Genomic DNA, 57,671 nt, shown 5'->3' on the forward strand with positions numbered 1-57,671 from the left:
AGCCATGATCAAACTCTTCAATTAAATAGTTCGAAATTTATGAATCGTCGGTTGACACTCGTTAACGAGTGCCCACACAGATTGTCTTGTTATCAATTTTTAAAGAACAGGGCCGTTTCCGGCTTGCTTCGTTGTTACCCCGAAGCGGGATGCGCATTCTACGCTTTCCGTTCTCAGTGTCAACACTTTTTTGAAAATTTATTTTTCAAGGCGTTTCGCTGAAAACCGCTTCACACAAGGCTTTGAGACCTTTTGCCGTACTCATCTTTTTGACTTTCCTGCCGAAGCGGAGGCGCATTTTAGAGATTAATAATTAAAGGTCAATACCCATACCTTAAAATAATTGCCATTTTCGAACTGAACGGTTAGTTTTTAGTCACACATGGTGATTTCTAGACAATTTGAACTAATTTCTACAAAGGTAGCTCTAAACGTCCACGAATCATTGGCTGTTTTATACTGTTGTGAATAAGGGTAAAAGGATGCTGCACAAACATGGTCTGTTGGTCATAATGACCGCACTCTGCTGCGTAATGTCAGCGAATGCATCTCTCACTACGCCTCAGGAAACTTCCGATTCGCTCCAATCCAACTTTTTAAAACGCCAGGTTGACCAAAATATGTCCGTTGGGCGTGCGATTCGAAGTATCGCCGGCCACTATCCTCAAGAGGTGGTTTCAATAGTGGATGTTGCCCTCGACACCTACCCCGAAAGTTACGAGGAGATCATTTACGCGGCCATATCTGCGCAACCTACTTCAACCGAAGAAATAGTTCAGCTAGCTCTAGAGAAGAAAGTTGGCAGTTGCGCTTCAATAGTAAAGCTGGCCATTGAAGCTGAACCCAGTTACGCGAACTTTGTGGTTAAGGCCGCAGCAAAGAGTACACCTGACGATTTAGATGAAATTGTCCGCATTGCGGTTCTTACTCAACCGGACTCAGCAGATTCCATCGTACAATCGCTAAGCCAGGATTACCCCAGTAAATTAGTAGAGATTCTTTCTACCGCGCTGAATGCGGTGCCGTTTGTTGGCGAGTATGTTGTTGATGCACTGCTCGCGGTATTTCCCAACCAGACCGAGCAGGTCATTTCCACAGCCATAGAATCAGCCCATTCGAACCAGGAACAAGTTTTAAAAATACTCGCATCCGCCCAGCATGCCGGTTTGGCACAAGACAAGGTACGCAGTTTGGCTGCCCAATCAGGGATAAGTGAAGAACAGCTGACTGCTGCGCTTAAGTAACTTATGCTCGGCTTATGGGCTAGGCCGCGAAGATGTCTTCGCCCTCATCCATATAATAGGCACACGTCAGCACCTTACTTATGGCCTGACGCAACGCATCATTAATTGGTAACAGTTCGTTGCCCCAGCCCGGATCTATCTGAGCTATCCTTTGACGACCATGACTGATGGATGGCGGTGGCGTGCTTGATATCGTTATCAGAGCATTTTGATACTTTCCAGGCATTGCTTGTTTTATCTGCTTGCACACCGATAGCCCCGGCATACCATGCTTGTTGCTATAACCCGCTGCGCCGAACATTCGGCAAATACCTGGCCGCCAGGTATAAATAGTGCAGTAGCCTTTCTCGCCATCCAATGAATTGCGATGATAATGCGCACAGGCGAAACCGGAATACTCAGCCAGTTTATCTAGCATAGACTCTGCTATCCCCTGATCAAAAAAGTGCAAGGCCAATGGCAGCATTTCTAACGGCGATACTTCGATATCCGGGTTGTTGCAACATGCACCACACCCATCCAGGCAGCTCAAGCCTGTAGTTTTCTGATATTCGCCAAACTCATTTGCCAATGAAGTAAAAACTGATTCAACCTGACTAGAAAGATCACGCAGCCGCTGCATGTAGACTCCGCAAAAAAACAATAAAAGGAATATATCGCTCAGAGGAAGACAGGGAACCCTGACACTGAGCTAAGGCCGCCGATGATAGGGCCTCGGATGTAAGATAGGCAATTAATTATTTAGATTTTTATTTCAGCAACTTATGCTCAATTAGAGTACTAACCACTCCTGAGTTTAGAAACCCAGGAGTGTAAGTAAGTCAATCAGCGCCAAACAAATCCCTGCTGTAGACCTTCGCTAGACTGTCACTGATTTCATCGGTAATTCGGTTTGCAATAATAACGTCAGAAACTTCTTTGAATTCTTCAATGTTTTGAATCACTCTTGAGTGAAAATATTCATCCTCACTTAACACGGGCTCGTAAACCACTACTTCAATACCTTTCGCTTTGATGCGTTTCATGATCCCCTGGATAGCACTTGCTCTAAAGTTATCAGAGCCGGCTTTCATAATGAGACGGTAAACCCCCACAACTTTTGGGTTTTTAGCAATAATCGAATCTGCGATAAAATCCTTTCGGGTTCTGTTGGCATCCACAATCGCCTGGATCATGTTGTTAGGCACATCCTGATAGTTGGCGAGCAGTTGCTTAGTATCTTTAGGCAGACAATATCCCCCATAGCCAAAGCTGGGGTTGTTGTAGTGGTTACCTATGCGAGGGTCAAGGCTGACACCTTCGATAATTTGCTTGGTGTTCAGACCGTGGCTTTCGGCATAGCTGTCCAATTCATTGAAGTAGGCAACACGCATAGCCAGATAGGTGTTTGCAAACAATTTGATAGCTTCCGCTTCTGTACTGTTGGTAAAAAGTACATCGATTTCTTTCTTTATTGCGCCCTGCTCAAGTAAATTCGCAAATACTTTTGCTCTCTCGCTTTGTTCACCAACAATGATACGGCTGGGGTGAAGGTTATCGTAAAGCGCCTTGCCTTCACGCAAAAATTCCGGTGAAAATATCAGGTTTTCCGTACCGAAACGTTCCTTTGCTTCTGCTGTAAATCCGACCGGGACTGTCGACTTAATAACCATGACGGCATTGGGGTTTACATCCATAACCATCCTGATTACGGCTTCTACACTTTTGGTATTGAAGTAGTTTGTTTGCGGATCGTAATCGGTTGGGGTGGCAATAACTACATAGTCTGCATCTTTATAAGCAACCTCCGCATCGAGTGTTGCTGTCAGGTCCAGCTGTTTCTCGGACAAATAAGCAGAGATTTCCTTGTCTTCGATAGGCGATTGTTTATTGTTGAGCAATTCGACCTTCTCAGGCACTAAATCGACGGCAGTAACTGAATTGTGCTGCGCCAAAAGAACAGCGTTTGATAATCCTACGTAGCCGGTGCCAGCTACAGCAATTTTTAAACCTTTTTGTACTTCTTCCATTTTATCTCAACTCAATTTACTTACTTGTTACTGCATCAGTGATTTTGCTCAGAAATATACTCATGCTCTTCTTTTATTGCAAAATTCTCTCTCTTAAGCGTCAGATTAGGGTTGTACGCGGGATCATGCTTAATAACTTTTGCCCATCTGCTTTGTAAGAAACGTAACTCTTTGTTAAAACGGGCCGCTTTTTCAGGTGAAATATCCAGCCCACGGCTTACCGATTCATGGTGATACAATTCAGCTTCAGCACAATAGATATTGCGTTTCCCAAGCTCTCTTATACGCAAACAAAAGTCAACGTCATTAAATGCAACCGCTAAATCCCTTTCATTTAGTCCGCCCACCTGTTCAAACAGCTCCCTCCTGACCAATAGACATGCCGCGGTCACCGCACTAAAGCTTTGCGTAGCAATTAGTCTGTTCATATATCCCGGATGGTCATGAGGATAATATTTATGAGCATGGCCGGCTCCGCCACCGTACCCCAAAACAACCCCGGCATGCTGTATGCGCCCGTCAGAATATAACAATTTAGCGCCAACGCAACCAACATCACCTCGCAGAACGTGGCCTACCATGTAATCCAGCCAAAGTGGGCTAATAACTTCAATGTCATTGTTTATCAGGCCTACCACTTCGCCTTTCGCATGCGCGACACCAAAATTATTTATTGCCGAATAATTAAACGGGCCGGGATATTTCAACACTCGAATTTGAGAGTGAGCATTTAATTCTTCGAAATATGCCAGGCTGGCTGGATCCTCTGAACCGTTGTCTATCAGAAGTATTTCATAGTTTTTATATTTGGTTTTAGTTTGTATAGACTCAATACAAGCTTTAACAAGTTCTTTGCCGTCTTTCGTTGGAATTATCAGAGATACAAGCGGCTGTTTATGTCTGGACCACAACACGCTGTTGACCTGATGCTGACCGATTTCAGAAATTTGCGCCCCCATGTGGTTTTGTAAAACCTTTGCAACTGACGCAAGATAATTCGTACTTGTTTTTCGGCTATGAACCAGTGTGTAAGGCAAATGACCAACAGATGCATTGGGAAATGATAACCAGGCCAATACTATCAATTCAGGAATGGAACCAACCGCTTCGAGACCAAGTTTGCTGAGCAAACTATTGTTTACTACAACGGCTGTCTGTACATAAGCCGTACTAATCTGCAAATCAGGGTTCCAGTCGGGCAGAAAACGAGGAGATTTCAAATGCCCCACATCATCTTCTGAATCAGTATCCGAATAAACCAATTCATATTCTGCAGCAGCTTTTCCGAACTCAGATTGTGCAAAATGAGAGAGAGTATCTCCGCTATTCAGAAACAATGTGGGTAATTTATTATCAATTTCAGCAGCAGCTTCAGCCAATGTGGCTACCGATTTACACACAGGGTATGTAACTACTTCGCCAATCAAAAAAATTCGCCCGGCGTTGCTCACGACAGATGATATCGATTGCAATGTCAGCTCAATATCCTCCCCCCCGAAAATGACAATATTGAGCCCTGTCATTTCAGCAGATGAATTTCTCCGCGCGAGAAGGTCTTCCTGACGCCCAAGATATTTCTGATACATTGCAAAGCGCATCTTTTTGTTCGGATAACCGTAAAACAAACCTGAACGTCTCAGAGAGCGGCTGTATAGCTCTGTGAGGAATGCGTTTGTCTTAAGTTTGTTTTTCAGTGGGGCAGGCAATAACCCTATAATACCTTTCACTGTCAGCATTGCGGACTTCTTCATGCTGCGTGTAACTCTCCATTAAAAAGTAAATAGCCGCTAAAAAAGCGGCTACAGAGCATAACATAGTTTGAGGATCTTCTATCAGTTTACAAACCTAAACGTTCCCCCTGATAACTGCCATCCTGAACGGCTTTCCACCAGTTTTCATTATTAAGATACCATTGCACGGTTTTGCGGATCCCGCTTTCGAAAGTTTCCTGCGGAGCCCAGCCCAGTTCACGCTGAATTTTGGAAGCGTCAATGGCATAGCGCATGTCGTGCCCTGGGCGGTCAGCCACATAGGTAATTTGTTCCGCGTAAGCCGGGTCTTTGGGCACCAACTCATCCAGAATGGTACAAATGGTTTTCACCACTTCGATATTCTGTTTTTCGTTATGACCACCGATATTGTAGGTTTCACCAATCGCCCCCTGAGTGGCGACCACAACCAACGCCCGAGCGTGATCTTCCACATACAGCCAGTCACGAATTTGATTCCCATTACCATATACAGGTAATGGCTTGCCCGCCAACGCATTCAGGATCACCAATGGAATTAACTTTTCAGGGAAATGAAACGGGCCATAGTTATTGGAGCAATTGGTTACCACGGTAGGCAACTTAAAGGTTCGTAACCAGGCACGGACTAAGTGATCAGACGCCGCTTTGGATGCGGAATACGGCGAACTGGGTGCGTAAGGCGTGGTTTCGGTAAACAGAGGCAGTTCACCGCCTTCTGCAACTTCATCCGGGTGGGGCAAGTCTCCGTACACTTCATCAGTAGAAATGTGGTGGAAGCGGAAGCCCGCCTTTTTCGCGTCACTCATAGATGCGTAATAAGCCCGGGCCTGCTCAAGCAGTACGTAAGTGCCCACTACGTTGGTTTGAATGAATTCACCCGGCCCATCAATGGAGCGGTCGACGTGAGACTCGGCAGCCAGATGCATGATAATGTCGGGCTGATAATGTGCAAATACCCGCCTAACGCCCTCTGCATCGCAAATATCGACCTGCTCAAAGTGGTAACGCTCGCTATCGCTTACCGACAGCAGGGACTCGAGATTACCGGCATAGGTAAGTTTGTCGAGATTCACCACTGTGTGCTGAGTGTCGTTGATAAGGTGCCGGACTACAGCCGACCCGATGAAACCAGCGCCACCGGTGACTAAAATTGTTTTTGCTGTTGTCATGAATCTCACTACTTACTGTGTTGCCAGCTCATCCAGCATGGCAGACAATTGCTTGCGCCAGTGTGCCAGAGGCAAATTTTCGAACCGAGTGCGTGTTAGTGTTTTATCTAACACGCTGTAATGTGGCCGCTTGGCGGGCGTGGGGTAATCCCGGGTTGGAATGGGGTGAACCGGTATAGCATTTTCAAGCAAGCCTTTTTGCATACCCAGCTCCTGAATGGCCAGAGCAAAATCATACCAGCTACATACACCTTCGTCAGACCAATGGAAAACGCCCGTGATGTTTTCTTCGACCGCTTCGAGGCAGGCCATTGCCAGCCCCCGTGCCCAGGTGGGCGACCCAACCTGATCGTCGATGACCGAAAGCGCCGGTTTATCTGCCATCAGCTTGAGCATGGTTTTAACAAAATTGTTGCCGTGGCTTGAATACACCCAGGACGTACGAATAATACAGGACGACTCCGGCAGCAAAGCGCGAACCACCGCCTCCCCTGCCGCTTTACTGGCACCATAAACGCCCTGAGGGGCAATATCGTCATCTACGGTGTAAGGTGCGCCTTTTAAGCCATTGAACACGTAGTCTGTAGAGACGTGCACCAAAAACAACCCTCGCAATTGGCAATAGGCCGCTAGATTTCTAACCGCCTGCTCATTGATTGCATAGGTGCTATCGGCATCCGATTCGGCCTTATCCACTGCCGTGTATGCAGAGGCGTTGATAATGGCGGCAGGTTGCAGTTGGTCTAATACCTTTTCAATATTACAGGCATCGGTGATATCCACGTCGTCACGCCCCAGGCACACTACTTGCCCGGGCGCGCAACGCGCCAATTCATAAGCCAACTGACCACTTTTTCCTATAATTACAATTGGGTTCATTGCATTGCCTAGAACGTTGGGGCTTCGAGAAACGCCAATCCGTCTTCATCCTTAGCAGACAGGGACGGCTTTTCACCATTAACCAACGGCCAACTAATATTGAGCGTAGGGTCATTGTATTTCACTGACACTTCCGATGCCGGGTGGTAATAGTCTGTGCACTTATAGACGAATTCGGCAGATTCACTGGTTACATAGAAGCCGTGTGCAAACCCAGCAGGCACCCAAAGCTGACGTTTGTTTTCAGCAGAAAGCAACACCCCCACCCACTTACCATACGTTGGCGAGCTTTTGCGCATGTCTACGGCGACATCATACACTTCACCGCTCACTACACGAACCAGTTTGCCCTGGGTTTGTTCCAACTGGTAGTGCAGCCCGCGCAGTATGCCCTGGCGGGATTTGGAGTGGTTATCCTGCACAAATTCCACATCCGCGCATTCCTGCTTGAACCAATCAGTACGGAAGGTTTCCAGAAAAAAACCGCGTTCGTCACCGAATACGCGGGGCTCAATGATTTTGACATCCGGGATGTCGGTGCTTATTACTTGCATACAACTTCTTAATTTTAAATGACTGGTTCAGGCACTGCAGCGACAGTGATGCGAACACTCTGCGCATTAACAGGGCAGGCTACTTTATTCTATCGTGGATGACTTTCAGCAGGTAATCACCGTAACCACTTTTCTTAAGGGGCGCGGCCAGCTTTTCCAGCTGCTCAGCATCGATGTAACCCATACGGTAGGACACTTCTTCCGGACAACAGATTTTAAGCCCTTGGCGCTTCTCAATGGCGGCGACAAAGTTTGCTGCATCCAAGAGGCTGTCTAACGTACCGGTATCCAGCCACGCAGAGCCACGGCCCATCAGTTCAACTTTCAGCGAACCGTCTTGCAGGTAGAGGTTGTTTAAGTCGGTAATTTCCAATTCACCTCTGGGCGAAGGTCTGACTTCTTTAGCGAAGTCGACCACCCGGTTGTCGTAATAGTATAAACCGGTTACGGCATAACTGGATTTAGGTTTCGCAGGTTTTTCTTCGATGCTAATGGCATTCCAATCATCATCGAAATCAACTACACCATAACGCTCAGGGTCGTTTACATGATACCCGAACACAGTTGCACCGTGAGTTTGAACATAAGCATTCTTGAGCGAAACACGCAGATCATGGCCGTAATAAATATTATCGCCTAGGACCAGTGAACAACTGCTGTTACCAATGAAAGACTCACCGATCAAAAACGCCTGTGCCAGGCCATCGGGCGAGGGTTGAACGGCATACTGCAAATTGAGCCCCCACTGGCTGCCATCGCCCAACAATTCACTAAAACGAGACTGCTCCTCTGGTGTCGTAATGATTAAAATATCACGGATTCCAGACATCATTAAAGTTGACAAGGGGTAATAGATCATTGGCTTGTCATAGACCGGCATTAGCTGCTTACTTACCACTTTAGTAAGTGGATGGAGGCGGGTACCAGAGCCGCCTGCGAGGATAATTCCTTTTCTACTCATGCAATTTACTCGATAAAAAATTCGATGGCACTTTAGGCTAATTCTATCTCAGTACGCAGGCTAACTCGTAGACCTGATACAGCTCCACATCAAAAGCTTTAGCGAATCCTTCTGGTGACTCTACCGGCGAAGATTCAACTGGAATAAAGAAATCTGAAAAACCAGCACCTATGTCTATGTTTAGAAAGTTAACATGTAAAATTTCGTCTATGTCGGGAAACATAATCACCAACCTAGCCCCGTTTTTACAAAACAGCTTAAGATGAAAGAACGAGGAAGGAAAGCCCACTAATAAATCATAACTTTGAATTATGTCTACCTGATCTTTTAGATTCAAAGTTTCAGGGTATATTATATCGAACCCCATACTCTCAAAAATTTGATCTATTTCTAACCCCTGCGTGGGATAGGCTGTTCCAGTCTTTAGCTTACTCTTAGAAACAAATCCACGTCTTGAAGATTTTTTAACATCACTCAACGTTGGAAAGTGCTTATTAACTTCAGCAACCGTAAAGTTTGCGTCACTAAAAGTTGGACTATGATAGGTCAAAGATTTAATTTTGAGAGGGTTATCCAAGAAAATAATTCTATTGAATTCGATTTCGAGCAAATCAAAAAAAGCCCCCATATAACCATTTTGGATTTGTTCGACTGATATTGAATCTCTAGGGTAGTGGAACACTACAGGCTTATCACTAGCGTGAATAGCTGGGAGCAAAGGGTAGAGCCTGGACAACGAGTCTAGTACAAAGTGACCGAAGTGATCATAGATCGTTCCCCCGTAGAAGGCTTCATCCAATACATCAAATTGAGCATTAGTTAGTTCAGCCCTAGTTTCATCTGTCGGCCACCAAATTTTTCTCTCAGCCCTGATATCTGAAAGTTCAGATACATGCACAAAATTTTGGTCAAATACACCTTGAGCTCTTCTTGTCCACCAAGAACGCATTCCCTTTTTGTAATATGAAGGTACAAGATGTGCATCTTTCAGCTGCTTTTCTTGAGAGTCGTCTCTGACGATGTTCAATTGGCCAAAAATAGATGATGGCTTGAGCTTGCTAATTTCAACAGCATTAAAAAACGAGAGCATTCGCTACCTTCATTGATACACTAAACCTCATTCATTTTTCCCAGTATTGGAATCATTGGTGACTTTTGAGTTGGATGTTATCAAATGTTCTGTTCCATATCTTTATGAATACCAAACTTTAAACTGAAACTAGATCGAGCAGGCTTGCCGCCTTGACACATCTGCTGTGGACTAGATCCAGAACGAACAACTCAGCTAGCCTGACTCAATCATTCTTGTTGACAATGGCCATCACTTCGCATTTCCTTCACACTTATCTCGCAAATAAACTCCAGGCTTGATCGCAGATCACCAATACCATCACCTACGCTTCCAGGACACTTTTCCGATCTGGTAATCCTGTCATCTGGAGTTACCGGGATATTATAGAAACATGAGCGGTTTAGCTAAAATAACTGCAGTAACCAACAGCAAAAAAAATTTGCTACTCCTTTATATGTAACGGTAAGAATTTATAAATTTCTTACCGAGCCATGTAGAACTGCGCGATAAATTTAAGTTAAAAACGTCCAGCATGTTTAAATCATATCTTTCCAAAAAGTACTTCATTAAATTTTGAACAGCTTGATCATTACCACCATTTTTGTTTATTTTCCGATAAAGTGTATTTTCATCTTCAGTACCCATATCCTCAAAGGCTTCTTGTAGCGATGAAGCTAAGAGCACAGACTTTACACCGTTAACAGCTGTGTAAAATTTCAACCACAAATCATCTGCGTGATTACAAACACGAAGTGCTGTATCTATATCAATCACATCCGGATGAAAATATTCCGGTTTATAAATAATGCCATCTTTCCCGGTTCCCACGGTTTTTATATCAGGTATCAATACCGACTCATCAGAGTGAGTCCACTTTTTATATCGATGGATAGAACGCTGATCACAACTAAGAACCCTGCCTCGGTATGCCACGACAGAATTGTGAACTTTTGCATTATCAACAAGCTTTTGTAACCAAGTTGATGGGTACTTTGTGTCGTCATCTACTGTCACTAAGTAAGTGAAGTCTTCCTTATCTTGAAAATAGTCTTTCAATAATGGAATAAACTTTCGATATGGGCCTAAATTTTTTGTGTAATTAATAGAGAACTTATTTCCGTGTTGATCAGCTAAAGCCTGCAATTCGATTGGGATATCTAAAATCCCTTCATCCAGCAAATAAGCTTCCTTGGAAATAAATAGCTTAATTTGGAAAGGGATAGTGCAATTTTGACCAAGTAAAGATTGGATTACGTGATGCAAACTATTAATACGTGAATGAATTGTAGTTAGACTTATTATTACTTTTTCCATACCATTCACACCTGCTCAGTAGCCTTTTTAGCTTTCATCAAATCAATTTTTCGGCGATAAAATATAAGTTGGTCACCATTAAAATATTCGTACATTGACGAAACTGTAGTCAATGATGAGCGCATAAAGTACAAGGGTGCATCCAAACGTACCACTGAATCAGCCCCTGCAATTTGTTCAATTCTAGTTCTAAAGTCTATGTCACCACGGGAACGATAGTTTCTGAAACCGCCAATCAGGCCAATCAATTCGCGTTTAAATAAGAGGGTGGCGGGTCCATCCCCCAACACCAAAAGATTCCTAGGATCATCAACAGACAATCTACCGTCATCAGAATATCTAACATGTTTGGTAAAGCACGCCAAAGCGCTACTCTTGTTCAACGCACGCACTTGTAGTGCCAGCCTTTCGGGGTGGCTCACATCATCATCGTCCTGAATTGCAATAAAGTCGCCTTGTGACAAACCAATAGCCGTATTGCGGCTAACGTACTGGCCAACATTGGTGTCATTTCGATGATATAACACACGCCGTGAGGACGTTGTTTTGCAAAGCGATTCAATTTGCAGGCTTTTTTCTTTTGTTGAACAATCGTCAATGACGATAATCTCAAGATTTGGATAATTTTGACTAAGGACTGAATTCAACGCCTTTTCTAAAAACGAGATATCAGGATTAAAGGTGGTAACAATCACCGAAATCAACCCGAAGTCATGGGCTCGTGGTATAGTTTTATTCTCGAGAACACTATCAAAAATACTGATTAGATCGTACTTAGTATTTTCGGGGAGCACTGGGGATGCGCCATTAACGCGAAGAACCTCATTGATAATCTGGTTACTTAAACTTTTTAATCCAAGCGCAGCGCTTAACGTAAGGCTCTCCTGACTGTTAATAACAGGCAAGCCCCGCTCAATCATTGCCCTACACAAAAAAGCCAACTTTTCACCGTCATCGAGCTCCTGAGGCAGCAAACTATACAAGTATATTATTTTGCTGAGGCTCAAGCTCTTAACATCCATTTGTCTCAACAACATGGAGAGGTCACTTGCATCAACCGGAATTTCTAGTGAGCGTCGTACATCACGGTATACATCATTAAAATCATTTTCTTTGAATGAGAATATTTTTTCTAATATTTTGCCAAACGGGTAACTCTTAAGCCATTCTCTATTTGTCCCAGAACAGAAATAATAGGCTCTGAACAATAATTTAGCGTGAGGTGTCTTAGCCGTGCTGAGCTGAGAAAATAGGTGTTGTAAAACACTCAGATGAGAGACAAAGTTTATTTTTATAGGTGACCGCGACAATGTTTCTATAGTTCTTTCATAATTGCGAACATTAGATACAGGTTTTTCCAGATTTGCTGATTCGAAGATAGCAGATGCTATTTCAGCGTCTTGCGCTACGCTCAATACCACCGCAATAAACGCATCTTGCGAATGAGAACTGGTTGGTATATTTACTGATGAGAGTTTTCTAATTATCTTTTCTCTGTCTGTAGGAACTGAAGCAAGAACCTGCTGCAAACATCTAATATTCCTAGAGTCTTTGACAAATCTTTCATCACCAAACAGTTGTTCTAAGTTAGCGAGTAAGCTTTCAGTCAGTATACTTTCCGAACCGCTCAACAGCGCTATATTAGTCAGCCGATCTATAGCGCTGATTAAAAACCTTGGCTCAGCAAGCAATAAATCAATTTGCTTTTTTAGCTTAGGTAGAAGAATCACGTCTGCTGACATAAGCTGCTCTAGTTCAATGAGTCTGCTAGAAAGCTCTTCGTTATCAACGGAATAGGCACTTGTTAGCGCGTTACTTAAACCCATTAGGCCTGCGGTAACGGCTTCCTCTAGTAAAGGTGCATTCTTAGGTATCTCTGCACTTGAAATTGTAGCAACAGATGATGCATCTAAATTTTTGGCTGAAAGATTCGTGGACAGCGTAGGAAGGCCATTTTCTTCTTTTAAATCAAAAGAAAAAGAGATGTCTCCTACATATTCATCAAATTCACTCTCCTTAACAGAAGAGATGCCAAGCACTCTGGAAGCAAACGTTTTGAAGGAAGAATATCTATGATGATTATGCATTCCGACTCACTCCGCCCAGCGCTTGAACTATCTTTCTTTTTTCTTGGAATCCATGATTTAAATAATGCACCAAAGGGTTAATTGGCGAAGTAGCAACATCGCTATTAGCTTCCAAATAAGCCTTTGTTGAAAAGTGAGGGCTGGGATCATTTAATCTGGTATAGCCATCCAGTAAATAATGTTTCGCGATATCACTTGGACTGCCATCAATTCCATATTGGTTTCGGTACCACTCAGAATCGAACAACTCACTAGCCAAGATGGTCTGAATGTCTTTACCCATAGCTTCGTTGTTTAAAAAAATTTTTTTAAACACAGTTGCAGCGAGTTTCCTACATACGCGGTAAAATTTAGAAGAGTAGCGATATCGAATAAGAGCGTCGGAGTAGAACTTCGCACTGTTCTGGTATGCTTGCTCATCAAAAACCTTAACAATTGTTTTAGAAACTTTCGTACTTGCAAGCCTGGCTCTTCGGGATTTCGAAGTATTTTTTATAAATATTTCAGGATACAGTGCCTTAATATTGCCTTGGGTTAATGCGCCAAAATCTGATGGCGTTTCAAGACCATCAAAGGCATCTTGAAATAAGCTTTCGTTACTTTTCATATTATTGCTTTGCGAAGAGGTTGATTTGATGAAGTAATCTACTTTACGCCGATGCGTTGTAAATCTGTCTATCGCGGGATGGTAACACATTAAAAAACTCGGGTATATTCGCTTTCAAAAAGTGGTCAACTACACACAGTGTGTAGTATTCCCAGAACTTCCCTTACGACTCGATGTCGTTCGCTATGTAAATTTTCCGGATCACTGAAGAGTGACTGCAACTTGCAGACAGTTGTGTAATAAGCTTCCATATTAACCTGATTTGGATGCCAGTTTGAGATCACATCTTTAGCACTATTTTCGCTAGAGCCAAATAAATTGACGACGCTTTCTTCTTCGACCAGTTCAAATACGCGATGATTGGAATTAGCGAAATAGAGAGGAACACTTCTCAAAGCAAAAGCATCAAATATTTTTTCTGTGATGTAATTACTTAACAAGGTGTTTTCTAGGGCCGAAAATAACGGAAATTTATTCTTGAACTTCACAATCTTATCGAGATGCCAATCGGGCAAAGTTTGCCTTGGTGCGCAATTCCCCCACCCTAACCCGTAAACATTTGCCGCAGAGTTCGCCAATAATTCGGCTAAGTTTGTTCGGTATGATGAAAGCGCCAAATTGCCAAACTTATTCGAGAAAACTACATTGTTAAATCTTCTTTGCTGCAAAAAGCAGACCTTAGTATTCAATGCCGCCCAATGCTTTCGTAGATTCCCTTCGTTGAAGTCATTTACAAAGTGAGTCAGTTCGTAAGCATATCTTGCAAAATAAAAACTTTCGGTGGTTAAAAAATATGGTACCTTCTTAAATTTGAATACGTTACTATTAAAGAAGTTAGCAACAAAAAATTCATATTCTTCTTCCCCGTTAGTCCAAGTACTTTTGTTAGTTAATGGGTCATTGTTGGAGAGCAGATCCCACAATGGCTCCTCAGATAGAACCAATATCCGTATTCCGTCTCTGGTTTTTAGAAGCGGACCATATTCTTCAATTAACCCCTTCAAGTCTACTGAAAAGCCCAACACAACGAGGTCTGCACGCTTAACATCATCGACATAATTTATGTATTGGTTAAATAATTGTTGATACTCAGAATAAACCAAAGGAGTTCTATTCGAATGCCGACCGAACAAACACACATTAATTTTTGACATTGCCTCGGTTTTCCCTGAATTTAATGTAAAAACGAAAAAGCAAACTCGAGCAAAACTCGAATATACTGCTCATTTTCCTTAGAGTAACAATTCAAGAATTGCCTGGATTCATTGAATTCATTAATGGAAACACTCAGGTTTTCATTCGGATTGGGGGAGAAGTAAAGTTTCTTCCATATTCGCGATATCAAACGATGGAAGTTATCAGGTAAAAATGCTAATTCATTTATATCATCAGACGGTAATACAGGAAGAACTCCCAGTTCTATGCATTTACAAACCATTTTAACCTGAACTTCATTGCTGCCTCTGCAAACCAGTACATCTGCACTTGAAATGAACTCTTCAATGAACTTATTACAAAGGTTATCAGATGCATCAACCTCTATACGCTCTAACGGCGCACAACTGGAAAAGACAACACGCCCATCGTCTGCTTCTACACGTTCAATATTGCCTAAATCGTGAAGCGTAAGCTCAAGGGTAGAGCCGGTTTTCCCCATAGGACGCACATTGGCAAGTTTACCGCTTGATGTTTTGATGCCCATAGCTGAAATGCAAGGCAAGAAAATAAGCGTTATACCAAATGCAGCAAACTCATTTAATGCCTGCTCATCAAAATAGAATGTGACAAAAAGGTGGGTTACACCCATTGCAGCGACCTGTTCAGGGTATTTAATGGCTAGCTGCGCACTGCATACAGAAATACAACTATGCTGGCTAATTTCCCTAACTTCGAATAGCACCGAACCAGATTCATGAGCCTTACACCACAGGTACCACTGCACTGACAAATAGCTGTTTCGTCGGAAGCACTGCGTAAATAATTGCAGATGTTCAAATACATCCAGTTCAATACCATAACAACTTGGAAACCTAGAATGGCTTTTGATCATAGACTCTTTGAAAAGTGATCCTACAGTGCATTAAAGACCTCTAAAAATGAGGCCGCCGAAATATGTTGGAGGACTTATTTGCATTACGCTAAGCTCTGGACTAAGCGATTCGCAGAAATACTAGCTACGAAAGCTTTTCTGATTCGCTAAAAACCAGTCAAATGCATGCTTTAGGCCATCCTTCAGATTATAGGTATGCTTCCACCCCATGCTGTGAAGCCTTGATACGTCCATTAGCTTACGCGGAGTACCATCGGGTTTGGTGGTATCCCAAACTATTTTCCCCTTGAAGCCCGTAACTTCTGCAACCGTCTCTACCAGCTCACGTATTGTACAGTCTTCGCCAGTGCCTACGTTAATATGGCTAAGCATAGACTCGGTGTTAGCCTCATAAACCGACTTATCCAACTCCATCACATGTACACTGGCTGCTGCCATGTCGTCTACATGAAGGAATTCCCGCATGGGGGTGCCACTGCCCCATGCCACAACTTCAGCATCCCCTCGCTGCGCAGCCTCATGAAAACGTCGCAATAATGCCGGGATTACGTGTGAGTTTTCTGGGTGAAAGTTATCGTTTGGCCCGTATAAATTGGTAGGCATTACCGAACGATAATCTCTACCGTACTGGCGATTGTAACTTTCACACAACTTAATACCCGCAATTTTTGCAATAGCATAGGGTTCGTTAGTTGCTTCGAGTTTGCCCGTAAGCAAAGCCTCCTCGGTCATTGGCTGATTAGCGAGCTTGGGGTAGATACAACTTGAGCCTAAAAACAACAGCTTTTGTACATCATTCGCATGAGCTGCATTAATTATATTTGCTTCTATCATCAAATTTTCATAGATGAATTCAGCGGGGTAGGAGTTATTTGCATGTATTCCGCCTACTTTTGCAGCAGCTAAATACACCTCGTCAATTTCATTCTGAGAGAAAAACTCACTAACGGCTGATTGACAGGTTAAGTCAAGCTCTGTTCGAGTGCGAGTAATAATTATAACATTGTCGCGACTCTTCAAGTGCCTCACTAATGCTGCACCTACCATACCCCTATGGCCTGCAACGAATACGGTTTTCATATTCAACTCCTTAGAAAGGGCCACATGTATGGCCCTACAACCAATTCTCGACCATCACTATTCTTTAGCAACTGCAACTGAGTAACCGTGCTTTTTGAGCAACGCGTGTTGCTTGGCTTTTTCCAAGTCAGAAGCCACCATTTCGGCGCACATTTCTTCTACGGTTATTTCAGGTACCCAACCAAGTTTGGCTTTGGCATTTGCAGGGTCGCCCAATAAGGTTTCTACCTCTGCAGGGCGGAAATAACGCGGGTCGACTTTGACAATAACGTCCCCCACATTCACACCGGGTGCATTATCACCCACAACAGCAGTAACGGTGGCTACTTCATCAACGCCTTCACCGCTGAATTCAACCGTAATGCCGGCTTCCTTGCAGCTCATACGCACGAACTCACGCACGGAAATTTGCTTACCCGTAGCAATTACAAAATCTTCTGCGGTTTCCTGCTGTAGCATCATCCACTGCATACGCACATAGTCTTTTGCATGGCCCCAGTCACGCAGTGCATCCATGTTTCCAAGGTACAAACATTTCTCTAGCCCTTGCGCTATATTCGCAATTCCGCGAGTGATTTTTCGGGTTACAAAAGTTTCGCCCCGGCGCGGTGATTCGTGATTAAACAAAATACCGTTACAGGCATACATTCCATAGGATTCACGGTAATTAACAGTAATCCAGTAGGCATACATTTTTGCTACGGCGTATGGAGAACGGGGATAAAAAGGAGTAGTTTCCTTCTGTGGAATTTCCTGAACCAGACCATAAAGCTCGGAGGTAGACGCCTGATAAAAACGAGTTTTCTTTTCCAACCCTAGAAAGCGAATCGCTTCAAGCAATCGCAATGTGCCTATTGCATCCACATCAGCGGTGTATTCAGGTGATTCAAACGATACAGCAACGTGAGATTGGGCACCGAGGTTGTATACTTCGTCAGGCTGAACTTCCTGAAGAATACGGGTAAGGTTCGAAGTATCCGTTAAATCCCCATAATGTAGGTGAAATTGTGGATTTTCGTTGTGCGGATCTTCATAAATGTGATCCACACGCTCGGTATTAAACAAAGAGGCACGACGCTTAATACCGTGAACCTCATATCCCTTTTCCAATAAAAATTCGGCTAAATAAGAGCCGTCCTGGCCGGTTACACCGGTAATTAGAGCCTTCTTCATTAATTTTCCATTAATTCATTCATTTCAAAAATCAGTTCACTTTTCATGCATTCTGAAAAATCACGAAAACTTCCTAAAAAATTATCAATATTATGTATTTTATCCTCTGTACGACTCTTCACACGCCTATTTAACTCACCGACATCTAGTTCAGCTATAGCTTTAACATTCTCAGAAATGGATTTTATTCGCCCTTTAGGACAAACGATAGAATCATAAGAATTATCGAAAATGGCCGAGGAAATTTCGAACCCCATCTGTTCTAAATAACTAATTGTTCCCGGATTACCTACCATCAAAAGCTCATGACCACAAGCTAAAGCTTTTAAACTCTTTTCAGTAACACGACGCACCGAACCACTGGTAAATTCACTCTCGGTAACCAAAGACAAAAGTGTATTAGAAAAAAGTTGAGTCGGGAAACTACCTTCTTGTCTAGGGTTAACTCCATCTTTCTCAAATTTTGTATACTTGGGACCAAAATCCAATAAATTTTGAAATTGCCGCCTAATAATCATTTCTTCATCTGGCAAAAGCGTTAGCGCAGATTCCAAAATATCAACACTTAAGTTCCTAGCCAGAAAAGAAACGAAATCCAAATCATCCCTAAAATATTCATTCAATAATGAATACAAAACCAGTCGATGAGGTTTCGCGATATTGTTGAGAGACAAGATTTTTGATTTACTATCGTCGTACAACCCAAGTCTATCTATAAATTTTTTCCTATCACCAGCCGATTTAAGAAAATCCATCCTATTTTTATAGGAATAGATAATGAAATTATAACAAACAGACCTACTTCCATTGTACTTAGAGTATTTATCATTAAAAAAATCGATTCCATTTAGATTTTGAGTTACAAATAAAACCTTACTTTCGGCACAGGAATTGAAAAACTCTTGGAAATATAAATCTAAAGGCGCAGAACTACCATCTTCTTTTTGCAGTGCTGGCCCTTCGAAAGAACAATCGAATACGAATTTACGCGCACCTTTATTATACAAATCCCTTGCAAAATCTAGAGCACTCTTATGAGCTGAATTAAAATCTATAAACTGAATATTGATAGGATGAAATGTGCTTTGAACATCAATTATTGTTCCCAAATGCTTAATGATAATAGGCGCTTTTCCAACACAATTTATTTTCATTTATAACCCAACCACCTGACATAATTACTCAAGTATGCCTGAGCCAAATTAATATCATCCCCTAACTCATTAAGACAAACAGTTTCTACTTCAGAAAAATTGTGAGGACTAAGTAAAAGGCTATATACAAAATCAACCACTGAAACAGCTTCCTGTAGTTCCTGTGTAAAACTTCCAATTTCCTGAACAAAAAATCTAACGTTGATTATCATGCTAAATAATTCCATCAACTCCTGCAATCTTAAATGAACCGATGAATCACAAACAAATATAATTGCTTTAACTTGCAAGTTTAGAACAGCGTAATCAGAAGGTAAATTAATTTTCGCAGGGAAGCTTTTGAAAGGAGCCAAATTTGAAAATGGACTAGTAATTGGAAAAACTTTTAGCAATGTCTCATCTACTGATCTATCGCTTATTTTAAACCCACTAAAATCTAGATTTTTGATCCCCAAGAATTCACAAATTTCAGCAGAGCACTGGTGAAGACTTTCATATTCCACAAATGCAATTTCATATGGTGACTCATTTGCAAATTCTTGCCAAATTTGCATAAACCTCATCAAGTCCAATACATCTTGATTAACAGACTTTTTATCATTCCACAAATCATTAAATTTTTTTCTCGATTCCTTATTGTCAATATCAAATCCGGGGCCCAGTTCCTTTTCAAACTTTTCTGTTTCAGACCAAATGTGGCAATAATGCTTCAAAGAGCAACGCGACTTGTATGCTTTAGCAGGATCTCGGTAGATGATTACAATTTTTGTCGATTCAGGAAGGGAAAAATATTTTGAAAATGGCCCTTCATTGTGACCGGTAAATCGATTAAAAACAGGCAGCCCAACTTTACCTCTTACTGGAATAGTATGGCTGTGGATAAATTCATATTGACTTGTAGCCTTCATTAATTGGTGTGTTAAAAAAGTTGAGCCAGAACCACCATAACTTGTTACTAGACACAGTTTTTTCACTATCAACCCCCTAAATTGTGTCCTATTCCGGCGTTCTCAAGCACATGTATCAAATTCTGCTTGAGTGTTTGACGCGTACCTTCATAGATTTCCTTAGAAAACCCAACTGAAGATCTCAGGTGTTCAATAGAGTCGCAGTTTAAAAATTTCTCTACACTAATATGGGGCAGTGCCATCGTTTCTGCGAGTTCTCTTGTTCTTGAATCATGGTAAACCCAGATCGCTGGAGTACCGCTCTGCCATGCAGCCATATTTCCATGTAACCTAAGACCTATGGAAAAATCTACTCTCGCAGAGTCTTCCAACCATTGATCTACGCAATAATAGATTCGCATTCTAGTAGCAATAAAGGCTCTGAACTCTTCGTTTGACATCCAGGGGGCTAAAGAATTTTTTAAACTATTTTCATGATGCTCAGGAATTAAACCTGTTTGATATTGATTCCCCTGACGAGCGTACTTTATAAATGGAGCGACAGACTGCTGAAGAAACAAACCATTTCCTTTTGCAACCCATTCAATCATTTTCCTTTCGGCATCTCTCTTAGCAAGATCTTTAGGCCACGGCTCGTCCCCCGTCGCCATAAACGAAAAGATCGGTCTCTCCCAGCTATTAGCTAGTTTTTGAGTGAAATTAGGATCCCTATTAATGAAATTGGTAGGGCATCCTGTAACTACACCGTTATGAACACCATACTGCTTCAAAAGTCTGTTGGTAAATTCCCCTCGCAAAGAAACACTAGTACACCTTTCGTTAAGTAACCTTAATAACTTTACTATGCTCGGATGGAAATCAAATTCTTTCTGATCATAACTGTGGGCTTGAGCTCCTAACCCCAAAAATGTAAGCGGGAGTCCAGTTTTATCTAAAAAATCAACAAACCCTGTAAAGTCAAAATTTTCTCGTACAAAATTAGCAGAGGGAATAACTAATATGCGGCACTCTCTTTTAATAAGCTCTATATCCCAGGGAATATCTTCTCCAATAACAACATAATCCTCATCTACTAAATTACATACTGCATATTGAAATAGTAAGTTACCTGTATTTGCCCCGACCTTATGCAACAACTCATCTGTATCAAGATAGGAACATCCATCTATACGCCCACGCGTACCAACAATACCAACTTTTTTCATTAAAAATCTCTGCCACTCATTTCTATTTCTGAAAATGTTTCTGATAAACGCATAGCCGCTTCACTGAACGAGCTCCAGGTACTTCCCAATAGCTTTTTGCATTTGCTTAAGAGAATAACATCGGCTAAAGCGTAGATAATTTGTTCTTTTGAACGGTCAAATACATCACGTTTCAGGTATACCAATCGCTCACCATAGTATTGTTGGAAAATATCGTATGTATCCTGAAGATCAGTCGCTACAAATAATTTTGCATCTTTATCTTGTTTAATTAACTCATCTATTCTTTTTATGAACGCCGAATAGTGGCTCTTTTCTCGCCAGTAATGGAGCTGGTCATGCCCTTCTTGTGTCCAGTTTTCTACTGAATCATAGGTGTTATGGTCTAACCCTTTACCAGCCTCCATACGAATATGTGCGGCAATATAACCATCAACATCAATTGGATTAATTAACTCCTGAACCATTTGAGAGGGTTTGAGGGCCTTGATAAATTCATTCTCAGCTTCCCAGTGGCTAGCCTCGTGCACAAATGTGTAAGCTGCTCTTGCATATACGTATCTGGTGGAACTGACCTCTATGGGCTTCCCTTTTTCTGCACCGTCTTCAATCTCCATATAGTTAAAGACGTCACCTTCCGCTTTAGCCCGCTCCAAAAACGATTTCTCAATCACTTCGCCATCGTATGCGAACAAGTCTTCAAAGCGACAGTCACAGTGGTGGTCGGGTTCCCATACAATCACAAGCTGCTTGCCCGTAGCCTTTGCTATGGCTGCAGCACTACCTATCGCTCTCAATCGATTGCCCAGCCCATGTTGGGCATCAACAAAAAACTTGTTATGGTCGGGGTGTAAATTCAACGCTTGGAACAAAGGGTAAGTTGTGTTGGTAAAGTCTACTGATTCGGGAGCCAGTTCAACACACATCTTACTTTCGAGAACGTCTTCCAACGAGATCTGATCAATGTTACTAAGGTAGGTATTGCCAATATTTCTCCAGCCTGGCACGAACGTCGTATTTTCGATTAGAGGTATTACGTTCTCTATATCTCTGTAGGCATCTGAACGCACAACTAAACCCGCATTATGTGCCTTTAAGTTATTAGCTAATCTAGCTAAAAAATGCGTAATATCTCTCTGGTTTTGTTTTGCTGTATCGGGGTGAATATAAATAGCTACATAGTTATTTGAAAATTGGAAATTATCTGCAGAGTTATAATTCGCTATCTCTACGTCTAACAAATCAACAGCCTGATAAGACTTGAATTGCAACAATTTTTTGAGCGCCGGTGGAGGTACATCAAACGTTCTTAATCCTGCAACCCAGGATGTCAGTTCAAGCTCCGCAAGATACTCTGCCTGCTCTCTGATATGTTGGGGAACATAATGAATACTGTCACCGGCCTTTTTAACCTTCAAAAAGCCTGTTTTATTCTCTACTATTGTGCAGGGTAGGAAAATTCTGTCTCTATTCCAAACGGGCATTATACTGGCGATATGGCGGTTCGTATGAATCTTAAAACGCGGGGTTGAGTGTAGGTCTGCGAGATGGTCGATTTGGTTTTTATCTTTCCCTAAGCTACCTATGCGTAACGCATCTTCGTGTGGGATATGATAAATGGTTTTTACATCTACTGCTTTTCGCCGTATTCCTGAGTCAGCAAGGCGGTGATATATATCATCATCGTCCCATCCGTACGTTGTTATGTACTCATTAAAACCTTTGATATTCATTAGGTCTTCACGATGTACATAAAAAAAGCCGTTTATATGCTCCTGCCCTTCATCTGCTATCCGCCAGTCTCCTGCAATAAATGTTTTTTTGCCGAGCCTATTCTTGTCAAAAAATTCTGGGTAAACAATAATATCCGCATCTGTTTTGAGGATCTTGTTGTAAGATGCGGCTCGGAAGCCTATGTTGAATGCGTAAGACAAAATCCATCGGGGTTGGTCATCTATTCTAACCACTTTGATGCGTGGGTCCTGTATGCCATGCGTTTGGAGATATTTGTCGACAGGTTCATTCGAAGACCAGTCAACAATCACAATTTCATTGATGTCACCACAGGCAATCCAGGAGGGTATGGCCTTTACTAGGTTCTCATTCCTGTTCATACAGCACGTTACTAATGATGTGCCATCTCCTACCTGCTTAACATAACTATCCAGGTCTATGCCCGAAGTTGTATCACAAATAGGCTCAGCACTTAGCTCTGCTTCGCTTGTTGGCTTGTCTTCCAACTCATGCAAAAAACAAAAATGTTCCAGGAAAGAAACCTTTTTCTCTTTATTGTGCGTATCTTGTTTCGCTAACACTTTTGCAGATTGAACAACTTCCTTTGCCGCATCAAGTTGCTCACTTAATGCCAGCTCTCTCGCTTCACCGACCAATTTCCAAAACTGCATTTTAAACCCAGCTAATCCTTGTAATACCAATCATCAAATTGCGCTTCTATTCTTGTATACCCTTTGCCTGACAGCAAAGCGAAAATTTTTTCACGAGCGCTTGTAAAATTATGTTCCACAGATAAACATTTTATGTCCCATTCGTCGAATGGGAAATCGCGCAGTATATCGTATTCACTCCCTTCTGTATCTATACTCAAGTAATCTATTTCCCTGGGGGCTTCATATTTCTTTAAGAAATCAGCGAGGGATATGGTAGACAGGCTTACCTTGTCATTTATGCTCTGATAAGCCTTTCTTTTTGCTGCATGGCCGTCAGAGTCGGCGTATGCCGCCATCCCCCCATACTCATCAGCAAAGATAAATTCTACTGTTTCCCCGCTGGTCGCTGCGATACATTCTTCCGAAACAGTGCAACTGCGATTCACTTTTAGTTGCTCAAAGAACCTGGGGTTAGGCTCAGCACAAAGCCCTGCCCAACCGAAATATTTCTCCAATACATATGTATTGCTTAATAGGATGCCATCCGTTGCCCCAAACTCAATGAAAAATCCATCCCGTTTGAACTTGTGTTTTTCTAACACCCATAAGTCCTGGCCCAACTGTGACGGAGAAACTTTTTCAAGTGCGATTTTAAAGGAGTTTGTATTGGAAAAATCCAACTGGGCCTGGTCTTCATCAACGAGTTTATAAAGTTGGGATTTCTGTTGGGCAATGAGTAATTCGTGTTTTAACAGTTCAAGCTCACTGTGCATCACAGTAATTGCACTGTGTAAGTCTGAATCAGGGTCAAGGCCAACCAACGCTTCAACAAAACGCCTCTCCAAATCAAGGCAGCCATCTTCCAGCAATCCCAAACGACATTTTGAGTTCACAAAATTTTTACCAAGGTTTTGAGCATCAAGCGCGTTCAACAATATTAAGCTGCTTTTAAAATGCTTTCTGGCCTCAGCTTTCTTTTTTTGAAGCAAGCATCCATTTGCCAGGGTGCGATAAGTTCCTGACATCAACAAGTTACCTATCAAACGCGCACTACCAGCCACCTTTCTCGCATCATCAATAAATTGTGTCCCCTCTTCTATCATCCCCTGGTGGACAGCTATCAACCCCAGCAGCGTTAACAATGCGGCATTTTCTGATTTTTTTACCACTGTCTGGCAAGACTTAACATCAATATCCAGGGAATAACTAAGCCATGCATCTATCATTTCACTCGCCACTACCTGCTGTTCAGCAGTTAATTCAAATGCTTCGAAATGTATTACTGATGACCCGAGTTTTTCACTACTCATACTTATCCTTTGACGAATTGTGTGAGTAACACCAATTGAGCGTCGAACTTCTCTAACTCAATATTCAATTTGTCGTTTCTGAAACGCTGCTCTTGAACTCCATTCTCAATTTTAGTACTCCTGCTATTTTCTCTGTCCAATTCATGTTTCAACGACTGAATCTCTGCTTTAAGATTTTCAACTTCCTGCTTCAAAGCGCTGTTCCACTTTTCGTGTTCACTAAGCCATTTTGACTTATCTTCCAACTCAACCTCTTTGGTCTCGCAGTATTTTTGCAGTTCATCTATCTTTGAACGAGCGGCTTCTGTTTCCTTGTGAGCGTTGTCCACTTGCTGGATGAGAGATAGACATTTTTCTTTTAGATGATTCTCTCGGATTTCGCTCTCAGCAAGGAGCCTCGACTTGTCATCTAACTCAGTCTGTTTGGCATTGCCATCCGTTTTCAGTTCTTCTACTTTTTCAAGAGCGGCTTCAGTGTTCTGTACAGCATTTTGTATTTCGCTATGCTGAGCACTGACCACTTTCTCTAGGGAAACTATTTTGTTTGTACTCTCGTTGAGCAAGCTAGATAGCTCATCATACGATTTCTCATTCTCTGATAACTGTGCGCGAAGCTCTTGATTTTCATTTTCCATGCAAGCCGTTATTTCAAGAAGCTTGGCTATCTCCTCAGACGAACTTTTAACCATCTTATCTTTCTCGGCAAGCTTCGCCTGCGCTTCACAAAAGTCTTTTTCAAGCCTCTGTGAAATACTCTTTAATTGCTTCAATTCATCAAGTAATGGGTTAACCATATAACTCTGATAGTAAACTCCTTTCTCAAGCTCATTTCTTACAGCCTTCATATATCCCTTAGATGTCATCAAATCCCTGATTTCAGTGCCGGAATTACTTGATATGAAATAAGGAATACTTGTTTCCAGAACAATAACTTCGTCAAAATAATTGGAAAGCAGCCCTTCTTCAACTGATTGTAAAATTGAGACCACATCGTAAAATAAATCGATAATTAACGTATTTTTTTTCTTTTTATTCGGCCCAATCTTCCGTAGTAAATTATCCAGAGTGTTAGCACTTATCCTTTCTTCTTGAAGAACTCGAATACCGGGATAGTGCTCTTTAACCTGATTAAACTGAGAACTCGCTGATAACTCGGGTAAGTTCGCTAAGGAAAATAATTTGTCCCCCTCCTTATCAGCAATCAGAGCATTTAGAATATTGACCTTTTCATTATGCTCAAACTTATCAACAAGGTTTTCGTAAAATTCCGGGTTGGCCTCGATAAGATAAATGTGCTCAAACTGATCAAATTGCAAATGTGGATTGATAACGCTACCCGCTCCAATCCATACCAGAGTGCTCCCGCTTAATGAGTCCATGTTATTTTCCTAAAATTTGCATAGCTGAGAAGAAGGCGCTTATTAAGCACTTTGTTATCGAGAAGAAAGCATTTTGGGAGATGCCACCCGCCCTTCGGATTTTCCATACTTGATGAAATGAAGCAATGGATTAATACCCGATTCGGCTACGTCGGAATATCTCGATAAATACCAGTTGCCATCAAAGGCCGGGCTAGGCAGCCTGCCTTCAGCAAAACCATAGGTTAAGTAGTGTGCCGCAGGATGAATGTCAGAACATGCAACATCAGGATATGTTTCCAGGTACCATCGAATGTCGAAATACTCGCTAGTCGCAATCAGCGAAATATCGTATTCAGTCGCTTCTCTACCTGCTTTTTTTGCAATCTTATTCTTGGCCTTTTGTACAAACTGATTTGCTGCCCATAACTTACTATTTTTTACATACTCTATTTCTTTTTGCAAAAGAGTGAACTCTGCGAGCATCTTACTGTTCTCTTTCATCTGCTCGTTTAAAGCAGCTTCTAGTTTTTGTTTCTCTCTTGTCAAAACCTTAGTCGAAATCACATACTTCTTCCTCTCTTCGCTCATTACGTGAGAAAGTTTATCTGCTTCTTGTTTTTGCTGCTCCAGGGACTTATTGGTCTTGTTGAGTGCCCTTTTCGTCTGCTCAATATCATTTGAAGAGGCAGTTAAGCGCTTCTCCAACCTATCTCTTTGCCTTCTATACTTCCGCTTCTCAAACTCGACCGCTTCCAACTTCTCACTTAACGTATTTAGTTTGCGTTCTGCGACCTTTGCAAGCATAGCGAAATTCTTTTGCAACATATCACTATCATTAATAGCGTTAAATGCATCAACAAGTTGCGAATCCAATTGAGCCAGTTCCTGTTCGTTCACGTTTATACGAAAAGACAGGTCTTGGATAATTGCATTTTGACTGTTGATTTTGTCATTTAATTCTTTGAACGTGCTGACTCGGGAATCAACAATTGCATCAACATCTTCCAAGCTAAGATTGGTATCGAAAATATTAGGGCCGAGGGGCGTTGATATCGCTTCCAAGTACTGATTAAGTTTAAGAAACTCGGGATCTGAAGAAATTATATGCTTTGCTAACAATATGCTTTCGGGAGATGGCTGACATTCAGGGAGTGTTACTTTTTTTATATTCAGCAGTTTAAAAAAACCTTCAGGATTTAACTTAATGTCTAAAGTATTGGTAACTAAAAAACTCCCTCGATTATGTTTGTAATAATCAACCAGTAACTTCGAAAATCGCTTCCAGTTATTCACAGAAACTGACAATTTTTGCTGATTGTTCAAGCCGCTACAAACATATTCAAACAATGTTCTGTAAACAAAAACAACCTCAGCTTTCTCATCTAGTAATGCGATGTTTAATTCATCTATATCGTTCACATATTCGATAGGCAATTGACTTTTCAAGCATTCAAAAAGTGTGTCTTCCGAACTTTGGGTAACAACTTTTAATCTATTTTTTTTGTTTTCCATGTAAATCTGCAACCCATCTTACTGCGTTTGTTTGACTGGAGTAGACTACGACTCTCCCGTCCGCTAAGTCTATCATTGCCAGAAAAGAAATGTTACGTGCCATAATGAGATTTTTGGATGCCTACCACTACCCTGTGCGAACCAACTGTTCAAACACTGAACACAACTTGTTTCCAATCGCAGTATAAGAGTAGTTTTGGTGGATATAGTGTTTGGCGTTGTTTGATAACTCTTGCATTACTGCTGTTCGACTGACCAGCCAGGATAGCTTTTCAAAAACTTGCACTACATCACGGTCTCCAATCAGTACGCCTCGACTATGATCTACTAACTCGGAAACAGCTCCACTGTCGTACCCAACCACAACGCATCCAGCGGCCATAGCTTCTGCAACAGTTCTACCAAATGATTCAGGGAAATGAGATAGAGTCAAAAGAATATCAGCAGACTCCAATATAGAGGGGATATTTTCAACATAGCCTTCATAACTCAAATTTTGTAAATTGTATTGATTACTCAGAGAACTAAGCAATTCTGTTTTTGGGCCACAGACAATGAAATCTATCGGTATATCAGCAGCTTCTGATAGTTTAGCTATTTCATATAAGTCCTCAATACCTTTCTTCTTAATGTTACTGCTTATCATCACCGCCGAAAAACGAGTATTAAACTGCTTTTTCTCTTGTGAATAACATCTTAAATCAACCGCATTTGGAACAGTATCAGTAACGTCAGGAATACTGTAGTAGCTAGCTGTGGTGCTTGAGTTTGCAATGTAATGGTCTGCGATAGAAATCACATGCTGCAATATTTCTTGGGGATTTCCTCCTAGCCTTTCACACAAATCCTTATCTTGACCGGGAAGCTCTCTAATATGAACAACAGATTTCACCCTTTTTTCTTTCGCTGCGACTAAAGGTTCCCAAAGGGTTATCGTATTTGAGTAAACTACTTCCGCTTTAGTCTTTGCAATAAGTTCTTTGATTTTATCTACTGTTTGTAAAGAAACTTTCCTTCCCAATCGCCACCAGGGTAATGGTAAGAAATACACTCCAACGGAACATGCCCTTATGCTATTTAAATAATTGTTGTTTTCTGCACTAGGTAAGAGAACGTGAAGGTTAAAATCAAAATTACTTAGCATTCTAATGCTATCCAGGAAGCTTCTTTCAGCGCCGAAAAGTTCTTTTTGAGCTAAATGTCCAACCAATAATATATGTGGCTTTCCTATTTTCACCTTCATTTCACCAGATACTGCTATACATTCCTGCGGCAAAGTGTTCTGTGATGCCAATAGGCATAATGCATCATAATTGTTCAAGCCATTCTTGAAAGCAAAAGCAGAAAGGCAAAACTGAGGTACAGGCTCCCGCCCTTCATCAACACCGTGGTTAACAAAATGATTTAGTGGTGGGATCTTAGCTTGAGCAACATCTGGATACATTAAGCGGTACCACTCACTGTCGAATAGACCTGACCTCTCGAGCCACGCCTTTAAATTGTCCCTTTGAATTTCGTCGCTTCCTCGACACATTAAAGGTGGCACTTTAAATTTGCGTTTGCCTGATTTTGGCATGTACAGATGCCTGCTATTGTTGTGCCAAGCATGGGCAGCATCCATGTACTCCTTTCTTAAGCCACAAAATTGAGTACTAATATGGGTTGCGCCGGTTTGAGTAAGCGAGCCCGGCTCTACACGGCCAAATGCCAGAGGCACACCAGGCTTAACATCAATCACCCTTGCATTACCAAAGGTTTGAATAATTCGATAAAGAAACTCAGTGTCTGCATTTACCGATACGTTATCCCAAAAGCCAAGTTTTCTGTGAACCTTGCGGCGAAACATCAAACTCGACATATTTCTATGTATCCAACCATCTTCTATTCGCCAGCGCTTAAAATTCAGTTCACTATCACACCTAACCCAATGGGATAGACACGCAATAGCTTTCCTATTATATCTAAGCGCTTTTACCTGTAGAGCTATCTTTTCAGGGTGTGACCAATCGTCAGCGTCGTGGGTGGTTATTAAACTGCCTTTAGCCTTCGATAGGCCCACATTCCTAGCTTCATATGCACCTCTATTGTGAGGCAGCTCGATATACCGAATACGGTTATCTTTTGCCATAAACTGCTGAATTACTTCAAAAGTGTTATCTGTTGAAGCATCGTTTACGAGGATGACTTCAATTTTTCTATAGGTTTGTTCACATAGACTTCTTAAAGCTGTCGCCAAGGTTTTTTCGGCGTTAAAGCATGGGATTATTATGGAGACTGTCGGAGTAAAGAGAAGACGCCCAGCGCCTTCAATCTTTGGGGCTGGGCGTATGTCATCCAAAGAGGCTTTTTTATTAACTGCAATACCAGCCAACCCATTAGAATGAAATACCTTATTGATCCGCTCAATTCTGATAGCTCCATCATCCAACATTGACCTTGCTAGTGTTTTATCATCTGTATCTATCCAGTGAGGAGATTCGAACAAGGAAGTTAGATTTTTATACTGTTTGAGGTTCCAATAAGTGCTAAAAGCAAGTAAAAATGGGCCCTGATGCTTTATTAATGACAAAGCTTCTTGGTCATCCAGCAAAGTGGGTAAAAAATATACCGCTTCTGCCCACCGCCCCCAACTCGCAAGCCAACGACACAAGAACCAAGCGGCAAGACCGGACTGAGGACTGGACTGCAATTGAATTATGTTTTGAAGTTGGATCTCACATTTTTCGGGCTCTTGCTCAGCCCAGATTTCGTCATCCACCTCCAACACACCAAACCCAGCAGGCCAGCGACCTTCACTCCATCCGTAATGTAAGAAATGCTCTGCAGCATCAACACCAGCTTTGGCAACATCGGGGTACCTTTTTAAATACCATTGCTCATCGAAACGGTTTAATACTGATTGGGGGAGGCATTGAGACATGGTAACATTTGCGGGATACATCAATAGTGATAATAGTATTAGTGATTTTAGACAACGTCTAGCCAAATATGAAAAGTAAAATACCTGATACTCTACCACCCCAACAAAACCCAAAATTATTAGCAAGCAAAAAATGAAGTCGAATGGAATATAAGAAAGCTTTGTGGGCCATGGAACGTTTTATATTTCCAGGACCCTATTCGTTGACCAGGCCAAACAAAAATTTAGAATGGATTTCATATCACATTCCAAAAACGGCGGGAAGCTCCCTTCGAGTTAGCCTCGAAAAATCATTTTCGAGCGTAAGAGTTTTTGAAGCCTACGCAACAACAGGAGCAGGCGCTCTCAGTAAAGGGGAGCAAATTTGGATACCACGCAAATGCAAAGTTATCCATGGTCACTTCAGACCACATGCAAATCATCAGGTAATGTTTCCTAATGCTCGCCGCATTGTTTGGGTAAGGGATCCTGTTGCTCGAATTCATAGCTTAGTAAGACATCTTTTACAGACCCAAGGATCACATCCTCAATATCAGTTAATTTACGAACTCTATATAAGTAAAGGTATTTCAAGTGTAGATGAAATTGTATTTGATATGATATCAAACAGGACTCTTCCAGTTCTGACCGAGACATATTCCAGGTTCTTCAACTACTCTCCTATTTCTGAATTTGAATTTGTAGGATCGGTTCATAAATATAAGCAGGACTTAATCCGTTTGAGTAAACTTTTAGGGCGCCCTTTACAGGAATCATTTAAAAACATTAGGGGTTCTATGCAACATATCCCTAATCACAATATTCTTAAGCCTTTCCTGCAGGATGAATACAATATCATCGCTGACTACCTGTAGCTTTACCCATTTGCCTAACTAGGAGTGCTGATTGGCAACATATACAATTAAAAGCAAAAATCTTGCCCCTGCATCCTTCAAAGGAGTTACTCGCTGGTGCATTGATGAACCGACGCTAAATCAAGAGGTCGACGATCAGATTCTGGAAGAGTTCGGATTAACAGTCAGTGGTTGGATTTTAGTAGAAGACCCAATCAAAATTCAACCAGTCGTTCTGATTGAAAACTCTATAATTTCGCTTAAATTTAATAGAGAAAGACCAGATGTATTAGTAAAGATTTTAGGCATTAACTCAGAAAACTACTCTGATGTGATATGTGGTTTTAGTACTTCCCTATCAATTGATGCTCCCTACTTTCAAGTGGGAGTAATATTTGGTGGTAAGTTTATTGCTCTCTCAGAATTTCACATTGAAGGTTCCCTAAAAGTACTTCATGGTAGAGACGGTTGGTTGTTTCTCGATAATGACAGCAACCAAAGCGTCGAACAATACACCGGAAAAATCAAGCTATCCCGTTATGAGAGAAGCGCGTGGAAGAATTACCTGAATCATCAGGACCAACTAAAAAAAACGTTAGGCATCCATTTCTGTATGCTCATCGCCCCGTCTAAAGAAATGGTATATTCAGATTATTATCCCTACTCCAGGGCGCGAAAAACTGCTCTGGATCAACTAATTGATTTGGCCCCATTAGATTTCGATTTAATCATTCCAATTAAAACACTTAGGTCATCACCAAAACGATCCTATAGAGTTTGTGATACGCACTGGAGCCACTATGGAGCTATGCTGGCAAGTCTAGACGTTGTTTCATGCCAAAAATCAGATAAGGAAAAAATAGCCAAATTATTTTCATCAGACACATATAGAACACGATACGTTACTGGTGATTTAGGCAACAAAGTATATCCCAACCAAAAACACAACGAGGAATTCCTTAGTTCTTTTAATCATCAGCACTTCGTGGTTTTTGATAACCAACTTCCAAATTTCGGAAGGATTCGAGTTATTTATTACAAGGAAGCTATTTATGAAGATGTATTAATGGTACTGGGTTCTTCATCAAGCTACACCATGTTTAATTATCTTAGTCGCGTTTACAAGATCATTGTTTTTTTTCACTGTGCTGGAAATATTGACCCCGAATTCATTAAATCCGTGAACCCTAATTACGTAGTTACTCAGAGCAACGCTAGATTTATTGTTAAATCTCCGAATGCAAACGAAGATTTTCGTTCTTATATTAAAGAAAAAATTGACTCATTAAAATGCGATGAAGTCCCTAATAAAATTCTAAGAGCGGACATAATCAATAGTGCAGGCGAGGCTCGTCTTGAAAAGATTGTAGGTTATGTTAACAGCCTTTATGAGGACTGCACTACAAAAAAAAGGTGTAAAGTCTAAGCTCAATCTTTTTAGGCTTGAGTTGAAGTTTTTATTATATTGAATACCAAAAAAGAACAAACATGATACAACGTAGATTTTATAAAAAATCTCTTGAACACGAATTCAAGAATAAACGAATATTTTTTTCTCAAAAAGGTAGAGCAAGATTTATCGATGGACAAAGAATAAGTTTCTATTCTGATTCAATTGCCGAGCCTTATACAGGCTATTTTGAAGGCAGTAAATTATACACCATGGGATCATTCTCTTACTCATGGAGTGAGTTACCCGAACACACTGTAGTCGGTCGCTATTGTTCAATTGCTAGCGGAGTATCTGTTATGGGAGAAAAGCACCCCATTGAACGATTCTCCAGTTCAGCGATAACCTACAACCCCACATTTATTCTTTCGACTATTTCGGCTCAAGACGCCAAATTAGAAACCACATATCAAGTTACAAATCCCCACCAGCTTCAGGATTTGTCTGTTAATATTGGTAATGATGTATGGATTGGGCACAATGTTACTCTGGCGACAGGAATTACAATAGGAGACGGAGCTGTTATCGCCACGAGAGCTGTTGTTACTAAAGACGTACCACCATATGCTGTTGTTGCGGGGGTTCCAGCCAAAATTGTTAAATATAGATTTAACGAAAAAGAAAGAGAAAAACTGCAAAATGTAAAATGGTGGGAATATGCGTACTGGGATTTCAAAGACATTTCCGCAGATTCCAATCCAACCGAATACTGCCTCAGGCTTGAGGAAAAAATTGCAGCAAACGAAATTGAACCGTATTCACCAAAATCGATACCGTTTGTCGAATTTTTCAAGTAATACCTGCAACCTGAAATTAATTGCCTTTTAAGCGTCTTAAAGTAAACGATCTGTTTCTCAAACAGAAACAAAAAACCCCGCCTGGGCGGGGTTTTTTAATCAAGCTTTGTGAGCTTATTCTTCAGTAGCGTCAGCTGCTTCTTCAGCAACTTCTTCAACTGCGCGGTCTACCAGTTCAACGTAAGCCATAGGGGCGTTGTCGCCGGCGCGGAAGCCACACTTCAGAATACGAGTGTAACCACCTGCACGCTCCTCATAACGAGGACCCAGTTCGTTAAACAGTTTACCTACTACTTCTTTATCACCTGTACGGGCGAAAGCCAGACGGCGGTTTGCAACGCTGTCTTGCTTGGCCAGAGTGATAAGAGGCTCAATTACGCGACGTAATTCTTTCGCTTTGGGTAACGTCGTTTTGATCACTTCGTGCTTGACCAAAGAGCCGGCCATGTTTTTAAACATAGCTTGACGATGGCTGCTGTTGCGATTCAACTGACGACCACTCTTACGATGGCGCATAGTTTTATCCTTCTTTCACAAATCAGTTTTGTAATAAAACCTGATTAATCTTTGTCAGCGATGCTCTCTGGTGGCCAGTTTTCCAGGCGCATGCCCAGAGAAAGTCCACGAGAAGCTAACACATCTTTGATTTCAGTTAGCGATTTCTTACCCAGGTTAGGAGTCTTCAACAACTCAACCTCGGTACGCTGTACCAGGTCACCAATGTACTGGATAGCTTCCGCTTTCAGACAGTTGGCAGAACGTACGGTCAGTTCCAGATCATCAACCGGACGAAGCAGAATCGGATCGAATTCCGGCTTCTCTTCTTTCTGTACTGGCTCGGATACATCGCGCAGATCCACGAAGGCATCCAGTTGCTCAGCCAGAATGGTTGCAGAACGGCGGATCGCTTCTTCAGGATCCAGAGTGCCGTTTGTTTCCATATCAATGATCAGCTTATCCAGGTCAGTGCGCTGTTCAACACGCGCAGCTTCTACAGTATAAGCAATACGTTCAACCGGGCTGTAGGAAGCGTCAACTAACAAACGACCAATTGGACGATCATCTTCTTCAGAGGAGCGACGAGTAGCAGCAGGAACGTAACCGCGACCCATTTCTACTTTGATGCGCATGCTGATTTCAGCTTCGCCGGTCAAAGTACAAATTACATGGTCAGGGTTAACAATTTCTACATCGCCATCGTGCTGAATATCACCAGCGACAACAGGGCCAGCGCCAGATTTCACTAAGGTAAGAGTCGCTTCGTCTTTACCTTCAAGACGAACCGCCAAACCTTTCAGATTCAGAAGGATCTCAATCACATCTTCCTGAACACCTTCTTTGGTGCTGTACTCGTGCAATACGCCATCGATTTCCACTTCGGTTACTGCACATCCAGGCATGGACGACAGCAGGATGCGGCGAAGGGCGTTACCCAGAGTGTGGCCAAAGCCGCGCTCCAGGGGTTCCAAAGTTACTTTGGCACGAGTAGGAGAAACGTTTTCGATCTCAACTAATCTCGGTTTTAGGAATTCAGTCACAGAACCCACAATGCTTCCTCTTTAGTTAGCTTTACTTAGAGTAAAGTTCGACGATCAACTGTTCGTTAATTTCGGCAGACAAGTCAGTTCTTTCTGGAACACGCTTGAACGTACCTTCCATTTTGTTGCTGTCTACTTCAATCCAGGTTGGCTTCTCACGTTGGTCAGCCAGCTCCAAAGCAGCAACGATACGCGCTTGCTTCTTAGCTTTTTCACGAACAGAAACCACGTCTTCGGCAGTAACGTTATACGATGGAATGTTAACCACTTGACCATTTACCATGATCGCCTTGTGGCTAACCAGCTGACGCGCTTCGGCACGAGTGCTGGCGAATCCCATGCGATATACTACGTTGTCCAGACGCTGCTCAAGAAGTTGCAACAGGTTTTCACCGGTGTTGCCTTTCAGACGGGCAGCTTCTTTGTAGTAGTTGCGGAATTGCTTTTCCAGAACGCCGTACATACGACGAACTTTTTGTTTTTCACGCAGCTGAACACCGTAGTCAGACAGACGGCCACGACGGGCACCGTGCTGACCAGGAGCAGTATCGATCTTACACTTAGAATCGATTGCGCGAACGCCGCTTTTCAGGAACAGGTCTGTTCCTTCGCGACGGCTAAGTTTGAGTTTTGGACCCAAATATCTTGCCATGATCTTTCTCCAACTGTCCGTCGATTAAACGCGACGTTTTTTCGGTGGACGACAACCGTTGTGAGGAATAGGGGTCACATCGGTAATGTTTGTGATCTTATAACCAGTGGCGTTAAGAGCACGGATCGCAGACTCACGGCCTGGACCTGGACCTTTAACGAACACTTCAAGGTTCTTCAGACCGTAATCTTGTGCGGCAACGCCAGCACGCTCAGCAGCAACCTGTGCAGCAAAAGGGGTAGATTTACGTGAACCACGGAAACCAGAACCACCTGAAGTTGCCCAAGCCAGTGCATTGCCTTGACGGTCAGTGATAGTCACAATTGTGTTGTTGAAAGACGCATGGATATGAGCCATACCGTCTGCGACCTGACGTTTTGCGCGTTTGCGCGTATTACGAGCTGGTGCTTTAGCCATAACTTAATACCCCCGCTTACTTTTTAATTGGCTTACGAGGACCTTTACGGGTACGCGCATTGGTTTTAGTGCGCTGACCACGTAGAGGCAAGCTACGACGGTGGCGAATGCCACGGAAGCAACCCAGGTCCATCAAACGTTTGATGCTCATAGAAACTTCACGGCGCAGGTCACCTTCAACGGTGAACTTAGCCACTTCTTCACGAAGTTTCTCAATAGTAGCTTCATCAAGCTCTTTGATTTTTGTAGATTCTGCAACACCAGCGCCTGCACAGATGCTTTTCGCACGTGTAGGACCAACACCGTAGATTGCCTGAAGGGCGATCACAGCGTGCTTGTGCTCAGGAATGTTAATGCCAGCGATACGGGCCATTAACAGCACTCCTCTAAATAATTGTCGACAGCCTAAAAAGCCCGATAGGATACTTACCCGCCGACTAAATTGCAACTTAAGGTGTATAAAACTGCAACAGACTAAGCTGAACCTGTGTCAGGTTCAGCTTACACTCTGTGTGAATTATTCACCGCGTAGAAGATTAACCTTGCCTTTGCTTATGCTTAGGGTCAGAGCTGCAAATTACACGCACAACACCGTTGCGCTTGATGATTTTGCAGTTACGGCAAATCTTTTTAACTGATGCACGAACTTTCATTACATCACTCCGTAGTAGGCCAAACTTAGCGGCCGTAGCCTTTAAGGTTAGCTTTCTTCAGAACAGACTCATACTGAGAAGACATCAGATGGGTCTGCACCTGTGCCATGAAGTCCATGATGACCACCACGATGATGAGCAGTGACGTTCCACCGAAGTAGAAAGGCACGTTCCAGGCAATCAACATAAATTCAGGCACCAAACAAATAAAGGTTATGTAAAGTGCGCCAGCCAGGGTCAGACGAGTCATTACCTTGTCGATATAACGTGACGTTTGCTCACCCGGGCGAATGCCTGGGATGAACGCACCGGATTTCTTCAGGTTGTCTGCTGTATCGCGAGGGTTAAACACCAACGCGGTATAGAAGAAGCAGAAGAAGATAATCGCTGCTGCATACAACATCACGTACAGCGGCTGACCGGGCGAAAGCATTAATGCTACGTCCTGCAACCACGCTGTAGATTCATTCTGACCAAACCATCCTGCGATGGTGCCTGGAAACAGAATGATGCTGGAGGCAAAAATCGGTGGTATAACACCGGCCATGTTGACCTTCAGTGGTAAATGCGTGCTTTGCGCGGCGAAGACCTTGCGGCCTTGCTGACGCTTGGCATAGTTCACCACAATCCGGCGCTGTGCACGTTCTACGAACACTACCAGATAGGTCAGACCAAGTACGATCACACCAATCAACAACAGGAACAACATGTTGATGTCGCCCTGCCGTGCCTGTTCCGCGGTTTGCCCTATCGCTGTGGGCAAGCCGGCAACAATACCAGCAAATATCAAAATAGAGATACCGTTACCAATACCTCGTTCGGTAATCTGCTCGCCCAGCCACATCAGGAACATAGTTCCTGTGACCAAGCTCACTACCGCCGTAAAGTAGAATCCGAAGCCAGGACTTATCACCAATCCATTAATCAGGTTGGGCAGGCCAGTCGCAATCCCGATGGATTGGAAAGTCGCCAGCACCAGCGTCAGATAACGCGTGTACTGACTGATCTTACGACGACCTGCTTCGCCTTCTTTTTTAAGCTCCATCATCGGTGGATGAACCACCGTGAGCAACTGCATGATAATGGATGCAGTAATGTATGGCATAATGCCCAAAGCCAGAACGGATGCACGCTCAAGGGCTCCACCGGAGAACATGTTGAACATTTCAACGATGGTGCCTTTTTGCTGTTCAAACAGTTGAGCGAGAACCGCAGCGTCGATACCAGGAATAGGTACATAAGAACCTAACCTGAACACCACGATCGCACCCAGTACGAACAACAATCTTGCCTTAAGCTCACTTAAGCCGCTTTTCGCGCCTGAATCCAATCCTGGTTTAGCCATCTAGCTTATTCCTCTACTTTACCGCCGGCAGTTTCAATCGCTTCACGCGCGCCTTTAGTAACCTTCAACCCGCTTACCGTAACAGCGCGTGATACTTCACCGCTCTTAACCACTTTAACGAACTGGATGTCTTTTTTGACCAGACCAGCTGCTTTCAGGGTTTCAAGAGAAACAGTATCACCCTCTACCTTGGCGATTTCAGTCAGGGTTACTTGGTCAGTAACCAGGCCCTTGCGGGAAGTGAAACCGAACTTAGGCAGACGACGCTGGATTGGCATCTGACCACCTTCAAATCCTGGCTTAACAGAACCGCCTGAACGGCTTTTCTGACCTTTGTGACCACGGCCACCGGTTTTACCAAGACCTGAACCGATACCACGGCCAAGACGTTTACCAGATGTTTTTGCTCCTGGTGCAGGAGAAATAGTGTTTAAACGCATCTCTTACTCCTCCACTATCTCAACCATGTAATATACACGGTTGATCATGCCACGAACTGCTGGGGTGTCTTCCAACTCACGGACATGGTTGATTTTACGCAGGCCAAGGCCTTTCAGCGTCGCTTTGTGCTTTGGCAGACGGCCAATCGCACTTTTCGTTTGCTTTACTTTAATCGTTGCCATGTCTGATTACCCCAAAATCTCTTCTACAGACAATCCACGCTTAGCAGCCACACCCGCTGGAGAGTTCATCTCGGTCAGCGCGTTAATGGTGGCACGAACCACGTTGATTGGGTTTGTAGAGCCGTAACATTTTGAAAGTACGTTCTGCACGCCAGCTACTTCAAGTACTGCACGCATCGCACCACCGGCAATGATACCGGTACCTTCAGATGCAGGCTGCATGTAAACTTTAGAGCCAGAGTGGCGACCCTTAATTGGGTGCTGCAGAGTGTGACCGTTCAGGTCCACGTCTACCAGGTTGCGGCGAGCCTTTTCCATTGCTTTCTGGATTGCGGCTGGCACTTCACGTGCTTTACCGTAACCGAAACCAACGCGACCGTTGCCGTCACCCACTACTGTCAATGCAGTGAAACTGAAGATACGACCACCTTTAACCACTTTGGATACGCGGTTAACGGCAATCAATTTTTCCAGCATTTCACCTGTTTGAACTTCTTGTTTAGCCATTATTCTTCACTCCTAGAACTGAAGACCAGCTTCGCGAGCTGCATCAGCTAATGCTTTAACGCGACCGTGGTATTTAAAACCGCTGCGATCGAAGGCTACTACTTTGATGCCTTTTTCGATAGCACGCTCAGCAATGGCTTTACCCACTGCTGCAGCCGCTTCAGCGTTACCAGTTGATTTCAGATCTTTCGCTAAGTCTTTTTCAACGGTAGAAGCTGCCGCCAATACTTCAGAGCCGCTTGGAGCGATCAACTGAGCATAGATGTGGCGAGGTGTACGGTTAATTACCAGGCGATGCGCGGCCAGTTCACGAATTTTTGCGCGTGCGCGAGTAGCGCGACGCAAGCGAGCTGCTTTTTTATCCATCGTATCACCCACCTACTTTTTCTTAGCTTCTTTGCGACGAACGTTTTCGTCAGCATAACGAACACCTTTGCCTTTGTAAGGCTCTGGTGGACGATATCCGCGAATGTTCGCTGCTACCTGTCCTACCACCTGCTTATCGGCGCCTTTAACGACGATTTCAGTTTGGCTAGGAGTTTCTACGGTAATGCCTTGTGGCATTTCGTATACAACAGGGTGAGAGAAACCCAGAGTCAGGTTCAGTTTGCTACCTTGTGCCTGAGCACGGTAACCAACACCCAACAACTGCAGTTTTTTCTCAAAACCTTCAGACACACCGATAACCATTGCATTCAACAGAGCGCGAGCGGTACCAGCCTGAGCCCATGCATCAGCAAAACCTTCACGAGGCAGAGCTTTCAGCTGGTTCTCTTCTTGTACTACTTCAACTGCGTTATTGAATACGCGAGTCAGGGTACCTTTACTACCTTTCACAGTGACTTCTTGACCAGAGATAGAGATATCTACGCCTGATTTTACGTCTACCGGGGCTTTTGCTACACGTGACATTTCAACTCCTCCGATTACGCTACATAACCGATGATCTCACCGCCCATGCCTGCTTTACGCGCAGCACGGTCAGTCATCACACCTTTAGAAGTTGACACGATAGCAACGCCTAACCCACCCATTACTTTTGGCAGCTCATCTTTTTTCTTATAGATGCGCAGACCAGGGCGGCTAACACGCTCGATAGTGTCAATTACTTGCTTGCCTTCGAAGTACTTAAGAGTTACTTCCAAAACAGGCTTAACGTCACCAGAAACAGCGAAGTCAGTGATGTAACCTTCAGCTTTCAACACGCCTGCGATAGCAACACGCAGTTTTGAAGAAGGCATGGATACAGCAACTTTGTGCGCCATCTGGCCGTTACGGATGCGGGTAAACATATCCGCGATAGGATCTTGCATGCTCATTATCAGCTACTCCTTACCAGCTGGCTTTTTTCAGGCCAGGGACTTCACCGCGCATCGCAGCTTCACGAAGCTTGATACGGCTCAGACCGAATTTGCGTAGGAAACCATGTGGACGACCAGTGATCCGGCAGCGGTTTTGCTGACGAGTCTTGGCGCTGTCACGTGGCAGTTGTTGTAGCTTCAGAACAGCATCCCAACGCTCTTCATCAGAGGCGTTAACATCGCTGATAATCGCTTTAAGTGCGGCGCGCTTTTCAGCGTACTTAGCTACCAGCTTTGCACGCTTGACTTCACGAGCCTTCATTGATTCTTTTGCCATAACCCTACACCCCTTATTTTCTGAATGGGAAGTTGAACGCGGACAGCAGAGCACGTGCTTCGTCATCAGAGTTCGCGCTGGTAGTGATAGTAATATCCATACCACGAACCTTATCCACTTTATCGAAATCGATTTCAGGGAAGATGATTTGCTCACGCACGCCCATACTGTAGTTACCACGACCGTCGAATGATTTAGGGTTCAAACCACGGAAGTCGCGAACACGAGGAATTGCGATTGAAATCAAACGCTCCAGGAATTCCCACATACGCTCGCCGCGCAGGGTTACTTTACAGCCAATCGGATAACCTTCACGGATTTTAAAACCCGCTACGGATTTTCTAGCAACTGTCACAACCGGTTTTTGACCCGCGATAGCAGCCATATCAGCTGTCGCGTGCTCAAGAACCTTCTTGTCTGCAACTGCTTCACCCAGACCCATGTTCAGGGTGATTTTCTCAATCCGAGGGACTTGCATGACGCTTTTGTACCCGAACTGCTTCGCAAGTTCAGCTACTACTGTTTCTTTATAGAAATCATGCAGTTTCGCCATCGTACTCTCCAATTAATTAAACAAGTTCGCCGTTAGACTTGAAGAAACGTACTTTCTTCTCGTCTTCGAAACGGAAACCAACGCGATCCGCTTTGCCCGTTGCCGGGTTAACGATCGCAACATTAGAAACGTGAATAGAAGCTTCCTTCTCAACGATGCCACCAGCAACACCCAGGTGTGGGTTTGGCTTCTGGTGTTTCTTGACAAGGTTAATGCCTTCTACAACTACGCGGTCTTCAGCTACCAGCACTTTCAGGACTTTGCCCTGCTTGCCTTTGTCTTTGCCCGCCAATACGACTACTTCATCATCACGACGAATTTTTCTAGCCATTATCGTGACTCCTTATAGTACCTCTGGGGCCAGTGAGATGATCTTCATGAAGTTATCACTCCGAAGCTCACGGGTTACCGGGCCAAAGATACGCGTACCAATTGGTTGCTTGTTGTTGTTCAACAACACAGCCGCGTTATTGTCAAAACGGATGACAGAGCCATCTGCACGACGAACGCCTTTTCTAGTACGCACCACCACTGCGTTCAGTACGTCACCTTTTTTTACCTTACCGCGAGGAATTGCTTCCTTGACGGTAACTTTGATGATGTCACCGATACCTGCATAACGGCGATGCGAGCCACCAAGAACCTTAATACACTGAACCCTGCGAGCGCCGCTGTTGTCGGCTACATCCAGGTTAGTTTGCATTTGGATCATGTTAGTGCTCCGCTATTAATTAAAACCCTTCCGGGTCGTTACGCTGCTAAAAACAACAGGAATTGCTGCTTTTATATACATACCCCCATAAAAAGGGCGCGAAATAATAACAGAAAAGTTCGGGCAGCGATAGCATAAAAGTGAATTAATTTTAGGCAGTGCTGAAAACGCAAAAACCGCTGAATACAGCGGTTTGATTGGGCCTGGCGGCGTTGCCGGGCTGACCATTTGGTCAAATTCCCGGCAACAGCAAGACTGCCTGAAAAATCAGCAAATTAGAAGGTGTAGCTTACACCAAGGCGGGCGTTGAGCGGTTCACCGGTAGCAATGTTGTTGTCATTGTGGGCCGAGGGGAAATACTCCTCATCCAGCAGATTTTCAACGTTTAACTGCACCTGCAACGCATCAGACAACTGGTAGTAAACTGCCATATCCACCCGGGTGAAGTCTGGCAATTCTACCGCATTACCCAGTGATGCATACTGCTCAGACTGGTAAACAACACCCAGGGCAGCGCTCAGTTTGTCGCTGAAGCCGTAGCGGCTCCACAGGGACACCATGTGCTCAGGCACCTGCGCCAGGGTACGGTTGTTCACTTCGCCATCGGCAACTCGCCCCATTTCCTGGCCGTCGAGATTACTGTAGCCGGCACTGACAGACCAGTTATCCGCCAACTGGCCTGCCAACTGGAATTCAAACCCTTTGGTTTCGGTTCCGGTCAACAGCGAACGTTCCGGGTTAGCCGGGTCGGTCACGCTGCCATTCTCACGCTCAATTTCAAATACCGCAGCGGAGAGGCTCAGCGCGTCAGAAAGGTTCCACTTCACACCCACTTCACGGTTTTCGAATTCTTCTGGCGCCAGGGCCTGAGAACTCAGGCTCAGTGTCAGGAACTGATCACCGGAGCGTGGCAGGAATGACTGGCTCAAACTGGCGTACACGGATACGTTGTCCAGCGGCTTGTATATCAGGCCCACACGAGGGGAGATTTCTTCGTCTACACGACCCAGTGCACCGTTGTTGCCATCTTCGCTGCCGTTGTTCTGTTCAATCACATCCAGCACATCAATATCGAAGCGGTCATAACGCAGGCCAGCGACCAGAATCAGTTGCTCAAACAGGGCAATTTCATCCTGAACGAAGGCTGAGGTAAATTTCACATTTGAGGCAGTGTCACGCACAACACCGGTAAGCCCGAACTCCGGCACCTCTAATGGATTGCTGAATTCAAAAGTGATTTGATCGTCGTTACTATCAACAAAAAGCGCGTCTTTGCGATAATTGGCGGTATCCTGGTCACCGTATTCAAACCCCGCCAGCAACGTATGGCTTACCGACCCGGTATCGAACTGACCTACAGCGTTGAACTGGAAGATCAGGTTGTCACGGTCAGTGCCGTCCCGGTAACCATCCAGCTTAACCGTTGCCGCTGTGGAATCGAACGCCACCGGATACAGGTTCTGATAGAACTTGTCGTAATCAGCGTATTGCAGCGTGGCATTCAATGACCAATTGCTTGAAATCATGTGATCGATGCGGGCGCGGGCAATCTGCGCCTGCAAGGTAGTGCGGTTAAAGTCCGGGTCACCAAAATAGGTGTCCTGGTGGCCGGCTGCAGGCTTACCGTTTTCCGAAGGAATACCGCGGTCAACCAGACGATCGTCATCCAGATACTCGTAAGAAAGCACCAGTTTGGTGTCGGGGCTGATCGCCCAGCTGTACGTCGGGTTTACACCGTAACGACTGCCATTTTTGAAGTCACGGTGGTTGTCTACCTGCTCATGGAAGGCATTCAGTCGCAAAGCTTGCGAACCATCAATCACCTGGTTGGTGTCAATGGTTGCCATTGAGGCACCAAAAGTATCCAGGTTGGCGCTAAACGCTGAAAAAGTTCCGCTCAGCTCGGCCTCTTTGGTCACACGGTTGATGATACCGCCACCGCCACCACGGCCAAACAGAAGTGCGTTCGCGCCACGGAGAATTTCAACCCGCTCCAGGTTATACAGAGGGCGAAAGTACTGGACATCGTCGCGTAAGCCATCAACAAAGAAGTCCGCAGTGGTGTTCTGCCCGCGAATGGTCATCTGGTCACGGTGATCTTCACCCAGGCCAATGGTAACACCCGGCGTATACTGCACCACATCAGCTACACTTTGCAGCGCCTGTTGCTGAATTTGCTCGGCAGATACAACCGATACAAATTGGGGCACATCAATCAGCAAGGTAGGCGTTTTTACCGAGTCAGCGGCCTGCTGACCAAAGTAGGCACCGCGTACGGTAATACGCTCGGTTTGCTGTTCATCATATTGCTTTTGGGTGCTGGCCGTATTGCCTTCAGCCAGTGCAGCACTGGAAAGAATCAGTCCAATGCTGGTTGCGAGTATGCTTGCTTTCACAATGTGTCCTTTTATCCAACGAATTTTATTGCGGACGAAACCTTACCGGTATTGCGTTTGAGAATCAATATCATTTAGGTTTATTTTTAATGCAACTCCGTTATAACACTGGCACATAAGTTCAGCAGAGCAGACTTGGCAGACCGGAAACCCGCTCCGGAAACACAGATTATTCGATTGCAAAGTTGAAATAGGTATCAGGATAGGGTTGGGGCTGGTAAGAGTAATGCCACCACTCCATGGAATAGTTTTCAAAGCTTCCGGCTTCCATCATTGATTTGAGCAACTGGCGGTTTTGGCGCTGAAGCTCGCTGATTCTTGGATCATCGGTGTTGGAAAGTGTATCAAACAGGTCAAAGGCGGAACCCATATCGAGTTCCTGCCAATGCCCGTTGGTTTGCTGAAATTCCAGCGTAAGGTCAACCGTTGCGCCGCGACTGTGTCCGGAGCGTTCGGCGATGTAGTCACCGACTAACGTCTCTTTGGCCAGGTTGGGGTAATACTCTGCTTTAGTGCGTTTATCGCTGAGATCCTGGGCCCAGCGCATAAAGTGGCTAACCGCACGTTGCGGGCGGTAACAATCGAAGATTTTCAGACGCAAGCCCTGTTTTGCAACCTGCTTAGCCACCCGAATTAGTGACTCAGCAGCTTCACGCTGCAAAAGGCATTTGGGTGCAAGGTACCCGTCGATGGGCTCGCCAACAAAATTTTGCGAACCAAAATAGCGAATGTCATAAGAGGCATCCGGCATGGCCGTATTGAGTTCAACAAAATCCTTCGGCTTTTCAGCCTGCGCCCGCCCAAACCACAACAGAATTATTACTGCGCTTATGCCCCGCTTCATCCGTTACCTGCCCCTTTAAGATTGCATCAGCCAGCCTATACAATCTATAGACCTTGTTCAACAACCCTATGATTTAAAAGGATTTGACAATTTAAACATGATCTTTGTCCGGCGTGTTTGGGTAAGGGGCAGTGGCAGATATCGGCAATCTGCAAAAAGGCAGCTCAATGGCTGCCGTAGGTGTATTTAACGAATTTCGCTGTCGCGCTATCAGTTACTCAATGTGCCAGCTTAAATCCACATTGCGGGTAAACAGATACGCATACAGGCCAATGTGCCAGGTGCCTGGCTGAGGGTTGGCAATCTCGCAGCTTTCCTCATTACCACCGTTATAGGGGCGGCATACATAGCGGCTCAGTGAAGGCTGATTTAGATGGTTAAGATACAGATCGGCATCACCAAGCCCTCCTTGAATAGTCACCACCAACGAGCGCGCTCCCTCAGGTACGTCAATGCTGGTGCGATACCAATCGTTTCGACGAATGGTAATGTTCTCCACACCCCCAACAATGGGCTCTATCCCTGGCTCTTCGATGGGTTCAGGGTCCCCTTCGCAGCCCTGTGTACTGATATAGTCATAGGCATCGGCCACCTGCACAATACCGTAACCGAAGTATGGGTCCCTTCCGGTGCGGCCTTTGTCTTTTGCGGTAAGATTCAGGGCCTGGCGAATTTCAGACGCACCACACTCCGGAAAGAAACTCCAAACCAGTGCTGCGGCTCCTGCCACATGGGGTGCTGCCATGGAAGTGCCACTGTAGCTCGCATACTCGTTAGTGGGTACGGTCGAAAGTACATTTACACCCGGCGCCGCAATTTCCACCTGATAATTAAACTGGCTGAAGCTGGCTCGCCTCTCCTGACTGTTAACGGCAGCCACTGACATCACCGAATCGTAGGAAGCCGGATAATTGAGCGTACTGGTTCCGTCATTACCGGCAGAGGCGACCAGCAATATGCCATCTGCTGCCACATCCTCGAAGGCGTTCTGTTCTGCCAGTGAAGACCCTGCCCCTCCCAGGCTCATGTTGATCACGTTGGCCCCGGCATCCCGGCACTGGTTTAGCCCTTCAATCAAATCCGACGAATACGTCCAGTTACCGCGGTTGTCAAACACCTTAACCGCGTGAATGGAGACTCCCGGATAAACACCTACCATTCCCTCAAAGTTGTCGTATGCGGCAATAGTTCCGGCAACATGGGTACCGTGCCCGTAACCATCCACATACCATTGCCCTACCTCAGAGTTATTGGCCTCACCGCTGGCACCATTGTTTTGATCGGGCAGGTCCGGGTGCCCCAACTGATAACCGGTATCCAGCACACACACCTTGCGCGCAGATGTATCGCTTTGGGAAAGCTGGCTGGCCTGGATCAGGTTGTAACCATAGGGAATATTCTGAGCCATTAGGTAACGGACATGGTCCGGTTCAATGCGATTAATATCTGCCTTGCCCTGCAATCGCTGAAGTTGTGCGTCAGTCAACTCGGCAGCGACCAGACGCTGGCGCCTTATAGTCTTGAGAGGCTGAACACCTTCGACCTGCAATAACTGGCTGGCTTTCTGTTCGTCCAACTCCCTTCGGGGAGGTCTGGAACCCGAACGGGCCTTTGCTGGCCCCAACAATAAATCGGTATTCGGTGCATCCTTGGTCAGGGTTTCGTTAAATGTGATGAGATAGCGCGCTGCCTTTGGGCTGGGTGAATCGGTGATATCAGACGGCAGTGCAGATTCAGTTGAGTATGAAAATGAAGAGTATGCGTAAAGTGTGAAGAATGACAGCGCCGCTGCGCCCCGAAAAACAGAGCCGGAACAAAATTGCTTTTTCATAGGGATTTCCTTGTTCAATACATCGGACAGATGTCATAACCGCTGTTACCTCAACGGTACTGCAATGGCATCCCTGTGGCTTTCAGCCTTGGCCACAGCCCCATCATAGAGGAATTTCTGCGACCACCACACCCTATTTTTAACAATTTATTTACACCCACATCCCCGGGGCATTACACAAATCTTTACAGCGTCTGTAAGCGTTTGAAAAGCTTATCAGTTACAAAGAACGCTGGCGTACCATCTCGTACAAACAAATTCCGGTTGCAACGGAAACGTTCAGGCTGGATACACTACCTGCCATCGGTAGCTTTACCAACTGGTCGCAATTTTCCCGGGTGAGCCTGCGCATACCTTTGCCTTCCGCCCCCATCACCAGTGCCGTCGGGCCTGTCAGACTGACGTCATATATCAGCTGTTCGGCCTCCCCGGCAGTTCCCACAATCCACAACCCCTGTTGTTGAAGGTGCTTTAACGTGCGAGACAGATTGGTGACCTGAATCAAGGGTACGGTTTCCGCCGCACCACAGGCCACCTTTCGGGCGGTCGCGGTCAGGCTGGCCGACTTATCTTTGGGTACCACCAAAGCATGCACCCCTGCAGCATCGGCGGTACGCAGGCAAGCGCCGAGATTGTGCGGGTCTGTCACTCCGTCGAGTACTAACAGCAGGGCATTGCTCTGCGTGGCCAGGATTTGGTCCAAATCGGACTCATCCAGTACCCGCGCAGGTTTGGCACGGGCGACAACGCCCTGGTGCTGCTCACCCTGCACCTTGTCATCCAGCACCTTACGCTGGCAGAACTGCACGCTGACGCCAAAGCGCCGGGCCTGATTGATGATGTTGGTCAGGCGTTCATCATCCCGACCTTTAAGAACGAATATTTCAATTACCCGCTCGGGTTCTTTTTCCAACACCGCCTGCATGGCATGCAGACCGTAAAGCCATTCTTGCTGGGCCATTTAACGTTTCTTACCTTTCTTTGCTGAGGGGCGTGCCGATGACTTACCCGCACTACGACCGCTGTTTTTGCCGCCTTTACGCTTGTCTGAATCGCCGCCCAACTTGCCCCGTGGTTTATTGCTGACCGCTTTTACCGGAACCTTGCGGCCGCTGCGCCCGCGAAGCATAGACTTATCCAGCAACAAATCAATTTTTCTTTCATCCAGATTGACCGCTGCAACTTTCACGGTAACGGCATCGCCGAGACGGAATTGGTTGTGACCACTTTCCCCAATCAGCATTTGCTTGACGTCGTCATAACGATAATAGTCATCATCCAGGGAGGTGATGTGCACCAGCCCGTCAATATGATACTCAGTGAGGCGAACAAACAAACCAAAGCCGGTCACCGAGGCCACTACCCCTTCGAACTGATCGCCCACGTGGTCGAGCATGAACTCACACTTCAGCCAGTCGGAGACATCTCGGGTAGCGTCATCAGCACGGCGCTCCGTCATGGAGCACTGTTCACCAAGCTGTTCAACTTCCTCAATGGTATAGGCCTTGGCGCCCGACACCGCCTTTTTACCTTTCTGTTTTGCAATCAGCCCCTTGATGGCGCGGTGCACCACAAGGTCCGGGTAGCGCCGAATGGGTGAGGTGAAGTGGGCGTAGGCGTCCAGTGCCAGACCAAAATGGCCGATGTTTTCACCGTCATAAACCGCCTGCTTCATAGAGCGCAAAAGCATCGTCTGGATAAGTTCCTGATCCGGGCGTTGCAGGGTTTTGTTCACCACATCAGTGAAATCGGCCGGTGTAGCCTCATCAGAAATGCGGTGTGGTACGCCGATTTCGCCCAGATAGGCAGTGAACGCCGACAGTCTGTCCGCATCCGGTTTATCGTGCACTCGGTATAAGGCTGGCGCCTTATTAGCTTCGAGATATTTGGCCGCACTGACGTTGGCCATGATCATGCATTCTTCAATCAGCTTGTGCGCATCGTTGCGTTCCAGCGGCACAATGTTTTCAATTTTACGCTGGGCGTTAAAAACAAATTTGCTTTCCTGAGTCTCAAATTCAATTGCACCGCGATGCTGACGGGCCTTTTTCAGCGCCCGATACATGTCATGCAGGTTACGCAAATGAGGCACGTGGTCGGCATAACGCTGGTGAAGTTCCTTGTCGCCCTGCAGAATGTGCCAAACCTTGGTATAGGTAAAACGGGCGTGGGAATTCATGACCGCTTCATAAAACTGATGGTCTTTCAGCTTGCCCTGTTCACTGATGGTCATCTCACAAACCATACAAAGGCGGTCCACTTCCGGGTTCAGCGAGCACAAACCGTTCGACAGTACCTTAGGTAGCATGGGTATGACCTGTTCAGGAAAATACACCGAATTACCACGATTCTGCGCTTCGGTATCCAGCGCGGTGCCCGGGCGAACGTAGTAGCTGACATCCGCAATTGCTACCCACAGTTGCCAGCCACCCTCATCGAGAGGTTCGCAAAATACCGCATCGTCGAAATCCCGGGCGTCTTCGCCGTCGATCGTCACCAGCGGCAACTGGCGCAAATCAATGCGCCCGGTTTTGGCTTCTTCCGGGACTTCTTCACCCACGCCTTCAATCTGGCGTTCAACACCTTTGGGCCACACGTGGGGAATGTCGAAGGTACGCAGCGCCATTTCGATTTCCATACCCGGCGCCATATGCTCGCCGAGCACTTCAATGATTTTTCCAACCGGGCTGACGCGACGACGGGGCCGCTGAGTAATTTCCACCACCACAACCTGCCCCATACGGGCACCGTGGGTACTCTCCGGCGGGATCACAATCTCATAATTGAGGCGACTGTCGTCCGGGATCACCACACCCAACCCATGCTCGGTGTAATAGCGCCCGACAATAGGCTCACTGCGTGGCTCCACAACCTGGGTGATATAGGCTTCACGGCGACCGCGACGATCGGTGCCGCTTTCTCTGGCTTCCACAATGTCATCGTGCATGAATAACTGCATTTGCCCGGCACTGATGAACAAATCACCGCTTTTGTCTTCCGGGCGTAAAAAGCCGTAACCGTCCCGATGGCCAATCACCCGCCCTCGAAACAGCTCTTCCTGTTTTTGCAGTATGTACTTTTTCTGCTTGGTGAACTGCACCTGGCCTTCCCGCTCCATGGCGCGCAGGCGGCGCTGAATGCCAATTCGACTGTCTTCTTCGGTGGCGTCCACAATCGCGCACAGCTCCAGAAACGACATTGGCCTGCCGTGTTCCTTCATCACCGACATCAGGTATTCCCGACTGGCTACCGGTTTTTCGTACTTGGATTTTTCGCGCTGATAGTGTGGATCATCACTCATGAATTTACGTCTTAGATTTGGGCTGCAGAAAGGTTGTGGCTCCAGTATAACAGTAATGTTGTAAAAAGCCTTTTTTAACGATGGGTTAGCGGAACTGGCCTGCCGGGCACCAGGCCAGGTCAGGCGAAATCCACCTTGCAGAAAAATTATTGTGCCTGCAGAAACAGAGCAGCGTTTAGTCAGGCTTAATCAGCTATCCAGTTCCTTGCGGGCATTGCGCACGGCTTTGGGGTGCATCAGCTTTTCCAGCTCAGCCAGATAGCCGGCAATTTGCTGATGGACCTGCTTGTCGTCGGTCACCGCGTTGTAAAGCCAGCGATAGGCATCTTCGTAATCGTAAGGGCTGCCGTGACCGGCAATGAAAAGCTCCGCCAATTGCAGCTTGGCTTTGAGATTGCCCAAAGCCGAAGCTTCACGCAGATAAATTACTGCGCGCTGCTTGTCGCTCTGCACCAGAATGCCTTTGGCGTAGTAGCGGCCAAGTTGCTCCAGTGCCGCAGGCAGGCCCTGTTCCGCTGCCACTTTCATCATATCTACACCACGTTCAGGTTCCGCATCCACACACACGCCCCAGGCAAGCATGTCGCCCCACAAAAACTGGTAGGCGGGTACGTTAAGCACTTCTGCGCGGGCTTCAATGTCCTGCACCAGCTGACAGCGGTCCATTACCACCCGGTCCAGATGCTCGTTACGGTTAATCAGGCGGATGAGTTCATCCTGCGAGTACAGCTGCACAGCCTTGATTTCCTGTGCAGCCCCATGGCTGCTCCACAAGCAACCCAGCGCAAGCAGGGAGGTCAGTAAATGTGAAGTTGTGCGTTTCATATTAGCAACTCAGGTTCGGGTACAAAAAAGGGCGTCATGCCTTTATCGGCCTTTGCCCCGGAACCTAAAGCCCTTTAATTTTTCACAACTGGTTCAGTTGAATTTCATGGCCAGTGCCGACTGAATGCGACGGGCGTGTTCGGCAATATCAATGCCCAAATCAGTTAAGTAACCACCATCGGGCTGGGAAATAATGCCTTTGGCATACAGGCGTTCGGCGGCGTGGACCACAGACTGGTTGGCATCGTGGTGAATCTTGAGCCCCTGAAGCAAACTTTCACTGGGGAATTTGAGGATTAGGTTCAGTTCTTCGGTCATGTCCTGGTCAAAAAAAATCATTACACTCTCCACTCGCCGGGATCCTTCGATACCGTACCACATGTCTGATGTCAGTTTTGCGCCAGGCCCTTGAACCCGACAGATTGGCTTGCTGATGAACGGTTTACATTCCTTCACCAAACCATGCCGTATCACACTACCATTTCCTTAACCTGTCCAGCTTATTTTTCCGTCGTCGATATCGCTTGCCTGCTTTCGGGCAGAACCAACGATTTGCTCAACAGGTGTCAGGCTTAAATGATATACTGCTGGAAAAATAGTAGCCTGCGGACCAGACCTGTTCAAATGAAGTACAAAGATTTGCGCGACTTTATCCACCAGCTGGAGCAAAAGGGTGAGCTTAAACGCATCTCCCACGCCATTGATACCGACCTTGAAATGACCGAGATTGCTGACCGTACCCTGCGGGCAGGTGGCCCGGCTCTGTTGTTTGAGAACCCCAAAGGCAGCAACATCCCGGTACTGGCAAACCTGTTTGGCACCCCTGAGCGGGTGGCAATGGGCATGGGACAAAGTTCCGTCGCCGCGCTGCGGGAAGTCGGTAGTGTACTGGCTTACCTCAAGGAGCCTGAGCCTCCGAAAGGGCTCAAAGACTTGTGGGACAAGCTGCCTGTGTTCAAACAGGTACTGAACATGCCCGCGAAAGTAGTGAAAAACGCGCCATGCCAGGAAGTGGTGCTCAGTGGCGACGAAGTGGACCTTTCGACGCTGCCCATTCAGCGCTGCTGGCCGGGTGACGTCGCCCCGCTTGTGACCTGGGGCCTGACCATTACCAAAGGGCCACACAAAAAACGCCAGAATCTGGGCATTTATCGCCAGCAGGTTATTGCTAAAAACAAACTGATTATGCGCTGGTTGTCCCATCGCGGCGGCGCGCTGGATTTTCAGGAATGGTGTCGGGCCCATCCGGGTGAACCCTACCCGGTGTCGGTGGCTTTAGGTGCAGACCCGGCCACCATTTTAGGTGCGGTAACACCTGTGCCGGACACCCTGTCGGAATACGCATTCGCGGGGTTACTGCGAGGCAGCAAAACCGAAGTGGTTAAATCGGTCAGCAACGACCTCCAGGTGCCAGCAAGTGCCGAGTTTGTGCTCGAAGGTTACATTGCCCAAAATGAAACCGCTCCGGAAGGACCGTACGGCGACCATACCGGTTACTACAATGAAGTAGACCAGTTTCCGGTGTTTACGGTCACCCACATCACCCACCGCCAAAATCCTATCTACCATTCGACTTACACCGGCAGGCCACCTGATGAGCCGGCCGTGCTTGGCGTTGCACTCAACGAAGTGTTTGTACCGATTCTGCAAAAGCAGTTCCCGGAAATTGTGGATTTTTATTTGCCCCCCGAAGGCTGTTCCTACCGCATGGCGGTTGTGACGATGAAGAAGCAGTATGCAGGCCATGCCAAGCGGGTCATGATGGGTGTTTGGTCATTCCTGCGCCAGTTCATGTACACCAAATTTGTGATTGTGTGTGACGACGATGTCAATGCCCGCGACTGGAAAGACGTAATCTGGGCCATCACCACCCGCATGGACCCGGCCCGGGATACCGTTCTGATCGAAAACACGCCGATTGATTATCTTGATTTCGCCTCACCGGTTTCAGGCCTCGGCTCCAAAATGGGTCTGGATGCCACCAACAAGTGGCCCGGAGAAACCGACCGGGAATGGGGCACCCCTATTGTTATGGACGAAGCTGTGAAACAGCGCGTGGATGACATCTGGGACGAGCTTGGTATCATGGATTGATAGGCCATTTTTTACGTTTTACTTATTGTTAAGAAGAGAGTGCATGTCCGAATTTCATTGTCAGGTCGCCCAGATCGTTCCTCTGACCAAGGTTGTTTATAAAGTCGAGTTGATCCCCTCTGTGCCAGTCGATTTCAAAGCTGGCCAGTATGTGCTGGTGCACATGGGCGAAAATGACAAACGGCCGTTTTCCATTGCCAGCGCTGCGTATGAAAACCAGCGAATTGAACTGCACATCGGCGCAGATGAAAATAACGCCTATGCAACAGAGGTACTGGAACGGATGAAAAACGACGGCGAAATTACCTTGAGTGGCGGGCACGGCGAAGCGTATTTGCAGCCCAATGGCAATCCCATGATACTGATTGCCGGTGGTACCGGCTTTTCCTACACCTATTCAATTCTCAAGCAGGCCCTGCATGATGACCCGCAAGCCGAAGTGCACCTTTACTGGGGCGGCCGCCACGTTGAAGACCTGTACCTGTTCGATGAACTGACCTCATTGGCCGAACAGCACAGCCACTTTTCCTTCCTGCCAGTGGTAGAATTTGCCCATGATGACTGGACCGGTCGTACCGGCTGGGTGCATCACGCCGTTTTGGCTGATTACCCATCGCTTGCCGAAACCCAGGTCTACATCGCCGGGCGATTCGAGATGGCCAAAACCGCCCGTGATGACTTCAAAGCGCGGGGCATGGACAGTGACAACCTGTTTGGCGACGCTTACGCCTTTATCTAATCACGCCTACCCAACAGTGGTTCAGGCGTGAAAATAAACTGCATCAAGGAACTAACATGATTTTGCGCCTGATAACCCTGGGGCTGATTGCCCCTTGGCTGGCATTTGACGCACCAGCCGCCGATCACAAAAGCGACCTGCACGACATTCAGGCGCAGATTTCTGCCCAGCGCATTGAGCAGGACATCACCGCTCTGGTGAATTTCGGCACCCGCCATACTCTTTCCGAAACGGAATCCGAAACCCGCGGAATAGGCGCCGCCCGGCGCTGGGTCAAACAGCAGTTTGAAGCCATCTCATCCAAGTGCGGTAACTGCCTGGAAGTGTATTACGTGGCAGGTACAGTCAGCGGTGAAAAGCGCATTCCACAGCCCACCGAGGTGGTGAATGTCATCGCCGTCCAGCGGGGTATCAGCGACCCCAATCGCTATGTACTTATGTCCGGCGACATCGATTCAAGGGTTTCGGATGTGATGGATGCCGTATCCGACGCCCCCGGCGCCAATGACAATGCCTCTGGCGTAGCGGGGACACTGGAAGCCGCTCGTGTGCTGAGCCAATACCAATTCCAGGGCAGTATTGTGTATGCCGCTCTTTCCGGCGAGGAGCAGGGCTTGTTTGGCGGAAAAATTCTGGCCGCCAAAGCACAGCGGGAAGGCTGGCGGCTCAAGGCGGTGCTCAACAACGACATGATCGGAAACATTGCCGGCATCAATGGTGTAATCAACAACACTACAGCACGCCTGTTTGCCGAAGGCACCCGCATGACAGAAACCGACGACGAAGCCCGCCTGCGACGCTTTACCGGTGGTGAAGTGGACTCACCCAGCCGCAACCTGGCCCGTTACATCGATAAAATCGCCGACGATTACATTCCCAACCTCGATACCATGGTGATCTACCGTCTCGACCGTTTCGGGCGCGGCGGCCACCACCGCCCGTTCAATGATCTGGGTTACCCGGGCATTCGCATTATGGAAACCAATGAGCACTACCACCGCCAACATCAGGATCTGCGCAGCGAAAATGGCGTTCGTTATGGCGACACGCTGGACGGAGTTAATTTTGACTACGCTGCCAAACTTACGGCACTGAACGCAGTAAGCCTGGCCAGTATGGCCTGGGCACCAACTCCCCCTGCCGAAGTTTCTATTGCAGGCGCGGTGCAACCGTCAACCACGTTGCGCTGGCGGGCAGCAAACACAGAGCAAAACCCCCAGCTCGCAGGTTACAAGGTGTACTGGCGTTACACCGACGCCCCGCAATGGCAGTACAGCAAGTATGTCGGTAATGTTACTGAAGTTACGCTCGACAACATCGTTATCGACAATTACTTCTTCGGCGTAGCCAGTGTCAGTGAGGACGGCCTGGAAAGCCCGGTGGTATTCCCGGGTGCAGCCGGCAGTTTTGGCGACTGAGCTTTTTTCTGATCCAATTTGGTATAAGCTTATTGATTAATCGGGGAGTATTTCACTGCCTGAAACCGTTTCGGCTGAAAAACTAACTCAAAAAGGAACTGGCCATGCGATTTGCCCTTTGGGCTCTGATGGTAAGCGTAATCAGCATTGGGCAGGCATCAGCCCAGGTGCGTCTGGCGGCCTCACCGTTCAGCACCTATGTGGATTACGAAGGCGAACCCTCCCGCTTGTCTGCCATTGTACAGGAGGCGTTTGAGCGCATGGAAATACCGGTTGACGTGCAGATATTGCGGCCGGCTTTTCTGGGTAGCGGCCTGAGTGCCGGTAAACTGGATGGCGAGTTTGCCTTTATCGATTTCAATGATCGTAACAGCCAGTTTATTTACTCTGATGGTTATCTGCCCTTCTACCTTTATGCGGCCAATCGCAACCAAAACGTCTCCGACATCCGCTTAATGCCGCACCTTAAAGACAACCGGGTGGCAATTGAAAACCGTTTCGTCAATACCGGTAAAATGCGCCTGCTCAAGCAGGTCAAATGGTCCAGAAACCCCTCAGCGTACGACGCATTCAAACAGCTGGCCGATGGTCGCGCACCCTACCTAATGACCACCCGCCTGCTGGCAGAGGAATTCAACCGCCTTCTTATGATTGGCAAGGGCACCCGACTGTATCTTTCCGGAGCACCACTGCTTAAGGGGCATTTTTACCTGACGCTCAGCAAGAATTACACAAATGCAGAAAGTGTTATTGTGTCTTTCAATTCTGCCATACAACAAATGCAGGCGGATGGCAGTTACAATCGCATTTTGGGTGTCCCCTGGCTGAGTAAAGACATCAACGGCGACGGCGTGGCCGAACTCATCGCCAGTAGCAAAACCCTGCATCCCGAGCTTACAAAAGAGCGGGCCCTGCTCGCCTTCCCCCTGGATGATTCCACCATCGGCGACTCATCAACGTTCATCATCGACGGCGTTACACAGCCAGACTGGCCATCTGCACAAGCGGCGCTTGATTCGGCAACCATTGGCGAGCGCCCCAGCCTGCTCGATGAGGAAGTGTACGATACGATGATCAAGCGCTGGTGATCCTGCCGTTGAATCTTGGGGCTTTATCACAGCACAAAAAGCAAAAAGCCCGCTCTCACGGCGGGCTTTCTGTTCAACGACGAGGCTTAAAACGCCGCGTTGAACTGTGCACTCAGAATGTGAGCCGTGGCTGACTCGGTTGCAACCAGTACACTTGGAATACGATCGTACTCACTGTGAACGTTGGCTTCACGGCCTTTCAGGAACGCGTAGCCGAAGTCTACGTTCATGGTGTCGTTCAGCGCATACGTTGCACCGGCAGAAATCCAGTGACGATCAGTATCCGGAATACTCAGTGAACGGTGTGCGAAAGAAACCGCGCCGTCATCATAGGCATAACCGGCACGCAAGGTCAGTTCATCGCTCATTGCGTAGGTCGCACCTACGCCCACACGCCAGGTATTCTCAAAATCTTCTTCTTTCAACAACAAAGTTGAACCACTGTCTAACTGCGCTTCAAGTTTGTCGAATGAGCTCCACTCAGTGTGGTTAACACTGAACTGCACAGACCATTGCTGATCGATGCGGTGATTCACGGCAAATTCGGTAATGGCAGCAAGATTCAGATCCAGTGAACCACCCTGGTTCAGCTCAGCTTCCAGATCAGAACGAATTTCACCTTCCAGGTTCAGCTTCGTTTCTGCACGGTAGCTCAGTGCGATGTCCGTGCTTTCAGAAACCTGCCAGAAGGCACCCACATTCCAGCCGTA

56 protein-coding genes (1 of these 56 running past the window's edge) are annotated in these 57,671 nt (G+C 45.6%); 8 read left to right on the plus strand and 48 right to left on the minus strand.

Annotated features, from left to right (window positions below; all coding sequences use genetic code 11):
* Positions 1 to 482 precede the first annotated feature (482 nt).
* Positions 483 to 1,244, plus strand: a complete 762-nt coding sequence (locus DXV75_RS06045) for a hypothetical protein (protein ID WP_425451683.1) — start codon at positions 483 to 485, stop codon at positions 1,242 to 1,244.
* A 19-nt stretch (positions 1,245 to 1,263) separates the two neighbouring features.
* On the opposite strand, the gene DXV75_RS06050 is transcribed toward DXV75_RS06045, so the two are convergent.
* The 23 genes from DXV75_RS06050 to DXV75_RS06160 form a co-directional block, all read right to left on the minus strand.
* Complete coding sequence (locus DXV75_RS06050; protein ID WP_115592509.1) at positions 1,264 to 1,866, minus strand: YkgJ family cysteine cluster protein; 603 nt, start codon at positions 1,864 to 1,866, stop codon at positions 1,264 to 1,266.
* Positions 1,867 to 2,065: 199 nt separating this feature from the next.
* Positions 2,066 to 3,253: a nucleotide sugar dehydrogenase gene (locus tag DXV75_RS06055; protein WP_115592510.1), complete on the minus strand. Its 1,188-nt coding sequence runs from the start codon at positions 3,251 to 3,253 to the stop codon at positions 2,066 to 2,068.
* A gap of 35 nt (positions 3,254 to 3,288) precedes the next feature.
* Positions 3,289 to 5,004, minus strand: coding sequence for a glycosyltransferase family 2 protein (locus DXV75_RS06060; protein WP_115592511.1), 1,716 nt, complete (start codon positions 5,002 to 5,004; stop codon positions 3,289 to 3,291).
* 86 nt (positions 5,005 to 5,090) lie between these two features.
* Positions 5,091 to 6,173: a dTDP-glucose 4,6-dehydratase gene (gene rfbB / locus DXV75_RS06065; RefSeq protein ID WP_115592512.1), complete on the minus strand. Its 1,083-nt coding sequence runs from the start codon at positions 6,171 to 6,173 to the stop codon at positions 5,091 to 5,093.
* Positions 6,174 to 6,185: 12 nt separating this feature from the next.
* Positions 6,186 to 7,052 carry a dTDP-4-dehydrorhamnose reductase gene (rfbD, locus tag DXV75_RS06070; protein ID WP_115592513.1) on the minus strand — a complete coding sequence of 289 codons (867 nt, stop codon included), beginning with the start codon at positions 7,050 to 7,052 and terminating at the stop codon, positions 6,186 to 6,188.
* 8 nt (positions 7,053 to 7,060) lie between these two features.
* Positions 7,061 to 7,606, minus strand: coding sequence for a dTDP-4-dehydrorhamnose 3,5-epimerase (gene rfbC / locus DXV75_RS06075; protein WP_115592514.1), 546 nt, complete (start codon positions 7,604 to 7,606; stop codon positions 7,061 to 7,063).
* A 79-nt stretch (positions 7,607 to 7,685) separates the two neighbouring features.
* Entirely contained in the window at positions 7,686 to 8,567 is an 882-nt protein-coding gene (rfbA, locus tag DXV75_RS06080) for a glucose-1-phosphate thymidylyltransferase RfbA (RefSeq protein WP_115592515.1), read from the minus strand.
* Positions 8,568 to 8,610: 43 nt separating this feature from the next.
* Positions 8,611 to 9,657 carry a glycosyltransferase 61 family protein gene (locus DXV75_RS06085; protein ID WP_115592516.1) on the minus strand — a complete coding sequence of 349 codons (1,047 nt, stop codon included), beginning with the start codon at positions 9,655 to 9,657 and terminating at the stop codon, positions 8,611 to 8,613.
* A gap of 432 nt (positions 9,658 to 10,089) precedes the next feature.
* Positions 10,090 to 10,953, minus strand: a complete 864-nt coding sequence (locus DXV75_RS06090) for a hypothetical protein (RefSeq protein WP_115592517.1) — start codon at positions 10,951 to 10,953, stop codon at positions 10,090 to 10,092.
* Positions 10,954 to 10,958: 5 nt separating this feature from the next.
* Positions 10,959 to 13,040 (minus strand): glycosyltransferase family 2 protein, encoded by a 2,082-nt coding sequence (locus DXV75_RS06095; protein WP_115592518.1) that lies wholly within the window; start codon positions 13,038 to 13,040, stop codon positions 10,959 to 10,961.
* Positions 13,033 to 13,647 (minus strand): hypothetical protein, encoded by a 615-nt coding sequence (locus DXV75_RS06100; RefSeq protein WP_115592519.1) that lies wholly within the window; start codon positions 13,645 to 13,647, stop codon positions 13,033 to 13,035. The genes DXV75_RS06095 and DXV75_RS06100 overlap by 8 nt, the downstream gene beginning before the upstream one ends.
* A gap of 125 nt (positions 13,648 to 13,772) precedes the next feature.
* Positions 13,773 to 14,801 carry a glycosyltransferase family 10 domain-containing protein gene (locus DXV75_RS06105; protein ID WP_115592520.1) on the minus strand — a complete coding sequence of 343 codons (1,029 nt, stop codon included), beginning with the start codon at positions 14,799 to 14,801 and terminating at the stop codon, positions 13,773 to 13,775.
* Positions 14,802 to 14,821: 20 nt separating this feature from the next.
* On the minus strand, positions 14,822 to 15,697 hold the full coding sequence (locus tag DXV75_RS06110) for a hypothetical protein (protein WP_115592521.1): 876 nt from the start codon (positions 15,695 to 15,697) through the stop codon (positions 14,822 to 14,824).
* A gap of 120 nt (positions 15,698 to 15,817) precedes the next feature.
* Positions 15,818 to 16,777, minus strand: coding sequence for a GDP-L-fucose synthase (gene fcl, locus DXV75_RS06115; RefSeq protein ID WP_281268909.1), 960 nt, complete (start codon positions 16,775 to 16,777; stop codon positions 15,818 to 15,820).
* Between the two features lie 57 nt (positions 16,778 to 16,834).
* Positions 16,835 to 17,950, minus strand: coding sequence for a GDP-mannose 4,6-dehydratase (gene gmd / locus DXV75_RS06120; RefSeq protein ID WP_115592522.1), 1,116 nt, complete (start codon positions 17,948 to 17,950; stop codon positions 16,835 to 16,837).
* The gene (locus DXV75_RS06125; protein ID WP_115592523.1) at positions 17,950 to 19,104 is read right to left on the minus strand and encodes a hypothetical protein; all 1,155 of its coding nucleotides are present in this window, start codon (positions 19,102 to 19,104) and stop codon (positions 17,950 to 17,952) included. Before DXV75_RS06125 ends, gmd begins: the two co-directional genes overlap by 1 nt.
* A complete protein-coding gene (locus DXV75_RS06130; protein ID WP_147291803.1) occupies positions 19,101 to 20,078 on the minus strand; it encodes a hypothetical protein in 978 nt (325 codons plus the stop codon). Before DXV75_RS06130 ends, DXV75_RS06125 begins: the two co-directional genes overlap by 4 nt.
* Before the next feature lie 2 nt (positions 20,079 to 20,080).
* Positions 20,081 to 21,217: a polysaccharide pyruvyl transferase family protein gene (locus DXV75_RS06135; protein WP_115592525.1), complete on the minus strand. Its 1,137-nt coding sequence runs from the start codon at positions 21,215 to 21,217 to the stop codon at positions 20,081 to 20,083.
* On the minus strand, positions 21,217 to 23,622 hold the full coding sequence (locus DXV75_RS06140; RefSeq protein ID WP_115592526.1) for a galactosyltransferase-related protein: 2,406 nt from the start codon (positions 23,620 to 23,622) through the stop codon (positions 21,217 to 21,219). The genes DXV75_RS06135 and DXV75_RS06140 overlap by 1 nt, the downstream gene beginning before the upstream one ends.
* Positions 23,623 to 23,633: 11 nt before the next feature.
* Positions 23,634 to 24,914 carry an FkbM family methyltransferase gene (locus DXV75_RS06145; protein WP_115592527.1) on the minus strand — a complete coding sequence of 427 codons (1,281 nt, stop codon included), beginning with the start codon at positions 24,912 to 24,914 and terminating at the stop codon, positions 23,634 to 23,636.
* A gap of 2 nt (positions 24,915 to 24,916) precedes the next feature.
* Positions 24,917 to 26,293, minus strand: a complete 1,377-nt coding sequence (locus DXV75_RS06150) for a hypothetical protein (RefSeq protein ID WP_115592528.1) — start codon at positions 26,291 to 26,293, stop codon at positions 24,917 to 24,919.
* 54 nt (positions 26,294 to 26,347) lie between these two features.
* Positions 26,348 to 27,787, minus strand: a complete 1,440-nt coding sequence (locus DXV75_RS06155; protein WP_115592529.1) for a hypothetical protein — start codon at positions 27,785 to 27,787, stop codon at positions 26,348 to 26,350.
* Between the two features lie 127 nt (positions 27,788 to 27,914).
* A complete protein-coding gene (locus DXV75_RS06160; RefSeq protein WP_115592530.1) occupies positions 27,915 to 30,707 on the minus strand; it encodes a glycosyltransferase in 2,793 nt (930 codons plus the stop codon).
* 143 nt (positions 30,708 to 30,850) lie between these two features.
* Here DXV75_RS06160 and DXV75_RS06165 point away from each other — a divergent pair, with 143 nt between their 5' ends.
* From DXV75_RS06165 to DXV75_RS17265, 3 genes are all read left to right on the plus strand, one after another.
* Positions 30,851 to 31,561 (plus strand): hypothetical protein, encoded by a 711-nt coding sequence (locus DXV75_RS06165; RefSeq protein WP_115592531.1) that lies wholly within the window; start codon positions 30,851 to 30,853, stop codon positions 31,559 to 31,561.
* A 31-nt stretch (positions 31,562 to 31,592) separates the two neighbouring features.
* The gene (locus DXV75_RS06170; protein WP_115592532.1) at positions 31,593 to 32,966 is read left to right on the plus strand and encodes an alginate O-acetyltransferase AlgX-related protein; all 1,374 of its coding nucleotides are present in this window, start codon (positions 31,593 to 31,595) and stop codon (positions 32,964 to 32,966) included.
* A 62-nt stretch (positions 32,967 to 33,028) separates the two neighbouring features.
* A complete protein-coding gene (locus DXV75_RS17265) occupies positions 33,029 to 33,787 on the plus strand; it encodes a CatB-related O-acetyltransferase (RefSeq protein WP_115592533.1) in 759 nt (252 codons plus the stop codon).
* A 114-nt stretch (positions 33,788 to 33,901) separates the two neighbouring features.
* Here the strand turns inward: DXV75_RS17265 and rplQ are convergent, their stop codons facing one another.
* The 24 genes from rplQ to DXV75_RS06300 form a co-directional block, all read right to left on the minus strand.
* A complete protein-coding gene (gene rplQ / locus DXV75_RS06180; RefSeq protein ID WP_115592534.1) occupies positions 33,902 to 34,303 on the minus strand; it encodes a 50S ribosomal protein L17 in 402 nt (133 codons plus the stop codon).
* A 44-nt stretch (positions 34,304 to 34,347) separates the two neighbouring features.
* Positions 34,348 to 35,337 carry a DNA-directed RNA polymerase subunit alpha gene (locus DXV75_RS06185; RefSeq protein WP_115592535.1) on the minus strand — a complete coding sequence of 330 codons (990 nt, stop codon included), beginning with the start codon at positions 35,335 to 35,337 and terminating at the stop codon, positions 34,348 to 34,350.
* A gap of 19 nt (positions 35,338 to 35,356) precedes the next feature.
* Positions 35,357 to 35,977, minus strand: a complete 621-nt coding sequence (gene rpsD, locus DXV75_RS06190) for a 30S ribosomal protein S4 (RefSeq protein WP_115592536.1) — start codon at positions 35,975 to 35,977, stop codon at positions 35,357 to 35,359.
* 24 nt (positions 35,978 to 36,001) lie between these two features.
* Complete coding sequence (gene rpsK, locus DXV75_RS06195) at positions 36,002 to 36,394, minus strand: 30S ribosomal protein S11 (protein WP_115592537.1); 393 nt, start codon at positions 36,392 to 36,394, stop codon at positions 36,002 to 36,004.
* Positions 36,395 to 36,410: 16 nt separating this feature from the next.
* Positions 36,411 to 36,767 (minus strand): 30S ribosomal protein S13, encoded by a 357-nt coding sequence (gene rpsM, locus DXV75_RS06200; RefSeq protein ID WP_115592538.1) that lies wholly within the window; start codon positions 36,765 to 36,767, stop codon positions 36,411 to 36,413.
* A gap of 163 nt (positions 36,768 to 36,930) precedes the next feature.
* The gene (gene rpmJ / locus DXV75_RS06205) at positions 36,931 to 37,047 is read right to left on the minus strand and encodes a 50S ribosomal protein L36 (protein WP_073325329.1); all 117 of its coding nucleotides are present in this window, start codon (positions 37,045 to 37,047) and stop codon (positions 36,931 to 36,933) included.
* Positions 37,048 to 37,072: 25 nt separating this feature from the next.
* A complete protein-coding gene (gene secY, locus DXV75_RS06210; RefSeq protein ID WP_115592539.1) occupies positions 37,073 to 38,392 on the minus strand; it encodes a preprotein translocase subunit SecY in 1,320 nt (439 codons plus the stop codon).
* Between the two features lie 5 nt (positions 38,393 to 38,397).
* Entirely contained in the window at positions 38,398 to 38,832 is a 435-nt protein-coding gene (gene rplO, locus DXV75_RS06215) for a 50S ribosomal protein L15 (protein WP_115592540.1), read from the minus strand.
* A 3-nt stretch (positions 38,833 to 38,835) separates the two neighbouring features.
* Positions 38,836 to 39,015 (minus strand): 50S ribosomal protein L30, encoded by a 180-nt coding sequence (gene rpmD, locus DXV75_RS06220; RefSeq protein WP_014950907.1) that lies wholly within the window; start codon positions 39,013 to 39,015, stop codon positions 38,836 to 38,838.
* Between the two features lie 6 nt (positions 39,016 to 39,021).
* Entirely contained in the window at positions 39,022 to 39,522 is a 501-nt protein-coding gene (rpsE, locus tag DXV75_RS06225) for a 30S ribosomal protein S5 (protein WP_115592541.1), read from the minus strand.
* Positions 39,523 to 39,534: 12 nt separating this feature from the next.
* Entirely contained in the window at positions 39,535 to 39,888 is a 354-nt protein-coding gene (gene rplR, locus DXV75_RS06230; RefSeq protein ID WP_115592542.1) for a 50S ribosomal protein L18, read from the minus strand.
* A gap of 12 nt (positions 39,889 to 39,900) precedes the next feature.
* On the minus strand, positions 39,901 to 40,434 hold the full coding sequence (rplF, locus tag DXV75_RS06235) for a 50S ribosomal protein L6 (protein WP_115592543.1): 534 nt from the start codon (positions 40,432 to 40,434) through the stop codon (positions 39,901 to 39,903).
* A 14-nt stretch (positions 40,435 to 40,448) separates the two neighbouring features.
* Positions 40,449 to 40,841, minus strand: a complete 393-nt coding sequence (gene rpsH / locus DXV75_RS06240; protein ID WP_115592544.1) for a 30S ribosomal protein S8 — start codon at positions 40,839 to 40,841, stop codon at positions 40,449 to 40,451.
* Positions 40,842 to 40,854: 13 nt separating this feature from the next.
* Complete coding sequence (gene rpsN / locus DXV75_RS06245) at positions 40,855 to 41,160, minus strand: 30S ribosomal protein S14 (protein ID WP_115592545.1); 306 nt, start codon at positions 41,158 to 41,160, stop codon at positions 40,855 to 40,857.
* Positions 41,161 to 41,173: 13 nt separating this feature from the next.
* Positions 41,174 to 41,713: a 50S ribosomal protein L5 gene (rplE, locus tag DXV75_RS06250; RefSeq protein ID WP_115592546.1), complete on the minus strand. Its 540-nt coding sequence runs from the start codon at positions 41,711 to 41,713 to the stop codon at positions 41,174 to 41,176.
* A gap of 16 nt (positions 41,714 to 41,729) precedes the next feature.
* The gene (gene rplX / locus DXV75_RS06255) at positions 41,730 to 42,044 is read right to left on the minus strand and encodes a 50S ribosomal protein L24 (protein ID WP_115592547.1); all 315 of its coding nucleotides are present in this window, start codon (positions 42,042 to 42,044) and stop codon (positions 41,730 to 41,732) included.
* A gap of 12 nt (positions 42,045 to 42,056) precedes the next feature.
* Complete coding sequence (gene rplN, locus DXV75_RS06260) at positions 42,057 to 42,425, minus strand: 50S ribosomal protein L14 (protein WP_115592548.1); 369 nt, start codon at positions 42,423 to 42,425, stop codon at positions 42,057 to 42,059.
* A 275-nt stretch (positions 42,426 to 42,700) separates the two neighbouring features.
* Positions 42,701 to 44,821, minus strand: coding sequence for a TonB-dependent receptor (locus DXV75_RS06270; protein ID WP_245953135.1), 2,121 nt, complete (start codon positions 44,819 to 44,821; stop codon positions 42,701 to 42,703).
* A gap of 169 nt (positions 44,822 to 44,990) precedes the next feature.
* The gene (locus tag DXV75_RS06275) at positions 44,991 to 45,665 is read right to left on the minus strand and encodes a M15 family metallopeptidase (protein WP_115592550.1); all 675 of its coding nucleotides are present in this window, start codon (positions 45,663 to 45,665) and stop codon (positions 44,991 to 44,993) included.
* Between the two features lie 214 nt (positions 45,666 to 45,879).
* Positions 45,880 to 47,496: a S8 family serine peptidase gene (locus DXV75_RS06280; protein WP_115592551.1), complete on the minus strand. Its 1,617-nt coding sequence runs from the start codon at positions 47,494 to 47,496 to the stop codon at positions 45,880 to 45,882.
* Positions 47,497 to 47,716: 220 nt separating this feature from the next.
* Entirely contained in the window at positions 47,717 to 48,457 is a 741-nt protein-coding gene (rlmB, locus tag DXV75_RS06285) for a 23S rRNA (guanosine(2251)-2'-O)-methyltransferase RlmB (protein ID WP_115592552.1), read from the minus strand.
* Complete coding sequence (gene rnr, locus DXV75_RS06290; RefSeq protein ID WP_115592553.1) at positions 48,458 to 50,797, minus strand: ribonuclease R; 2,340 nt, start codon at positions 50,795 to 50,797, stop codon at positions 48,458 to 48,460.
* Positions 50,798 to 50,986: 189 nt separating this feature from the next.
* A complete protein-coding gene (locus DXV75_RS06295) occupies positions 50,987 to 51,622 on the minus strand; it encodes a tetratricopeptide repeat protein (RefSeq protein WP_245953136.1) in 636 nt (211 codons plus the stop codon).
* Positions 51,623 to 51,715: 93 nt separating this feature from the next.
* Entirely contained in the window at positions 51,716 to 51,961 is a 246-nt protein-coding gene (locus DXV75_RS06300; protein ID WP_115592799.1) for a TIGR02647 family protein, read from the minus strand.
* Positions 51,962 to 52,246: 285 nt separating this feature from the next.
* Here DXV75_RS06300 and ubiD point away from each other — a divergent pair, with 285 nt between their 5' ends.
* The 4 genes from ubiD to DXV75_RS06320 all read left to right on the plus strand — a co-directional run bounded on the left by ubiD (position 52,247) and on the right by DXV75_RS06320 (position 56,961).
* Complete coding sequence (gene ubiD, locus DXV75_RS06305) at positions 52,247 to 53,716, plus strand: 4-hydroxy-3-polyprenylbenzoate decarboxylase (RefSeq protein ID WP_115592554.1); 1,470 nt, start codon at positions 52,247 to 52,249, stop codon at positions 53,714 to 53,716.
* Between the two features lie 43 nt (positions 53,717 to 53,759).
* The gene (gene fre, locus DXV75_RS06310) at positions 53,760 to 54,455 is read left to right on the plus strand and encodes an NAD(P)H-flavin reductase (protein ID WP_115592555.1); all 696 of its coding nucleotides are present in this window, start codon (positions 53,760 to 53,762) and stop codon (positions 54,453 to 54,455) included.
* A 56-nt stretch (positions 54,456 to 54,511) separates the two neighbouring features.
* The gene (locus tag DXV75_RS06315; RefSeq protein WP_115592556.1) at positions 54,512 to 55,873 is read left to right on the plus strand and encodes a M28 family peptidase; all 1,362 of its coding nucleotides are present in this window, start codon (positions 54,512 to 54,514) and stop codon (positions 55,871 to 55,873) included.
* 104 nt (positions 55,874 to 55,977) lie between these two features.
* Positions 55,978 to 56,961 (plus strand): substrate-binding periplasmic protein, encoded by a 984-nt coding sequence (locus DXV75_RS06320; protein WP_115592557.1) that lies wholly within the window; start codon positions 55,978 to 55,980, stop codon positions 56,959 to 56,961.
* Between the two features lie 86 nt (positions 56,962 to 57,047).
* On the opposite strand, the gene DXV75_RS06325 is transcribed toward DXV75_RS06320, so the two are convergent.
* On the minus strand, positions 57,048 to 57,671 hold the end of the coding sequence (locus DXV75_RS06325; RefSeq protein ID WP_115592558.1) for an OmpP1/FadL family transporter. It continues 654 nt past the right edge of the window; 624 of the gene's 1,278 nt are visible here — the last part of the coding sequence; the start codon falls outside the window, past its right edge; it ends in the stop codon at positions 57,048 to 57,050.

It is taken from the genome of Alteromonas aestuariivivens (assembly GCF_003367475.1).
Taxonomy (GTDB): domain Bacteria; phylum Pseudomonadota; class Gammaproteobacteria; order Enterobacterales; family Alteromonadaceae; genus Alteromonas; species Alteromonas aestuariivivens.

Coding starts and splice junctions, on each gene's coding strand:
- rfbB (WP_115592512.1), bottom strand. CDS start 6,173: ATGACAACAGCAAAAACAATTTTAGTCACCGGTGGCGCTGGTTTCATC.
- rlmB (WP_115592552.1), bottom strand. CDS start 48,457: ATGGCCCAGCAAGAATGGCTTTACGGTCTGCATGCCATGCAGGCGGTG.
- rpsH (WP_115592544.1), bottom strand. CDS start 40,841: ATGAGCATGCAAGATCCTATCGCGGATATGTTTACCCGCATCCGTAAC.
- DXV75_RS06085 (WP_115592516.1), bottom strand. CDS start 9,657: ATGCTCTCGTTTTTTAATGCTGTTGAAATTAGCAAGCTCAAGCCATCA.
- rpsE (WP_115592541.1), bottom strand. CDS start 39,522: ATGGCTAAACAAGAAGTTCAAACAGGTGAAATGCTGGAAAAATTGATT.
- DXV75_RS06055 (WP_115592510.1), bottom strand. CDS start 3,253: ATGGAAGAAGTACAAAAAGGTTTAAAAATTGCTGTAGCTGGCACCGGC.
- DXV75_RS06165 (WP_115592531.1), top strand. CDS start 30,851: ATGGAATATAAGAAAGCTTTGTGGGCCATGGAACGTTTTATATTTCCA.
- rfbC (WP_115592514.1), bottom strand. CDS start 7,606: ATGCAAGTAATAAGCACCGACATCCCGGATGTCAAAATCATTGAGCCC.
- rpsN (WP_115592545.1), bottom strand. CDS start 41,160: ATGGCAAAAGAATCAATGAAGGCTCGTGAAGTCAAGCGTGCAAAGCTG.
- DXV75_RS06125 (WP_115592523.1), bottom strand. CDS start 19,104: ATGAAAATAAATTGTGTTGGAAAAGCGCCTATTATCATTAAGCATTTG.
- DXV75_RS06150 (WP_115592528.1), bottom strand. CDS start 26,293: ATGGACTCATTAAGCGGGAGCACTCTGGTATGGATTGGAGCGGGTAGC.
- rpmJ (WP_073325329.1), bottom strand. CDS start 37,047: ATGAAAGTTCGTGCATCAGTTAAAAAGATTTGCCGTAACTGCAAAATC.
- DXV75_RS06300 (WP_115592799.1), bottom strand. CDS start 51,961: ATGATTTTTTTTGACCAGGACATGACCGAAGAACTGAACCTAATCCTC.
- fre (WP_115592555.1), top strand. CDS start 53,760: ATGTCCGAATTTCATTGTCAGGTCGCCCAGATCGTTCCTCTGACCAAG.
- rpmD (WP_014950907.1), bottom strand. CDS start 39,015: ATGGCAACGATTAAAGTAAAGCAAACGAAAAGTGCGATTGGCCGTCTG.
- DXV75_RS06095 (WP_115592518.1), bottom strand. CDS start 13,040: ATGCATAATCATCATAGATATTCTTCCTTCAAAACGTTTGCTTCCAGA.
- DXV75_RS17265 (WP_115592533.1), top strand. CDS start 33,029: ATGATACAACGTAGATTTTATAAAAAATCTCTTGAACACGAATTCAAG.
- fcl (WP_281268909.1), bottom strand. CDS start 16,777: ATGAAAACCGTATTCGTTGCAGGCCATAGGGGTATGGTAGGTGCAGCA.
- DXV75_RS06110 (WP_115592521.1), bottom strand. CDS start 15,697: ATGATCAAAAGCCATTCTAGGTTTCCAAGTTGTTATGGTATTGAACTG.
- ubiD (WP_115592554.1), top strand. CDS start 52,247: ATGAAGTACAAAGATTTGCGCGACTTTATCCACCAGCTGGAGCAAAAG.
- DXV75_RS06155 (WP_115592529.1), bottom strand. CDS start 27,787: ATGGAAAACAAAAAAAATAGATTAAAAGTTGTTACCCAAAGTTCGGAA.
- DXV75_RS06295 (WP_245953136.1), bottom strand. CDS start 51,622: ATGAAACGCACAACTTCACATTTACTGACCTCCCTGCTTGCGCTGGGT.
- rplE (WP_115592546.1), bottom strand. CDS start 41,713: ATGGCGAAACTGCATGATTTCTATAAAGAAACAGTAGTAGCTGAACTT.
- DXV75_RS06145 (WP_115592527.1), bottom strand. CDS start 24,914: ATGAGTAGTGAAAAACTCGGGTCATCAGTAATACATTTCGAAGCATTT.
- DXV75_RS06060 (WP_115592511.1), bottom strand. CDS start 5,004: ATGAAGAAGTCCGCAATGCTGACAGTGAAAGGTATTATAGGGTTATTG.
- rpsK (WP_115592537.1), bottom strand. CDS start 36,394: ATGGCTAAAGCACCAGCTCGTAATACGCGCAAACGCGCAAAACGTCAG.
- rplO (WP_115592540.1), bottom strand. CDS start 38,832: ATGCGTTTAAACACTATTTCTCCTGCACCAGGAGCAAAAACATCTGGT.
- DXV75_RS06280 (WP_115592551.1), bottom strand. CDS start 47,496: ATGAAAAAGCAATTTTGTTCCGGCTCTGTTTTTCGGGGCGCAGCGGCG.
- rfbA (WP_115592515.1), bottom strand. CDS start 8,567: ATGAGTAGAAAAGGAATTATCCTCGCAGGCGGCTCTGGTACCCGCCTC.
- rplX (WP_115592547.1), bottom strand. CDS start 42,044: ATGGCTAGAAAAATTCGTCGTGATGATGAAGTAGTCGTATTGGCGGGC.
- DXV75_RS06045 (WP_425451683.1), top strand. CDS start 483: ATGCTGCACAAACATGGTCTGTTGGTCATAATGACCGCACTCTGCTGC.
- DXV75_RS06105 (WP_115592520.1), bottom strand. CDS start 14,801: ATGTCAAAAATTAATGTGTGTTTGTTCGGTCGGCATTCGAATAGAACT.
- rplQ (WP_115592534.1), bottom strand. CDS start 34,303: ATGCGCCATCGTAAGAGTGGTCGTCAGTTGAATCGCAACAGCAGCCAT.
- rnr (WP_115592553.1), bottom strand. CDS start 50,797: ATGAGTGATGATCCACACTATCAGCGCGAAAAATCCAAGTACGAAAAA.
- secY (WP_115592539.1), bottom strand. CDS start 38,392: ATGGCTAAACCAGGATTGGATTCAGGCGCGAAAAGCGGCTTAAGTGAG.
- gmd (WP_115592522.1), bottom strand. CDS start 17,950: ATGAAGAAGGCTCTAATTACCGGTGTAACCGGCCAGGACGGCTCTTAT.
- DXV75_RS06140 (WP_115592526.1), bottom strand. CDS start 23,622: ATGCAGTTTTGGAAATTGGTCGGTGAAGCGAGAGAGCTGGCATTAAGT.
- DXV75_RS06135 (WP_115592525.1), bottom strand. CDS start 21,217: ATGAAAAAAGTTGGTATTGTTGGTACGCGTGGGCGTATAGATGGATGT.
- DXV75_RS06275 (WP_115592550.1), bottom strand. CDS start 45,665: ATGAAGCGGGGCATAAGCGCAGTAATAATTCTGTTGTGGTTTGGGCGG.
- rplN (WP_115592548.1), bottom strand. CDS start 42,425: ATGATCCAAATGCAAACTAACCTGGATGTAGCCGACAACAGCGGCGCT.
- DXV75_RS06315 (WP_115592556.1), top strand. CDS start 54,512: ATGATTTTGCGCCTGATAACCCTGGGGCTGATTGCCCCTTGGCTGGCA.
- DXV75_RS06100 (WP_115592519.1), bottom strand. CDS start 13,647: ATGAAAAGTAACGAAAGCTTATTTCAAGATGCCTTTGATGGTCTTGAA.
- DXV75_RS06320 (WP_115592557.1), top strand. CDS start 55,978: ATGCGATTTGCCCTTTGGGCTCTGATGGTAAGCGTAATCAGCATTGGG.
- rpsD (WP_115592536.1), bottom strand. CDS start 35,977: ATGGCAAGATATTTGGGTCCAAAACTCAAACTTAGCCGTCGCGAAGGA.
- rplF (WP_115592543.1), bottom strand. CDS start 40,434: ATGTCACGTGTAGCAAAAGCCCCGGTAGACGTAAAATCAGGCGTAGAT.
- DXV75_RS06090 (WP_115592517.1), bottom strand. CDS start 10,953: ATGGAAAAAGTAATAATAAGTCTAACTACAATTCATTCACGTATTAAT.
- rpsM (WP_115592538.1), bottom strand. CDS start 36,767: ATGGCCCGTATCGCTGGCATTAACATTCCTGAGCACAAGCACGCTGTG.
- DXV75_RS06160 (WP_115592530.1), bottom strand. CDS start 30,707: ATGTCTCAATGCCTCCCCCAATCAGTATTAAACCGTTTCGATGAGCAA.
- rfbD (WP_115592513.1), bottom strand. CDS start 7,052: ATGAACCCAATTGTAATTATAGGAAAAAGTGGTCAGTTGGCTTATGAA.
- rplR (WP_115592542.1), bottom strand. CDS start 39,888: ATGGATAAAAAAGCAGCTCGCTTGCGTCGCGCTACTCGCGCACGCGCA.
- DXV75_RS06050 (WP_115592509.1), bottom strand. CDS start 1,866: ATGCAGCGGCTGCGTGATCTTTCTAGTCAGGTTGAATCAGTTTTTACT.